Origin of the sequence: Curtobacterium sp. VKM Ac-2887 (assembly GCF_015350935.1) — a bacterium.
GTDB lineage: Bacteria > Actinomycetota > Actinomycetes > Actinomycetales > Microbacteriaceae > Curtobacterium.
Window position 1 is genome coordinate 168,169 of record NZ_JADKSB010000007.1, and the last position, 57,671, is coordinate 225,839.

General features: G+C 68.6%; 51 protein-coding genes and 1 pseudogene (2 of these 52 only partly in view). 35 read left to right on the plus strand and 17 right to left on the minus strand.

The features are described 5' to 3' along the window. The 3 genes from ITJ69_RS10235 to ITJ69_RS10245 all read left to right on the plus strand — a co-directional run. On the plus strand, positions 1 to 912 hold the 3' portion of the coding sequence (locus tag ITJ69_RS10235) for an N-acetylglutaminylglutamine amidotransferase (protein ID WP_194672709.1). 897 nt of this gene lie to the left of the window's left edge; the window shows 912 of its 1,809 coding nt (coding positions 898–1,809); its start codon lies beyond the left edge, outside the window; its stop codon occupies positions 910 to 912. A gap of 2 nt (positions 913 to 914) precedes the next feature. Continuing rightward, positions 915 to 2,858: a S9 family peptidase gene (locus tag ITJ69_RS10240; RefSeq protein ID WP_323743082.1), complete on the plus strand. Its 1,944-nt coding sequence runs from the start codon at positions 915 to 917 to the stop codon at positions 2,856 to 2,858. 106 nt (positions 2,859 to 2,964) lie between these two features. Next, the gene (locus ITJ69_RS10245; protein WP_194672711.1) at positions 2,965 to 3,867 is read left to right on the plus strand and encodes a GNAT family N-acetyltransferase; all 903 of its coding nucleotides are present in this window, start codon (positions 2,965 to 2,967) and stop codon (positions 3,865 to 3,867) included. A gap of 20 nt (positions 3,868 to 3,887) precedes the next feature. On the opposite strand, the gene ITJ69_RS10250 is transcribed toward ITJ69_RS10245, so the two are convergent. Beyond that, positions 3,888 to 4,757, minus strand: a complete 870-nt coding sequence (locus tag ITJ69_RS10250; RefSeq protein ID WP_194672712.1) for a phosphotransferase enzyme family protein — start codon at positions 4,755 to 4,757, stop codon at positions 3,888 to 3,890. A gap of 131 nt (positions 4,758 to 4,888) precedes the next feature. Between ITJ69_RS10250 and ITJ69_RS20955 the strand changes: the two genes are divergently transcribed. From ITJ69_RS20955 to ITJ69_RS21090, 3 genes and pseudogenes are all read left to right on the plus strand, one after another. Then, positions 4,889 to 5,866 carry a matrixin family metalloprotease gene (locus tag ITJ69_RS20955; protein WP_159572968.1) on the plus strand — a complete coding sequence of 326 codons (978 nt, stop codon included), beginning with the start codon at positions 4,889 to 4,891 and terminating at the stop codon, positions 5,864 to 5,866. Positions 5,867 to 6,103: 237 nt separating this feature from the next. Continuing rightward, positions 6,104 to 10,471 carry an RHS repeat-associated core domain-containing protein gene (locus ITJ69_RS10260; RefSeq protein WP_228505336.1) on the plus strand — a complete coding sequence of 1,456 codons (4,368 nt, stop codon included), beginning with the start codon at positions 6,104 to 6,106 and terminating at the stop codon, positions 10,469 to 10,471. A 432-nt stretch (positions 10,472 to 10,903) separates the two neighbouring features. After that, positions 10,904 to 10,978 (plus strand): annotated as a pseudogene (locus ITJ69_RS21090) (hypothetical protein); the annotation flags it as partial. A gap of 236 nt (positions 10,979 to 11,214) precedes the next feature. On the opposite strand, the gene ITJ69_RS10270 reads toward ITJ69_RS21090, so the two are convergent. Beyond that, positions 11,215 to 11,466, minus strand: a complete 252-nt coding sequence (locus tag ITJ69_RS10270) for a DUF4190 domain-containing protein (protein WP_416354931.1) — start codon at positions 11,464 to 11,466, stop codon at positions 11,215 to 11,217. Positions 11,467 to 12,361: 895 nt separating this feature from the next. On the opposite strand from ITJ69_RS10270, the gene ITJ69_RS10275 reads away from it, so the two are divergent. After that, positions 12,362 to 12,946, plus strand: coding sequence for a TlpA family protein disulfide reductase (locus ITJ69_RS10275; RefSeq protein WP_159574178.1), 585 nt, complete (start codon positions 12,362 to 12,364; stop codon positions 12,944 to 12,946). Between the two features lie 214 nt (positions 12,947 to 13,160). After that, positions 13,161 to 13,586, plus strand: a complete 426-nt coding sequence (locus ITJ69_RS10280) for a hypothetical protein (protein WP_159574177.1) — start codon at positions 13,161 to 13,163, stop codon at positions 13,584 to 13,586. A gap of 58 nt (positions 13,587 to 13,644) precedes the next feature. Here ITJ69_RS10280 and ITJ69_RS10285 read toward each other — a convergent pair whose 3' ends face one another. After that, positions 13,645 to 14,361, minus strand: coding sequence for an alpha/beta fold hydrolase (locus tag ITJ69_RS10285; RefSeq protein ID WP_159574176.1), 717 nt, complete (start codon positions 14,359 to 14,361; stop codon positions 13,645 to 13,647). Positions 14,362 to 14,712: 351 nt separating this feature from the next. Between ITJ69_RS10285 and ITJ69_RS10290 the strand changes: the two genes are divergently transcribed. Continuing rightward, positions 14,713 to 15,984 carry an MFS transporter gene (locus ITJ69_RS10290; protein ID WP_159574175.1) on the plus strand — a complete coding sequence of 424 codons (1,272 nt, stop codon included), beginning with the start codon at positions 14,713 to 14,715 and terminating at the stop codon, positions 15,982 to 15,984. A 70-nt stretch (positions 15,985 to 16,054) separates the two neighbouring features. Here ITJ69_RS10290 and ITJ69_RS10295 read toward each other — a convergent pair whose 3' ends face one another. The 3 genes from ITJ69_RS10295 to ITJ69_RS10305 all read right to left on the minus strand — a co-directional run bounded on the left by ITJ69_RS10295 (position 16,055) and on the right by ITJ69_RS10305 (position 19,322). Beyond that, positions 16,055 to 17,434, minus strand: coding sequence for an MFS transporter (locus ITJ69_RS10295; RefSeq protein WP_159574174.1), 1,380 nt, complete (start codon positions 17,432 to 17,434; stop codon positions 16,055 to 16,057). Continuing rightward, complete coding sequence (locus tag ITJ69_RS10300) at positions 17,431 to 18,033, minus strand: helix-turn-helix domain-containing protein (protein WP_194672714.1); 603 nt, start codon at positions 18,031 to 18,033, stop codon at positions 17,431 to 17,433. Before ITJ69_RS10300 ends, ITJ69_RS10295 begins: the two co-directional genes overlap by 4 nt. A gap of 272 nt (positions 18,034 to 18,305) precedes the next feature. After that, the gene (locus ITJ69_RS10305) at positions 18,306 to 19,322 is read right to left on the minus strand and encodes an MFS transporter (RefSeq protein ID WP_194672715.1); all 1,017 of its coding nucleotides are present in this window, start codon (positions 19,320 to 19,322) and stop codon (positions 18,306 to 18,308) included. Positions 19,323 to 20,000: 678 nt separating this feature from the next. On the opposite strand from ITJ69_RS10305, the gene ITJ69_RS10310 reads away from it, so the two are divergent. Continuing rightward, positions 20,001 to 20,597 carry a recombinase family protein gene (locus ITJ69_RS10310; protein WP_159573915.1) on the plus strand — a complete coding sequence of 199 codons (597 nt, stop codon included), beginning with the start codon at positions 20,001 to 20,003 and terminating at the stop codon, positions 20,595 to 20,597. Positions 20,598 to 20,623: 26 nt separating this feature from the next. Continuing rightward, positions 20,624 to 20,797: a hypothetical protein gene (locus ITJ69_RS10315; RefSeq protein WP_159573914.1), complete on the plus strand. Its 174-nt coding sequence runs from the start codon at positions 20,624 to 20,626 to the stop codon at positions 20,795 to 20,797. A gap of 57 nt (positions 20,798 to 20,854) precedes the next feature. Here the strand turns inward: ITJ69_RS10315 and ITJ69_RS10320 are convergent, their stop codons facing one another. Then, a complete protein-coding gene (locus ITJ69_RS10320; RefSeq protein ID WP_159573913.1) occupies positions 20,855 to 21,352 on the minus strand; it encodes a hypothetical protein in 498 nt (165 codons plus the stop codon). 462 nt (positions 21,353 to 21,814) lie between these two features. On the opposite strand from ITJ69_RS10320, the gene ITJ69_RS10325 reads away from it, so the two are divergent. Together ITJ69_RS10325 and ITJ69_RS10330 are read left to right on the plus strand one after the other, a co-directional pair. Beyond that, positions 21,815 to 22,546 carry a hypothetical protein gene (locus tag ITJ69_RS10325; RefSeq protein WP_159573912.1) on the plus strand — a complete coding sequence of 244 codons (732 nt, stop codon included), beginning with the start codon at positions 21,815 to 21,817 and terminating at the stop codon, positions 22,544 to 22,546. 465 nt (positions 22,547 to 23,011) lie between these two features. Continuing rightward, positions 23,012 to 23,590, plus strand: coding sequence for an NADPH-dependent FMN reductase (locus ITJ69_RS10330; protein WP_200849260.1), 579 nt, complete (start codon positions 23,012 to 23,014; stop codon positions 23,588 to 23,590). A gap of 122 nt (positions 23,591 to 23,712) precedes the next feature. Here the strand turns inward: ITJ69_RS10330 and ITJ69_RS10335 are convergent, their stop codons facing one another. From ITJ69_RS10335 to ITJ69_RS10345, 3 genes are read right to left on the minus strand one after another with little or no spacing between them, the layout of a single operon-like run. Then, on the minus strand, positions 23,713 to 24,408 hold the full coding sequence (locus ITJ69_RS10335) for a TauD/TfdA family dioxygenase (protein ID WP_131845014.1): 696 nt from the start codon (positions 24,406 to 24,408) through the stop codon (positions 23,713 to 23,715). Further along, the gene (locus ITJ69_RS10340; protein ID WP_131845013.1) at positions 24,405 to 24,815 is read right to left on the minus strand and encodes an NUDIX domain-containing protein; all 411 of its coding nucleotides are present in this window, start codon (positions 24,813 to 24,815) and stop codon (positions 24,405 to 24,407) included. Before ITJ69_RS10340 ends, ITJ69_RS10335 begins: the two co-directional genes overlap by 4 nt. Beyond that, positions 24,815 to 25,864: a galactosyltransferase-related protein gene (locus tag ITJ69_RS10345; RefSeq protein WP_194672716.1), complete on the minus strand. Its 1,050-nt coding sequence runs from the start codon at positions 25,862 to 25,864 to the stop codon at positions 24,815 to 24,817. The genes ITJ69_RS10340 and ITJ69_RS10345 overlap by 1 nt, the downstream gene beginning before the upstream one ends. A gap of 96 nt (positions 25,865 to 25,960) precedes the next feature. Between ITJ69_RS10345 and ITJ69_RS10350 the strand changes: the two genes are divergently transcribed. The 9 genes from ITJ69_RS10350 to ITJ69_RS10390 all read left to right on the plus strand — a co-directional run bounded on the left by ITJ69_RS10350 (position 25,961) and on the right by ITJ69_RS10390 (position 37,324). Next, positions 25,961 to 27,289 (plus strand): MFS transporter, encoded by a 1,329-nt coding sequence (locus ITJ69_RS10350; protein WP_228505338.1) that lies wholly within the window; start codon positions 25,961 to 25,963, stop codon positions 27,287 to 27,289. A 332-nt stretch (positions 27,290 to 27,621) separates the two neighbouring features. Then, positions 27,622 to 29,364: an ATP-dependent nuclease gene (locus tag ITJ69_RS10355; protein WP_194654212.1), complete on the plus strand. Its 1,743-nt coding sequence runs from the start codon at positions 27,622 to 27,624 to the stop codon at positions 29,362 to 29,364. A 363-nt stretch (positions 29,365 to 29,727) separates the two neighbouring features. Further along, positions 29,728 to 30,444 (plus strand): GntR family transcriptional regulator, encoded by a 717-nt coding sequence (locus ITJ69_RS10360; protein ID WP_159573909.1) that lies wholly within the window; start codon positions 29,728 to 29,730, stop codon positions 30,442 to 30,444. Between the two features lie 91 nt (positions 30,445 to 30,535). Continuing rightward, positions 30,536 to 31,570: a sugar phosphate isomerase/epimerase family protein gene (locus tag ITJ69_RS10365; RefSeq protein WP_159573908.1), complete on the plus strand. Its 1,035-nt coding sequence runs from the start codon at positions 30,536 to 30,538 to the stop codon at positions 31,568 to 31,570. Next, complete coding sequence (locus ITJ69_RS10370; RefSeq protein ID WP_123311187.1) at positions 31,567 to 32,520, plus strand: 3-hydroxyacyl-CoA dehydrogenase family protein; 954 nt, start codon at positions 31,567 to 31,569, stop codon at positions 32,518 to 32,520. The genes ITJ69_RS10365 and ITJ69_RS10370 overlap by 4 nt, the downstream gene beginning before the upstream one ends. Before the next feature lie 11 nt (positions 32,521 to 32,531). Then, positions 32,532 to 33,311: an SDR family NAD(P)-dependent oxidoreductase gene (locus ITJ69_RS10375; RefSeq protein WP_194672717.1), complete on the plus strand. Its 780-nt coding sequence runs from the start codon at positions 32,532 to 32,534 to the stop codon at positions 33,309 to 33,311. 163 nt (positions 33,312 to 33,474) lie between these two features. Continuing rightward, positions 33,475 to 34,866: an MFS transporter gene (locus ITJ69_RS10380; protein WP_123339283.1), complete on the plus strand. Its 1,392-nt coding sequence runs from the start codon at positions 33,475 to 33,477 to the stop codon at positions 34,864 to 34,866. Further along, complete coding sequence (locus ITJ69_RS10385) at positions 34,863 to 36,569, plus strand: dihydroxyacetone kinase family protein (protein WP_194672718.1); 1,707 nt, start codon at positions 34,863 to 34,865, stop codon at positions 36,567 to 36,569. The genes ITJ69_RS10380 and ITJ69_RS10385 overlap by 4 nt, the downstream gene beginning before the upstream one ends. Beyond that, positions 36,566 to 37,324 (plus strand): triose-phosphate isomerase family protein, encoded by a 759-nt coding sequence (locus ITJ69_RS10390; protein WP_194672719.1) that lies wholly within the window; start codon positions 36,566 to 36,568, stop codon positions 37,322 to 37,324. The genes ITJ69_RS10385 and ITJ69_RS10390 overlap by 4 nt, the downstream gene beginning before the upstream one ends. Here ITJ69_RS10390 and ITJ69_RS10395 read toward each other — a convergent pair. The 3 genes from ITJ69_RS10395 to ITJ69_RS10405 all read right to left on the minus strand — a co-directional run bounded on the left by ITJ69_RS10395 (position 37,321) and on the right by ITJ69_RS10405 (position 40,139). Next, positions 37,321 to 37,995, minus strand: coding sequence for a response regulator (locus ITJ69_RS10395; RefSeq protein WP_194672720.1), 675 nt, complete (start codon positions 37,993 to 37,995; stop codon positions 37,321 to 37,323). The two genes, ITJ69_RS10390 and ITJ69_RS10395, sit on opposite strands and share 4 nt — an antisense overlap. Then, a complete protein-coding gene (locus ITJ69_RS20960; RefSeq protein WP_123937167.1) occupies positions 37,992 to 39,203 on the minus strand; it encodes a sensor histidine kinase in 1,212 nt (403 codons plus the stop codon). The genes ITJ69_RS10395 and ITJ69_RS20960 overlap by 4 nt, the downstream gene beginning before the upstream one ends. A 249-nt stretch (positions 39,204 to 39,452) precedes the next feature. After that, the gene (locus ITJ69_RS10405; protein ID WP_194672721.1) at positions 39,453 to 40,139 is read right to left on the minus strand and encodes an SDR family NAD(P)-dependent oxidoreductase; all 687 of its coding nucleotides are present in this window, start codon (positions 40,137 to 40,139) and stop codon (positions 39,453 to 39,455) included. Between the two features lie 108 nt (positions 40,140 to 40,247). Here ITJ69_RS10405 and ITJ69_RS10410 point away from each other — a divergent pair, with 108 nt between their 5' ends. After that, a complete protein-coding gene (locus ITJ69_RS10410; protein WP_194672722.1) occupies positions 40,248 to 41,000 on the plus strand; it encodes a helix-turn-helix domain-containing protein in 753 nt (250 codons plus the stop codon). A gap of 131 nt (positions 41,001 to 41,131) precedes the next feature. Next, the gene (locus tag ITJ69_RS10415; RefSeq protein WP_228505341.1) at positions 41,132 to 41,755 is read left to right on the plus strand and encodes a hypothetical protein; all 624 of its coding nucleotides are present in this window, start codon (positions 41,132 to 41,134) and stop codon (positions 41,753 to 41,755) included. A 13-nt stretch (positions 41,756 to 41,768) separates the two neighbouring features. Here the strand turns inward: ITJ69_RS10415 and ITJ69_RS10420 are convergent, their stop codons facing one another. Then, positions 41,769 to 42,419, minus strand: coding sequence for a helix-turn-helix domain-containing protein (locus ITJ69_RS10420; protein ID WP_235035995.1), 651 nt, complete (start codon positions 42,417 to 42,419; stop codon positions 41,769 to 41,771). Continuing rightward, entirely contained in the window at positions 42,416 to 43,933 is a 1,518-nt protein-coding gene (locus ITJ69_RS10425; RefSeq protein WP_159573570.1) for an APC family permease, read from the minus strand. Before ITJ69_RS10425 ends, ITJ69_RS10420 begins: the two co-directional genes overlap by 4 nt. Before the next feature lie 219 nt (positions 43,934 to 44,152). Here ITJ69_RS10425 and ITJ69_RS10430 point away from each other — a divergent pair, with 219 nt between their 5' ends. The 6 genes from ITJ69_RS10430 to ITJ69_RS10455 all read left to right on the plus strand — a co-directional run bounded on the left by ITJ69_RS10430 (position 44,153) and on the right by ITJ69_RS10455 (position 50,428). Further along, positions 44,153 to 45,646, plus strand: a complete 1,494-nt coding sequence (locus ITJ69_RS10430; protein ID WP_123292882.1) for an APC family permease — start codon at positions 44,153 to 44,155, stop codon at positions 45,644 to 45,646. Between the two features lie 80 nt (positions 45,647 to 45,726). After that, positions 45,727 to 47,760 (plus strand): primary-amine oxidase, encoded by a 2,034-nt coding sequence (locus tag ITJ69_RS10435; RefSeq protein ID WP_194672723.1) that lies wholly within the window; start codon positions 45,727 to 45,729, stop codon positions 47,758 to 47,760. Position 47,761: 1 nt separating this feature from the next. Beyond that, positions 47,762 to 48,361, plus strand: coding sequence for a hypothetical protein (locus ITJ69_RS10440; protein WP_159573573.1), 600 nt, complete (start codon positions 47,762 to 47,764; stop codon positions 48,359 to 48,361). Between the two features lie 563 nt (positions 48,362 to 48,924). Continuing rightward, positions 48,925 to 49,107: a hypothetical protein gene (locus tag ITJ69_RS10445; protein WP_123292879.1), complete on the plus strand. Its 183-nt coding sequence runs from the start codon at positions 48,925 to 48,927 to the stop codon at positions 49,105 to 49,107. Between the two features lie 18 nt (positions 49,108 to 49,125). Next, positions 49,126 to 49,662, plus strand: a complete 537-nt coding sequence (locus ITJ69_RS10450; protein WP_123292878.1) for a MarR family winged helix-turn-helix transcriptional regulator — start codon at positions 49,126 to 49,128, stop codon at positions 49,660 to 49,662. 151 nt (positions 49,663 to 49,813) lie between these two features. Continuing rightward, positions 49,814 to 50,428, plus strand: coding sequence for a TetR/AcrR family transcriptional regulator (locus tag ITJ69_RS10455; protein WP_131844991.1), 615 nt, complete (start codon positions 49,814 to 49,816; stop codon positions 50,426 to 50,428). A gap of 136 nt (positions 50,429 to 50,564) precedes the next feature. On the opposite strand, the gene ITJ69_RS10460 is transcribed toward ITJ69_RS10455, so the two are convergent. Together ITJ69_RS10460 and ITJ69_RS10465 are read right to left on the minus strand one after the other, a co-directional pair. Then, positions 50,565 to 51,701 (minus strand): Gfo/Idh/MocA family protein, encoded by a 1,137-nt coding sequence (locus ITJ69_RS10460; protein WP_194672724.1) that lies wholly within the window; start codon positions 51,699 to 51,701, stop codon positions 50,565 to 50,567. Beyond that, positions 51,677 to 52,477 (minus strand): sugar phosphate isomerase/epimerase family protein, encoded by an 801-nt coding sequence (locus tag ITJ69_RS10465; RefSeq protein WP_194672725.1) that lies wholly within the window; start codon positions 52,475 to 52,477, stop codon positions 51,677 to 51,679. Before ITJ69_RS10465 ends, ITJ69_RS10460 begins: the two co-directional genes overlap by 25 nt. 255 nt (positions 52,478 to 52,732) lie before the next feature. Between ITJ69_RS10465 and ITJ69_RS10470 the strand changes: the two genes are divergently transcribed. The 5 genes from ITJ69_RS10470 to ITJ69_RS10490 form a co-directional block, all read left to right on the plus strand. Further along, a complete protein-coding gene (locus tag ITJ69_RS10470) occupies positions 52,733 to 54,031 on the plus strand; it encodes an MFS transporter (protein WP_194672726.1) in 1,299 nt (432 codons plus the stop codon). 4 nt (positions 54,032 to 54,035) lie between these two features. Then, positions 54,036 to 55,268 (plus strand): MFS transporter, encoded by a 1,233-nt coding sequence (locus tag ITJ69_RS10475; RefSeq protein ID WP_123339270.1) that lies wholly within the window; start codon positions 54,036 to 54,038, stop codon positions 55,266 to 55,268. 10 nt (positions 55,269 to 55,278) lie between these two features. Next, complete coding sequence (locus ITJ69_RS10480; RefSeq protein WP_194672727.1) at positions 55,279 to 56,601, plus strand: carboxylesterase family protein; 1,323 nt, start codon at positions 55,279 to 55,281, stop codon at positions 56,599 to 56,601. Positions 56,602 to 56,698: 97 nt separating this feature from the next. Next, entirely contained in the window at positions 56,699 to 57,289 is a 591-nt protein-coding gene (locus tag ITJ69_RS10485) for a TetR/AcrR family transcriptional regulator (protein WP_131878034.1), read from the plus strand. A 78-nt stretch (positions 57,290 to 57,367) separates the two neighbouring features. Then, on the plus strand, positions 57,368 to 57,671 hold the 5' portion of the coding sequence (locus tag ITJ69_RS10490; RefSeq protein WP_123294468.1) for an NUDIX hydrolase. It continues 137 nt past the right edge of the window; the window shows 304 of its 441 coding nt (coding positions 1–304); it begins with the start codon at positions 57,368 to 57,370; its stop codon lies off the right edge, out of view.

Consider the following 57,671-nt stretch of genomic DNA (forward strand, 5'->3'; position numbering starts at 1 on the left):
AGCATCGGCTTCGAGGCCGCTGGCGGTGAGTCCGGCGACGAGTTCGAGTACTCGGACCAGGTCGCGAAGCACTTCGGCACCGACCACCACCGCATCCACATCCCCTCGACGCGCCTGCTCGACGGCATCGACGGCGCGGTCGCCGCCATGAGCGAGCCGATGGTCAGCCACGACTGCGTCGCGTTCTACCTGCTGTCGCAGGAGGTCTCGCAGCACGTCAAGGTCGTGCAGTCCGGCCAGGGTGCCGACGAGGTGCTCGCCGGCTACGACTGGTACCCGCCGCTCGCCGACGTCCCCCGCGACCAGGCGGCCGAGGCCTACCGCTCCGTGTTCATGGACCGCAGGTGGCCCGCGCTGCAGGGACTGCTCGGGGAGCGCTGGAAGAGCGACGACGACACCCCGTCGGCGTTCGTGGACGCTGCGTTCGCGGTTCCGGGCGCGGAGACGAGCGTCGATGCTGCGCTCCGCAGCGACACGATGACGATGCTCGTCGACGACCCCGTGAAGCGGGTCGACAACATGACGATGGCGTGGGGTCTCGAGGCCCGCGTGCCGTTCCTGGACCACGAGTTCGTCGAGCTCGCCGGCGCGATCCCGCCCGCGCTCAAGCTGTCGGACGGCGGCAAGGGCGTCATGAAGCGGGCGTCGCGCGGCATCGTCCCCGACAGCGTCATCGACCGCAGCAAGGGGTCGTTCCCAGTGCCCGCGATCCGGCAGCTCGAGGGCCCGTACCTGGAGCGGGTGCGCACGGCACTGCACGCGCCGGAGGCACGTGAGCGCGGCCTGTTCGACCCGGGTACGGTCGAGCGGATGCTCCAGGACCCGAACAGCACGCGGACCGAGATCGGCGCGAACGCGCTCTGGCAGCTCGGCCTGATCGAGATGTGGCTGCAGCAGCAGGGGGTGCTGTGAACGTGGGTTCGATCCGGACTGGAGGCTCGGCGAGCGTCGCGTCGTCGGTCGACGTCCGTCCCTCGGTCACGACCAGGGCCGCGGCCGACCTGGGTGAGCGGCTCGCCGCCGCCTGGGGGTCGTGGGGCCCCACCATGACCCGGAACGCCCGGCGCGTGGCGTTCGTGTCCGACCGGCACGGCACCCCCGAGGTGTTCGTGCAGGACGTCGTCGTCGACGGCGAACTGCCCGAACCGGTCCGGATCGCGCTGTCCGACGACCCCGTGATCCGGGTGTCGTGGTCGTCCGACGGGGAGTGGCTCGCCGTGGCGATCGCGACCGACGGTGGCGTGAAGCAGCAGGTCTGGGTGGTCCGGCCCGACGGCACCGACGCCGCGCAGATCGCCGGTTCGCGGTACCAGCACGCCGAACTCGGCCCGTGGAGCCGCAGCGGGCACCGGGTCGTCATCACGCTGCCCTCGACCGAAGCCGACCAGCCGGCCCGCTCGTACCTGGTCGACCCGGTGTCCGGCGACCGCGACGACCTGGCCGTCGGCGAACTCATCCACATCCTCGACCTGTCGGTGGAGGAACGCCTCGTCGTGCTCAGTGACGGGCAGCGCGGCCAGGAGTTCGTCGTCGTGGTCGACCGGCTGACCGACGAGAGCCACGCCCTGTTCGCCGACGACCCCGACGGGTCCGCGGAGATCGCGTTCCTGCGGCCCTCGCCCGCGAGCGAGACCAGCCCCCTCGTCGCCTACGTCGCCACCGAGGCCGGACTGCCCCGCCGCGGACTCGTCGCCCAGCCGGTCGGACCACACGGCTGGCGCGGCACGCCCCGACGGATCATCGAGCGCGCCGACGCTGAACTCGAGTACCTCGACGCCGACGACGCCGGCCGCACGCTGCTGCTCGTCTGGAACGTCGACGGGCGCAGCGAACTCGACCTCATCAACACCCACGACGCCTCGCGCACCCCCGTGCCCGACCTGCCCGGGTACGTCGTCACCGACCCGGTGCTCAGCCGTGACGGCCGGAGCGTCCTGCTCGCCGTCGAGGGACCCACGCGACCGCGGGAACTCTGGCGGCTCGACACGAACGCGCTCACCTGGAGCCGGGTCACCGACGTCCCCACGCTGCCCGATGTGCAGCTGGTCGAGCCGACGCTCGAGCGGTTCGCCGCGCGTGACGGACTGGAGCTGACCGGCTGGCTGTACCGGGCGGTGGAGCCGGCCACGTCGTCAGCCGTCGGCGCTCGTGCTGCTGCTGCCGTGCCTCCCGGCCCGCGCGCAGCGCTCGTCCACCTGCACGGCGGACCGGAGTCGCAGGAACGACCCACGTTCTCGCCCCAGCACCAGGCGCTCGCCGCAGCGGGCGTGACCGTCCTCGCCCCGAACATCCGCGGTTCGTCCGGGTACGGACACGAGTTCGTGCACGCCGACGACCTGGCCCTGCGCTGGAACGCGCTCGCCGACGTCGTCGACTGCGCACGGTTCCTGGTGTCGAACGGGTACGCCGACCGCTCCCGGGTGGCCGTCGAGGGCCGCTCCTACGGCGGGTACGCGACCCTCGCATCCCTGGCGTTCACCCCGGACGTGTTCGCGGCCGGGGTCGCGGTGTGCGGGATGAGCGACTTCGCGACGTTCTACCGGGACACCGAACCGTGGATCGCCTCTGCCGCTGCGACGAAGTACGGGCACCCCGTCGACGACGAAGCGCTGCTCGCGGCCCTGTCGCCGATGCGGGCGATCGACGACGTCACGGCGCCCTTGCTCGTCGTGCACGGTGAGCTCGACACGAACGTCCCCATCGGCGAGGCGCACCAGGTGGTCGCGGCGCTGCGGGAGCGGTCGCACGACGTCGAGTACCTCGAGCTCGCGGGTGAAGGGCACGAGTACCGGCGGGCGTCGTCGCGGGCGCTGCTGGTGCGGCGGATGGTGGAGTTCGTGGCGGCGCGCTTGGGGTGAGGCGGCTCGCACGCGCCGTGAGCCCCTCGCACCGTGCGAGCCGCAGCACGGCGTCACCGGGTGCAACGATGCGTCGGCGGCGCTCGCCGCGTCGGAGAATGGTGGGATGACGACGACTGACCTGATCCGACCCGGAGAGGTCCTCGTGACCTCGGCAGCGGAGGTCGAGCAGGTCGTCCACCGTGCCACGAACCAGTACGCCTCCGGGGTCGTCGCGGACACCGCCGGGTGGGCGGACGGCGATCGTCGGCGGATCGAGGACCTCGGGTTCCGTGGTGGTGATGCCCGCGGCGAAGCACTCCGGACGCTCGACCTGACCATCGCCGACGACGGCACCCCGACGCGCGTGCTCGACGCACCCGCGATGGTCGCGCTGAACAGCCACCACGCACGGTTCGCCGAGCGGCGTGGCGAGGTCGTCCGGTACCAGACCGACGTGTCGGTGTGGACGGGGATCCCCGAGCGACCCACCGCGCAGGACTGGGAGGATGTCCGGGCGCTGCTCGGGTCGGGCGGGATGCTGGGCGTCGGTGCGGCTGCCGTCCTGCCCGAGGGGTGGGAGCTCGTCGAGGGTGCCGGCGGCGTGCAGCTCACCGGTGAGGCGATCGAGGGTGCGCCGGACGACGAAGCCGTCGTGCTGACGCCCGACGACGTGCCGGAGATGACCGCCCTGGTGGAGCGGACGAAACCCGGGCCGTTCCTGCCGCGCACGATCGAGCTCGGCACGTACCTGGGCATCCGGCGGGACGGGCGGCTCGTCGCCATGGCGGGGGAGCGGTTGCACCCGCCGGGGTGGACCGAGATCAGCGCGGTGTGCACGGACGAGGCGTACCGGGGGCAGGGGTTCGGGCGCCGGTTGGTGCTCGCCGTCGCGCACGGGATCCGGGAGCGAGGCGAGACCCCGCTCATGCACGCGGCCGCCGGGAACACCGGGGCGATCGGGCTGTACCAGCACCTCGGGTTCCGGCTGCGGGATCGCGGGGCGCCGCGGTTCGTGCGGGTGCCGTGAGCTGGGCTCGTTCCTGACCGTCAGAAGGCGGCGAGGGCACCCCGGAGCATGTCGTGGCCCTGCGCCTCGAAGCCCTCGTCGCCGACGGCGTAGGCCCAGGTCGCGGTGCCGACGGCCTCGCGGAGTTGCAGCCAGCGCCAGGCGTCCGACTCGCGCGGATCGTCGCCGTAGCCGTCGAAGAACGCCGCTTCGAGGGCCGGATCGTCCTGCCAGTGCAGCACCGCGAGGCGGGTGAGGTCGAACGATGCCGGGCGCCAGCCGAAGCGGCCGAAGTCGATGACGCGGAACCGTCCGTGGCAGTCGTCTTCGTCGTCGACGATCCAGTTGCGCGGGTGGAAGTCGCCGTGGGTCGGGACCAGGGGCTCGTCCGGGTGGCCGGTGGGGAGCATCTCGAGCGCCGCGCGGATCCGGGCGACGACGTCTGCCGAGATCCGGTGCGGGGCATCGAGCGCGCGGAGGGCCTTCGCCTGTTCGTGCAGCAGGAACGTCGGGTCGTGCCGGGTGCCGTGGTCGTGCAGACGCCGGAGGACCGCGCCAGCCTGCCGGTGGACGTCGGGGGCGTGCTCGTCCACGGTGCCGAGCGCGAGGTGACCAGGGACGCGCTCGAGGATGAGGACCCGGTGCTGTTCGTCCGCGGCCACGAGGGCACCGGCGTCCCCGGCAGCGCGCAGGGCGTCGGTCACGGTCCGGTGCGCCTCGAGTTCCCGGGGGAAGTGGGTGTTGTCCCGGCCGGACGCCTTCACGGTGTAGCTGTCGTCGCCGTCGACGACGCGCAGGACCCTCGTGTCGAGGAGGCCCCACGAGTCGTCCGCCACGAAGACCGCGTCGGGGAGCGTGCGGAGCACGAACGCGATCTGGTGGTCGTCGAGTCCGGTGTCGCCCCAGTGCATGGCGGCACGCTACCCGGTCCGCTCTGCGCACCGCGGCCGTTCTGGGGGCTTGTCGGCCCTCCCGCGCCCCCGGACACTGATGCAGCCGTCCGCCACCGTGGTTCGGGTGCGGTGTGATCAAGGAGGGCGTAGTGCGCACGTCGTCGAAGGCCGCAGCCGCGGTCGTACTCGGGCTCGCCCTGACGGCGGTCGTCGCCGCACCGGGAATCGCGGGAGCGCCAAGCTGCCAGAGGAGCAGCATCTCGATCCACGACCTGGCGTCCGGGTGTCGCGTCACCTCCGGCGTGGTCGCGCTCGAGGACGGCCGGACCTTCGCGATACCCGCAGCCGGCGTCACGCTCACCGCTGCCCCGGTCGCCGAAGGGGACACCGACCCCGGCGACGTTGTGATCGCGAACCGTGGTGCCGCGGGCGTCGCCGTGCAGGTCGACGAGGTGTGGGCCGGATCGCCCACCGCCGTCCGGCAGGAACGCGCAGCGAAGCAACGGCGAACACTCGGGGCGACGATCCGCGGGACTGCCTCGAACGGCGGCGCCACGACGTCCGCGAGCTGCGGGAGCAAGGCGTACGTGCTGACCGGCGCGCACTGGGAGTCGCCGATCCGGTGGCGGTACAACCCGACCGGGGCGAAGGTGTCGAAGGTCGCAGCGATCCAGCGCGGTGCCGAGGCATGGACCGGCACGATCACGGCGTGCGGTGAGAAAGTCCAGTCGACGGCGGCACAGGAGTACCTCGGCACCGCGAAGCAGCAGGCTGCGGTCACCGCCGATGGTGGCTGCGGGACCTCGAACCGGACGAGCGTCGTCGGGTGGGGCAAGCTGCCGTCGAAGACCCTGGCGCTGACGTGCATCTGGTCCTTCACGGGCGGGGACGCATTCGAGACCGACCAGCGGTACTCGACGAGCCACCGGTGGGGATCGACCAGCACCTGCTCGGGCAACCGGTTCGACCTGCGCGGCATCGCGACGCACGAGTGGGGGCACTCGTACGGGCTCGGGCACACAGCGCAGAAGTCGGGGCTCGTGATGAAGCCGTCGTCGACCGTGTGCGACACGGCGCAGCGGACGCTCGGGCTCGGGGATCTGCGGGGGATCGCGGCGCTGTACTGAGTGGTCCCTTCGTCTACGTAGACACGGGAAGGTTCCGGCCTTATCGGTGCGACGCTCGTCGTTTCGACCCCCACATGTGGGGGTGCGGTGGTGAGCGATGCTCCGTAACGTTCTGCGGAGTTGCACAGTGCAGCCATGGGGGCTGTGCGCTGGTGCGACGTGCTGAGGGGTTCTTTTCGCGTGTTCGCTGCGTCGTTGTCTGGTCGTGTTCGTGGAGTTCTGCTGGCGGTGGTGACGTTGGTCGCGCTGCTGGGTTCGTTGCTGGTGGTGGTGTCGCAGCCGGCACCGGCGCAGGCTGTGGTGACCGGTACGGGCGGGCAGTACGTGCCGATGCCCTCCAACGCCCGCGTGCTGGGCGGTGCGACCGAGAAGGGCGTGTTCCGCACGGTGAAGGTCGCCGGAGTAGCCGGACTGCCGTCGTCGGGTATCGGCGCGGTGACGATGATGGTCACGATTGCTGACCCGTCGGGGTCTGGGCAGTTGCAGATGCGCGCCGACGATGACGACACGACGACGCTGATGATGATCTACAACTCTGGTGTCGGCGGGAACACGTCGAACACGGGACTGCTCGCGGTCGCGGATGACGGCACGATCCAGGTGCGGACCGAGACGGCGCAGTCGAAGGTCGTCATCGACATCACCGGCTACTACACGTCGACCAAGAACGGCGTGTCTGCCGGTGGGTTCGTCGCGATGTCACCGTCCCGTGTCCTCGATTCCCGTGGCGGCATCGGTGCCGCGCAGGGGCAGATCCCAGCAGGTTCGCAGCGCACCATCCAGGCAACGGGCTCGAACGGCATTCCGGCGGGTGCGGCGGCGGTCGCGGTGAACATCATCGTGATCAACCGCGAGGCCAAGGCCGGTTACGTCCGTCCCACCCCGACCGGTGAGACTCGCAGCACGGGTGTCCTGAACTACAACTCAGTCGAGGGCCAGTCGACCGCGATGAACGCGCAGGTCGCGTTGAACGCCGATGGGAAGTTCAGCATCGACACCGCTGAGGGTGGCGGGAAGATCGACCTCGTCGTCGACATCCAGGGCTACTTCCTGAAGTCGAACCCGGGTGGCGGCTTCACCCCGCTGAACGGTCGACTCATCGACACCCGCAACGGTGGGAGCATCGCTTCGGGTGCATCGTTCACGGTGCAGGTCGGCGGTGTCCAGGGAGCTCCGACGGTCGAGGGCGGCTTGTCGGCTGCCGCGGTGACGTTCACCGCGGTGAACGACAGTGGTGCTGACTCGTACGCGAAGATGTGGGCCGATGGTGCGGCTGAGCCGGAGTCGTCCGCGATCAGCTCCGACCGGACGTCGAAGATGACGAACACCGTGGTCGCGCCGGTGGGTGCGAACGGGAAGATCCGCATCAAGAACATGGGCAAGGGGGCGATGGACTACCTCGTCGACCTGCAGGGTGCGTACAACTCGCTCCCTGGTGGCCCTGGCAACACGAACCGCACCGGTGAGCGGACGTCGGCGACGACGCTGCCGTTCCCGATCACGGACCAGACCAACGCCTCGGTCGATGTCGGGACCGGGAACCTGCTGGTCACCACGACAGCGATGAGCCTGCCGGGTGTGACGCAGAACACCACGATCGGCGCCGCGTACAACTCGCGCAGCACCACCGTCGGGGATGCAAACACGATGGACGCGAACCGGTGGCAGTACGCCCTCGCCGGCGCGGGGGATCTCACCGCTAACGCACAGGGCGTCATCTACACGGACGCTGTCGGTACGGCGTGGCAGTTCCGGCCGTCGGGGGCGCAGGGTGCGTTCATCAGCCCGGCCGGTCTGCAGCAGACCCTGACCCGCGTCGACAACTCCACGACGCACGAGTACACACTGAAGGGGTGGACGTCGAACTCGACGACGCACTTCAACCTCGCTGGCCAGCCCACGTCGATCGTGGACCGGAACAAGAACCAGATCAGCTTCAACTCCGACGAGCCCGGCTTCACCCTGAAGTCACTCGTCTCGACCGCCGGTGTGGCGGGGGCGCGGACGGCGAACTCGTCGTACGCGAACGGGGTGCAGACGTTCTCGCAGACCTCCGGCTCGAGCAAGCGGAGCGTGTCGTGGACGAAGAACAGCACCGGAGACATCACCACGTACACGGACGCGCTCGGGAAGAAGACCACGTTCGGGTACACCAGCGGGGACCTCACCACGATCACGGCGCCCGAGGGTGGTGTGACGGCGTTCACGTACGACTCGTCCGACCGGGTCACGAAGGTCGAACAGCGCAACACCACGACCGGCTCCCCGGGCACTGCGGTGACGCGGTTCTCCTACGCATCGGACACGTCGACGCTGGTCGCGGACCCGCGGTCGAACCAGTCCCAGGCGGTCGCGGACGCAGCGCACACGACCTACACCGTCGACGGCAACGACCTCGTCACGAAGGCCGTAGACGCGGCGAAGCGTGAGCAGTCCCGGACGTACAAGTCGACCAACAATGGTGTCGAGAGCTCGACGGTCGGCGCGGGTACGACCGCGTCGACGACGAACAACAAGTTCGACGGGAACAGCGGGCAGTCCCTGACCCAGTCGCAGTCCGCCTCTGGCAGCACGAGCACTGCGACGTACGGCAACGCGGCGCCGACAGCGTACCTGCCATCAGCAACGAAGGACAGCTCCGGAAATGACTCGAAGTACGGCTACGACGGGCCCGGCAACCAGTCCTCCACCGGCACCGGCACCGGTCCCGAAGCAGCAACCGCGACCCTGACCTACAACGACAAGGACAAGGGCGACAAGTACGCCTGGGGTGCGGTGAAGACCGCGGTCGCCCCGGGGAACACCGCCGGGACGGTGTACGCGTACGACACGAACAACCAGCTCGGGTCGATCACGGCGCCGGCGAACACGGTGGGGGTGCAGAAGTACTCGTACGACGACTTCGGCCGCGTGAAGAACCACACCGACGGTGGTGGCGGTGTCACGACGTACACGTACGACAACGACGACCGGCTCCTGACGACCGCGTTCGATGACGGCACCGCGACGGTGACGAACACGTACGACGGCAACGGCAACCAGCTCACCGGGCAGTCCGCGACCGGCACCATCACCAACACGTACGACCAGCGGAACCGGCTTACCTCCACGGTCAACACCGCCGGCGGCGGGCAGGTGACCTACGGCTACGACCTCGCCGGCAACACAGCCAAGGTCACCGACGGCCACGGCACCGTCACCCATGACTACGACGTCGCCAACGTCCTGACTCGCACCACGTACCCGACCGCCAACGGCGGCACGGCGAAGCAGGTCTACAAGAACGACGACCACGGCCGCCGCACCGATACCTGGCTCGGTGCTGTGGAGAACACGGACCCGACCAAGGACCCGACGTCGTGGCAGGCGCACCAGACGATCACCTACGGCGCGTCGAACCACGTCACCGGTGTTCGGGCTGTGAACGCTGACGACCCGTCGAAGCCCGTGGTGAGCTTGACGTACTGCTACATCACCGGGATCGACGCCGGTGGCGACTGCTCGGCGGTGAAGAGCGCCAACGCGACGGACAAGATCCAGTGGGTCAAGGACAACATCACCCAGCAGACGACCATGTACAGGTACGACTCCAACAGCCGCCTCACCAAGGCCGCACAAGCCGGCGGGGCGACGAACGTCACGTGGGCGTACACATACGACGTGGCCGGGAACCGGCTCACCGCCAAGCGGACCGGGGATGTCACGAGTTCGCAGACGCTGACGTACAACACGGTCGGGCAGATCACGTCTGACGGGTACGCGTACGACAAGGTCGGCAACCTCACCACGGCGCCGGGCCAGACGTTCACGTACAACGGTGCGCAGCAGATGACTGCGTCCACGAAGGATGGCGTCACGACGAGCTACGAGTACGCCGGTGGGGACATGAACAAGCTGCTCTGGCAGTCCACGGACGGGGGAGCGGAATACGGTTACACGTATGGCACGTCCGACTCCAACGGTGTCCCCGTGGTGACCAGCCGCAATATCGCTGGCACCGGGACCGCATCGGTCATCTCCGACCCGTCCGCGGGGCAGCCCCTGGACCTGCAGACCACGGACGGCACCACGAGCATGTGGGTCATCGACGGCACCGGAAATCCGGCCGCCGCGATCGCGGACACCGGCAAGACCGCGTACACCGTCGCCTACGACCCCTACGGCGTCGAAACCGTGAAGGCCGGCGGTGACAGTGCGCAGTGGCAGCAGAACCCGTACGGATTTAAGGCTGGTCTCCGCTCGTCCAGCACCGACAACGGTCTGACGAAGTTCGGGTACCGGTGGCAGTCCAGCACCACGGGAGCGTGGATCGAACGCGACACCCTCGACGCACCCCTCAGCCCGAGCAACGCCAACCGGTATGCATATGTTGGAGGGGACCCGGTCAATGCGCAAGACTCGACCGGTCTTGCCACTCCCGCCGAAGTATATGACGTGGTGTGTGGGCCTTTTGTCAACCTGGGGGTCGCCGGGTTAAGTGGAATTGGAGGCGTCTACGGTTACATCGGAGGGCTTTCGTACGGAGCCGGCTGCGTGATCTTCTACTTGGTGAAGGACCGGCCTGTGCCTCCGAACGACGCTCGTCCTCGGGGTGTGCTCTGGTGAACCATCCACGGTTGGGCGGTGCCGTAATTGGTTAAATCGATCGCAAGCTTTGTGGGGCTCTCCATTGGCGCAGTCGGCGTGCTAGTCGGCGGTATTGCCGCGGAGAACCCCAACGGAATCTGGCGCGTAGTGATGCTGTTCGGATTTGTGCTGATCATCGCCGGGAATGCGGGCCTTCGGGCCACGGCAGTCCGCAAACGAGTATCGATCGGGTGGGCAATCACCTCCGCAATCGTTTTTCTCGCTTTCTTAATTGGCGCAATAGTCATCTCGTTAAATGTGAACCTGCCTGACGGGCAACGTACTGGGTTATACTTCGTCGCATTTATATTATTTCTAGTTTTTGAAGTGGTGATGTGGCGTAGCGGTTTACTTCAGAGTGGGAGAGGGCGGTCGTAAGCGAATTGGCTTGGGGTCACATCAGACCCAGAGACCGTGGACACGACCTGGCGGATCGGTACCGGCGCACGGGTCGGACCCTTCCAGATGTTCGACATCGTCCTGTAGACCGCCCATGCCATCGCTAGCGCATCACCGGACGAGGGCGCCCAGGCGTGGGCCGCGTACCTGCAGTCCGAGTACCTCGACAAGGGCAAGTACGCGGTCGAGTTCGGTGGGGGGGTTCTACTGTCACTCCTGAACGACGAGGCCACTTGGCGAGCGAAAGCGAGCAGCGGGAGTAGTGCAGCTCGTGTAACCCGACGAACAACGGTACGCGACGGCGCGTGTTGGCGCGGAAACGCTTAGTAGCCGCTGGAGCTGCTGCTTGCGGCGGTGCCGAATAGGCCGATGCCGGCAAGGAGCATGATCAGGAAGAGGATCACCCAGCCGGCGATGATGATGCCGTTCAGGATGAGACCGGTGATCGCCATGCCGCGGCCGGCGGGCTCTCTCCGGATGCCGACGAAGCCGAGGATGAGCCCGACCAGCGGAACGACCAGTGTGAAGCCCGCGACGATGGACACCAAGCCGAGGATCATGCTGGTGATGCTCAACCCGCGCGGCGGCCCAGGCTGGTAAGCGGTGACGACAACCGGAGGACCGTAGGGCTGCCCGTATGCACACTGCGGCTGCTCGAGATGACACGAGCACTGCAGCTCTGATGACGATCGTCGTTCTCAAAGTCGTGTCGTGATCCCGTCTCGGTAGCCGATCGGCATACGGGACGCGCTCGAGCATGTTCCGGCGCACTATGAACGAGTGCGTGTGTTGACGATTCAGACGGTAGCGATGGGAGTCTCCGCGGAGCAGGAGGCGCATTGGCCACAGCTCGCAGCCGCTGCGATGCTGGCAGCAGAGGAGGGCCGCGACCCCGTTCCCGCGGTGTGGTTCAGGACAGATGAAGGAGCGAGTGGGCTGATTCCGGTTTCCGAGCTCACTCCCGTGACCTTCACTGATGACGAGGAACCGGCTCGATTCATCGGGACAGTGACCGCGATCGGCCCCGACGCCGCTCCATCGACCTGAGCGCTGTCCGGTCGCCGATCGGCTTCCGGACGGCAGCGTTGCCGCGGACGAGGTACATATCAGCTTTGGACGCGGACGATCCACCCGATGATGTTGCCGTGGTGCGGTCGACGGTCGACGGTCGACGGTCGGCGGTCGGCGGTCGGACAGTGTCGAAACGCTGTGCTGTTGCCCGCCATTGGTCTCGGGCACGGAGAAGTCACCACTGTCCGGATCGTTGACGGAACGCCCGAGTCACACACTCCGGTCAGATTGAAGATCACGGTCATAACGAAGGACGCTGCCCGACCGCACAACGGCCCATGCCCCGGGTGCCTAGTGTCCGACAGCCTCTCCGTCTGCTCGCTGCGTGATGGCCTTGGCCCGTCGTGAGGTGAGGGAGGGCGGCACGCTTCTGCCCGCAAGGTTGCGTACCCTGGCGTCATGAGGGTGCTTCGAGTCTGGGGTGTTGCGCTGTTGGTCGGCGTCGCCGTGACGCTCACGGGCTGTACGACCGGCAACGACGGACTCGCCGAGCAGTACCGGGACGGTGACACGAAGAACTACATCTCGGGCGACGGTGCTGTCACGGAGTACGCCGCAGACGATCGTGGTGCTCCGGTCACTTTCGAAACGCACGACCTCGACGGCAAGGTCATCCGCGCCGACGAGTACCGCGGCAAGGCGCTCGTCCTCAACTTCTGGTACGCGTCGTGCGCGCCCTGCCGGATCGAGGCGAAGGATCTCCAAGCCGTCAGCGATGATCGGCACGCGCAGGCGACCTTCCTCGGCGTCGATGTCCGGGACTCGGCAGCGACCGCGCGTGCTTTCGTGAAGGAGCACGACGTCTCGTACAGCAACGCCGTCGATGAGGACGCGGCCGTGCAGCTCGCGTTCTCCGGTACGAACGCACCCAACTCGACGCCGGCGACCATCGTTCTCGACGAGGAGGGCCGAGTGAGCGCCCGCATCCTCGGACCAATCAACCGCAGTGTGTTGACGACGCTGATCGACGAAGCCAGCAAGTGACGACGGAACGCCCAAGCCTCTGAGTAACGAGCCGGTCAGCGCGCCGAGCGCGGACGGCGTGGCTGCGTCCCGCGGAGGGATCCGCTATCGGTACACGGGTGATACGAGTGAGTGACAGTGGCCTTGTCGAACGGTTGCCTTGCGTCGATGCCGCAGGCTTGACTGTTGCTCGACTGTGACCAAGCGAGCGGCGCGAGTAGGCGATGCTCGTCCCATGAAGAAGACTCTCAGCGTTGCCGCCGCGGGAATCGTGCTGGCTGCGCTCCCGCTGCTCTCAGCGTGCGCTGGGTCTCCCGGAGACCCCATTGCGTCGGCTCGTGAACTCGCAGACGCACCTGGATGGGTGAGCTCGCCGACTGGCACCAATTGCGGCAGCGTGGAGCTAGGACACCAGCGAACGCTTCCCAAGAAAAACCTGAAGTGCCTCATGGATGCAAGCAGAGCAGGCGACGTCGGCATGCTCACATGGATCCAGCGAACGACCGAGGGTGATCCGGTCCCCTCCTTCGTCACGACGGCGGGCTCGGGCGCCACTGTCGCTTCGACCGCTGCATACGACACCTACGGCCAGGGCAGTTGGACAGAGTACGAGTGCACCGATATCGCGGCACTCCCTAACTGCTCGGATGGGTCTAAGTAAGCAGCAACTGTTCCGACGGGTCTGAGCGCGTCCAGACTGCTGTCCAGTGATCGATGGCTTACTGGAACACCTCGGGCAGCGCGCCAACGAACTTGTCAAAGTGGCTGTACCAGACGGAGTGGGCTGCTCCGGGGACGTCCCGGACGATCACGCCCCGGCTCTCGTGGTGCGCCGCTGTCACGTCATCGACGTACAGGCTCGGCTTCGCTCGCACGATGATCGATCCGGGCTCCGGCTCGAAGGACACCCCAGGGCCCGTTGCCGGCGACGCCGCCGTGGCCGGATCGAAGTGGTCCGCTGCACGAGCCTCGACAACGCAGTCCTGGTCGCTGTAGAACGGCCGCGATGCTCGAAGCCCGTCGTACGTGCGCGCTCGTTTGTCCTGCTCGTACTCGGCGGTGAGTTCGGTGCGGTCCCAGCCGCCGCGCGACGTGAAGGGAGCATCAATGTAGACCGAGAGCGCCGGGGCCAGCAGCCCGGCGTCCACAGCCGCGGCGAGGAGCATCGCACCGTACGAATGGCCCATCACGAGGTCAGGCGTCGGTCCGCATTCGTCGGCAACGGACTCCGCGATCGATCGGGCGGCCCGATCTACCGTCATGGTGTCGTCGCGCGGTGACAGTCCGTGGCCCGGAAGATCGACCACTGAGACGCGATAGCCGCTCGCGACCAGCAGCGGCACCACTCGCCACCAGCTCTCGCGAGAACCAATCATCCCGTGCAGCAGCACCGCCGTGCGGTCCCCCTGGCCATGCACCTCAACGTGGAGCTTCATCGGGGTATCGAAGCACATCCTGCTCCACGGGCCGGCTGTCTCGTTAGCCGATCGGTTACCGAGACGGAAACGTTGATCTGTCAACGTGAACGCTGCTAGCGTTCGAGCAACTGGTCCGACGATGGGGAAGGGTGGCAACGATGCCGTTTTGCGCCCCTTGTGGACTGTTCCCCACGAAGCCTGCGCCCGAGCTTGTCGGACCGCGTCCGATCTCTCCCGGAGTCATGGCAACGCAGTACTGAGCTGACCAGCACGGTCGGCCTCTCCTCGCCGCGAGCATTCTGCTCGCGTGCTTCTGCATGCCCGCGCCGTCGCCTGGCGGCGGCGCGACGACTCCACGGGATCACATCCATGCTCTTCACCCCTGCCCGGCTTCGGGCCTCACTCGTGAGCCTGCGCGAACACCGCTTCGTCACGTTCGCAGTCCTGACCGACACCATCGGCGCCGGCCTCACGCTGCCGCTGACAATCGTCTACTTCACCATCACCACCGACGTGCCACTGGCGGTGATCGGTGTCCTCTCCACCGTCGCATCACTCGTCGCCCTCCCGATCGGACTCGTCGGCGGCGTCCTCACCGACCGGTTCGGTGCGAAGGCATCGATGATCCTCAACAACCTCCTCTCAGCAGCGGGCTTCACGCTCTATCTGTTCGCCCACGACCCGGTGATGATCTTCGCAGCGATCTTCCTCGCCAACGGGTCCGAGCGGCTCTATTGGACGTCGTGGACTGCCTACGTCCACGACCTCGCAGAAGGCCGCCCATTCGAGCGGTGGTTCGCGTTCCTCGAAGCGACGAAAGCCGCAGCACTCGGCACTGGCGCGATCGTCGCCGCAATCACCCTCGCGAACGGTCACCAGGACGGGTTGCGGTGGCTCGTTCTCGCCAACGTCGTCACCAGCGTGGCAGCGGCCATCGTGTTCGCAACGCAACGCACCGGGCACCGATCCGCGCAAACAGCGGTACCGACCAATGCAGGCGAGGTCGACGGTTCCGGATCCCTTCGCGCCTTCGTCGCTGACCGGTCGATGCGACTCATCACGCTCGGGCAGTTCCTGATTGGTCCCGCCATGGTGCTGCCGAACGTCGCGTTCAGCGTCCTGTTCGTCGACCGCTGGGGCATGTCCCCAGCGGTCGCACCCGTTCAGTTCGCTATCGCAACCGGCCTGTGTGCACTGCTCCAGACCTCCGTCACCAGGTGGATTGCTGGGCGGCAGCGTGGGACGCTCATCGCACTCGGTGCGGTCTTGACCGCTGCGACGGCAGCGCCGCTGATCGTCCTTCCTTCACTGCACGGGCTGGCCGCATGGTCCTACGTCGTCGTGGTCGCGGTCTTGCTGGCCGCGGCGGACATGATTTACCTGCCCGCGGCCAACGCGGTCATGGCCGAATCCCCTCACCCGCGCATCCGGGGCCGAGCGATCGGGGTGTTCCAGACCGCGAGCTCGATCGGTATGGCACTGTTCCCGCTCACTCTCGGACTGTTGGACTCGCGGACGCCGTGGCTGCTGTGGCTCATCGCCACAGGTGTGTTCCTCACTGCCGCATGGGCTTGGCGCGAAGCGGTACGAGGCCTGCCGCAACGAGTGCAAGTTGCGGAGCTAACCGACATCGACGCGTGAGTGAGGCTTGGCCGGACACAACCATGTCCGGCCAAGCACCATCTCGATAGCCGATCGGTCACCGGACACGTCAGGAACGATCGTTTCTGCCGTGGTGCGCTGAGTTGCCCCTCTCCATCAATCGCCACGACCCGCCTGTCAGCGGTGTGAGAGTCGTCAGTACGTAAGCCGCCGCGACGATGCCGAATGCGAAAGCGAGTCCGATCGTGTCGGCGGCGAGCCCTCCGAGCAGGGCGCCGAACGGGACGCCAGCCCACGCTCCCGCGTTGATGAGGCCGAAGACGCGGCCGCGCATGTGCTCGGGCACCCGCTCGAGTTCGACTGTCGCGAGGATCGGGTTGAGCGATCCCGCGGCGAGCCCTGCCAGCGCGGTCGCTGCGACGAGCACGGGCAACGGCGCCCCGAGCGCGAACGCCAGACTGGACGGCCCGCCGGCGAGTGTGAAGCACACCGCAAACGTCACCCGCCGCGGCACCCGGTGGGCGACGAAACCGAAGGCGACGTTGCCGAGGAGAGCACAACCACCCATGGTCGCGACGAGCAGCCCCAGCGCTGCCGCGCCTCCGAGACGGTCGTTGGCGTAGAGGGGAAGCAGGGTCGATCCGCGAGCGGCGTCGAGGAGGTTCGTGATGAGCACCAGCCCGACCAGCAGCCGCATCAGCGGGTCCCGCACGACGAAACGAGCACCCTCTGCGAGGTCGCCCCAGAAGGACGCGCGCCGCGCGCCCCCGATCCCCGTGTCTGCTTTTGCTGCCTTCGCATCGCGAGGGACGAGCGCCCATGTCAGTACCGCCGACACCACGAAGGTCGCAGCGTTGACGAACAGTGACGCGATCGGGCCGACGGCCGCCACGAGGAGGCCCGCCAGGGAAGCGCCGACCAGCTTCGCGAAGCGCTCGGACCCGTCGAGGAGGCCGACACTGCGCTCGATGCGGACACCCGCCCGCTCGGTCAGGCCCGGCAGCATCACGCGGCGAGCGGTCTGCCCTGGGGTGTCGAGGAGGCCTCCCACGAAGACCAGCGCCAGCAACGCCCAGAACGGCAGACCGATCGTCAGCGCCAACACCGGCATCGCGAGGACGGAGGCACCGCTCACGACGTCCGCCACGATTGCGGCGCGACGGTGGCCGACCCGGTCGACGACGACCCCGCCGAGTGGGCCGCCGATGATCACCGGCGCGGTCGCGAACGCCGCGGCGACGCCGATCTCGACGCCGGAGCCGCCGAGCGCGAGGACGTAGAAGGGGACCGCGAAGGCCGTGACCACGTTGCCCGTCTGCGAGACCGCGTGAGCGGCGACGAGGGCGACGAGGGCTGCGCGGGCCGCGCGACTCGACGTACCGGCTTTGCCGTCGCCACCCTTGTCGGATGCGTCGCTCTGCGCGGCGTGAACGTGCGCGGGGCGCTCGTCGGGAGCGGGCGTCTCAGTGGGCGGGGTGTTCTTAGTCACGCGCCCGCGCCACCTGGGTGCCGGTAGGCGTGATAGGCGAGGACGACCGTCTCGGCCCCGTCGTCGGCGTCGGGGCTGTGCGCGGCGCCGACATCTACCCAGCGGTCTACGACGGACTCGAGTTCGGCGCGCAGGGCGGCAAGCTCCGTCACGGTGAGGCGGATCGCACGGTCGCCGCCAGCCGCTGCCGTGACCCACTCCCGCGGCAGGGCCGGTCTGGCGTCGACGTACTGGAGGTAGCGCGCGGCGTTCGCCTGGACAATCGACTTCTCGAGGGCGGCCGATGCGCTGAGGCGAGCTGGGTCGTCGAGCAGGTCGGCCGGCTCCCACGAAGTGAGGGGTGCTGCGGCCTGCCACCAGCGCTCACGCCGGTCGGCGCTTTGCGGCTCGGCCGCGTGGATGAGGTCGCTCGTGGCGAGCTTGGATAGGTGGTAGCTGACCGTGCCCGGGGCCTCATCTACGACGTCGCCGAGCTGCGCCGCAGTCTGGGGACCTCGCTCGCGCAGCAATCCGAGAAGGCGCAGGCGCGTCGGGTGGGCCAGCACCCGCATCGAAGCGGCGTCGGTGAGGGTCGAACGGAGCGTGTCGCGAGAGGCCATGCAAGTAACGTAGTTGCTCAACTGTTCTTGCGCAACGGTTATTGTCTACTTGTTCAAGTCGCGAGTGACCGCCTCGGACCGGTCGTGCAGGTTGAGCGATTGAGGCGTGAGCGCCGCTTGTTGCAAGGTGCTCTGATTCACCGCAAGGGGCGAAGGTTCTCAAACGTGCTGTCGATGAGTCAGCAGGCAAAACCTGCCACGACTGGCCAGTCCAGGCAAGGTACTGACCGTCTCAGTAGCCGATCGGTGACCGGACATGTCGGTGCGGGTCGTCAGGTTGTGGCGGCGGATTGGCGGCGGAGGCGGGACCACCCTGCGCAGATGAGTGCGATTCCTGCGGCGACCGCCCATCCGACCGATGGGGTCGATGCGGTTGCGATGAGGATGATGAGGGCGGTCCCGATCGCTGTGCCGAGCTGCGCTCCGGTGTTCACGATGCCTGCTGCGCTGCCGGCCAAGGCTGCCGGGACGCTGATACCCAGGCCGGTCGCTGCGACCGAAGCCGCTGCAAGGCCAAGGCCGATCACGGCGACGCCGGCCGCGATCCACGGCCACGAGTGGCCTAGAACAGCGAGGACCGCGTTACCGCATGCGATGGTTGCAGCCCCCACTGCGGCCAACCGGTCTGGTCCGAGTCGGGGAGCGATTTGGCCGGTTGCGACGGATCCGACGATGACGGCGAGGCTGAATGCCATGAGGACCAGCCCGGACAGCAGTGCTGGTATCCCGAGGCGGTCCTGGAGCACGAGTGTTGCCAGCACCGACGATGAGCTGGTGGTCGCGGTGTTGAGGAATGACTGCACCGACCCACGTCGGAGGTTGGTGTCGCGGAACGCATCCCGCGGCACGAGCGGTGCACGTGCGCGGCGGAGCCGCCAGGCCAACAACCCAGCGATCACCAGACTGAGGAGGATCAGTCCAACACCCTGCGGCTGCGTGGCCTGTGCCTCGAGCAGGGTCGTGCCTGCGATGACCGGCATCGCGGCGGCGACGAGGAGGACTGCGCCGAGGGCATCGAGCCGTTCGGCCCGATGCGGCTCCGGTTCCTCCCGCACGACGAGGGCCACTCCGACGAATAGGAGCGCAGCGACCGGTGCGTTGACCCAGAACACCGACGGCCAGCCGAGCACTGTAGTGAGCAGTCCACCGGTAAGGAACCCGGTTGCGCCGGCTGCGGCGCCGACGGCGCTCCAGGCTGCGAGAGCTCGTGACCGGGCTGGTCCAGCAGCCGTTGCGTGAAGGATCAGCCGGAGCGCTGACGGAGCGAGTCGCGCGCCGAGGATCAGCATCGCCCCGAAGAAATCGCCGTGACGACGCTTGTGACGCCCAGTACGTCAACGAACTTTCCGGCGATCCTGAATGGTCTCGGCGCCTGATCCGGCGGCCGCCGGTCCCCTGCGCGGTACCGCCGATGATCGACACCACGCCAAAGACGCGGTTTCGGAGGTCCGGCGATGGTCACTGAACAAGAAGTCGATGCGATGAAGCGGGGCTTCGTGGGCGGCGGTGTCATCATCGCCGCAGTTCTAAGTGTGGCGGCGTTGGTCGCAATCCTGGTGGGCGCGACATGGGCCGTTTGGTCCTTGCTCCCACTGGCAGCGATGGAGGTCGTGTTCCTCGCGCTCTGGGTCCGCCGTCGCCGCCGATCAAGCGGACCTCAGCGCGTCCGATAGCCGGTCGTTCACCGCTACACGACAGCTGTCACCTTGGGAGGGTCCCGTTGTCTACTGCTGCCTGATCGGGGGTATTGCCGTATGACTGCCCCGCAAAACTGCCCGGTGCTGGGGCGTCAAACGCTACAGACCCTAACGTCTCGGGAAACTATAGTTTTTCGAGACGCGGGCGTGAGACAGATCGCCACATCGGCGAGATCAGCATCCAAGCGGGGTCACTGTGTCTCGGAAAGTCGTCTCGACATGATCGGGGTGTTTCGCGGCGGTGGAGGGGTTTTCTGAGACACTTGCGGGGTGAGGCTTCTCGGGTATACGCGTATCAGTACTGGTGCACAGGATGCGCAACTGCAGGTTGATGCATTGGTGGCGGCGGGGGTGCAGGAGCGGGACATCTTCGCCGACGTCACTTCGGGCCGGAAGGAGGCCGCGGCTCGTCCCGGCATGGGGCGGCTGCTCGAGCACGCGACCAGCGGGGACACGGTGGTGGTATGGCGAGTGGACCGGCTCGGGCGGTCGCTCGTTGATGTGTTGAGCACGGTGGCGATGTTGGGGGAGCGGGGGATCGGTGTTCGGAGTGTGTCGGATGGGATTGATCCGGCGACGTCGACGGGTCGGCTGATGTTGAACCTGATGGCGACGTTGGCGGAGTACGAACGCGAGCTCATCGTCGAGCGCGTCACCGCCGGCATCGCTGCAGCGCGGGAGTCCGGGACTCGGTTTGGCCGGCCGCCGCCGGATCCGGCGGTGATTGGCCGAAAGCTCGCGATCGTGAACGAGGCTCGCGCTGCCGGCCATACCGCGGCGGACGCTGCGAACCTCGTCGGATGGTCACGCGCGACGCTGTACCGCCACCAGGCCGCTACGGAGCGCGTCATGGGGGAGGAGCGGTGATCAACGAGCGTGCGAAGGGATTCGCGATGCGACAGCCGGCGGAGTTCGTTCGGTGGTGGCGTGGCCGCGAGGGGTGGGAGTCCGAAACCATCGCCGGCATCCCGACCGGCTGGTCACCGAAGGGCCTCTACCTCCGCGTCGACGGCCGCACCGTGGTGCTCGACCGGGACGAGTGGTCGTACTGCGACAGCAGCAGCTGAGCGATAAGGCCTCTTTGATTTGACGACGTCCGCGGCGCCGGTTCAGGCAGCGCCCGGTTATGCGTGAACTCGGCCCTTTGGCGCTTTCGCAACCGTGCGGCTCCAGGAGTTCTTCACGGGCGGGAGCGACTTGAGGAGCTCGTTAGCGCGGCGGACGTCGGCTTGCGGGGCCCTCACCTTGTGGCGGTCCTGGACAGCGTTCAACTCGCGGACAACTTTCGACACCTCGATGTACAGCACTGGGGCCTGAGCGGTGACCCACCCGTTGCCCTTGATACCGTCCACCACGACGGTGAGCTGCGCGAGGCGTTCGACCTGGTGGGCGTATGCCGCGGTCACGGCCCGCCGCTTGCGTCGGCTGATCCGTCGCGCGGCGGTTGCGTCCACGATCGTGGCGCGGTCGGCGCGAGCAGCATCGGTGGAAAGCGTGTTGAAGCTGGCCATGACGCTGCCGGTGTAGCGGCTCCCCGACGCGATCGACACGCTCGCGATCGCCGCCACGGCTGACATCACGGCGGTAGCGAGTGACAGCCAGGGAATCACTTCAAGTGTCACGGGTGCGCCTTCCGATGGGGTGACGATGCGAGCGGCACCACGTTGGCGCCGCTCGGGAGGTGCCTACTGCTGGGCTTGAAGCCAGATGCTGACGGCGACGACGATCGCAGCGAAGAGGCTTGCGGAGATGACCATGCCGTTGTCACGGCTGTGCTGGTCATGGTGGATGCTGCAGTACCCGCCATGTGGCGTCGGGTTCTGGCAGTACACGTTCCGGCCACGAGACCGGTTCGGAGCAAGGCACGAGCGTGCCGGCTCCCGACGCGTATGGCGGTAGCGCGCGCGAAGAACTGCGCCACCCAACAACCGCAATGGCCACCAGCACCGCGAACACGATCAGCATTTCCAACCCCCGCACCGGCCTATCGGCCGGGTTGACGGCTGCGGTAGCCGCTTCGCACATGCGAATTGCTCGGGCTGTGCAGCCTGTCCCGGTTTCCGTCGGGATGGCAGGATGGGCCCATGGGGGATATCAAGCAGCGAACGTGGGCCATCGGAGCCGCCATCACCATCACGGTGGGATGCGCACTCACCGGATGCGCCTCGAGCGGCAACGCCGACACTGACCGGGGCGAGGGAGCAAAGACGGCGACTGCAACACCGTCCGCACCTGCCGGTCTGACGGAGGACGTGCTGTCTGGGGCGGTGCTGAACACAACGGAATTACCGGTTGGCGGCTGGGCCGAAAAACCCAGCAGCGACTCCACCAGTGACGGTGCGACGTCGACCGATGCGGAAGGGCCCGGCGCCTGTGGCGCCGACTTCTCCGATCTACTTGGCGAGGATCTCGAGAACACTGCACAGAGCGGTCGCGACTGGACTCGAGAGTCCACCGGCGCGTACCTCAACGTCGGTACGTTTGCGGACCCGGACGCAGCCGAGCATGTGCAAGCGATCACTGATGCTGTGCGGGGGTGCCCGACCGAGGGGAGCACCTTCACCATCGATGGTGCCGAGGAAACCATTGTCACCACGGTGAAGGATCTCGGCTCGTGGGGCTCCGCCACGTACTGCGGCGGATTCGAAGCGCGCGGGGCCACCACGGTCGCGGGAACGACATGCATGATCGCTGGCGACGGATACGGCGTCACGGTGCTCGTTGGCGCCGCGTACTCGTTCGACGTGCCAAAGGACGCCGAGGTGCAGCAAATCGTCGAAGCCGCGTACCAGAAGGCCGACGCGCAGCTCGGCTGATGCGTATGGGTCCAGACCCATGCTCAGAGCCGTTAGACGTCCACGGTTGGGCGCGCACCGGGGTGAGCCTGTCGGGACGGTCCATGACCAGCATCATCCCGACACGACGTGCTCAATCCGCGGACGGCCCAATCGCGGAAGTCGTCGGCGTGATCGCGCGACAGCCGTCACGGTTCGACGCGTCATACTGCAGGAGACCTACGCCGAGCTCGGTGCCACGGACGCTGCCGTTGACGCCGCGCTCGCTAGGCTCACCGCCATTTGGAACGACGCGCAAGCGCTCGACTCTGATCTGGATCACGCAGCTACTCCGCACGAGCGGGCGCTAGCGCCAGATATCCCGAGCTAGCCGGTGTCTTCCACCTCGATGTCGGCGTGGACCTGGTTCATCGGTTGGCGGGCTGACGAGACGACAGTTGGGCAATGTCACCGCTGTGTACTGTCTCCGCTCGGTACTGTGCAGAGGTGAGCTTTCTGCGTTTGCCGGTCATCTCCTGCAGCCTCGACCCGGCGAGCATCAGTCGCCGTCTTGCCGAGCGGTCGGCCACGCTGCTCACTGTGGCTGGACACCAATCGGAGGTCATAGATCTCGCAGCAGTTAACCTGCCGCCATTCGACAACGACCGCATCTTCGAGAGTGACTCGATCCGCACTCTACACGCTCTCATCCGTGAGGCTGACGGAGTGGTGTTGGCGTTCCCGATCTACAACTGGGTGCCGTCCTCGATCGTCAAGTCACTGCTTGAGGCCACGGGCGCAACCGGAAACGGGCGTCGTGCGGCGTGGTTCGACAAAGTGATCACGTTCGTCTGTGCCGCGGGCCTGCCGCACAGTTACATGGCGACCGCGGCGCTCGGACAGTCCCTGATGCTCGACTTCAAGTGCGTCGTGAACCCGTACGCGGCGTACTTCTCAGAACGAGACTGGGACGCGGGATCGCTGACCGTTGATCGAGCCGCTCGGCTGGAGAAGACCATGACGGTGCACGCCGAACTCGCAACCCTGCTCCAGGGGCGAACATACTCGTCGGACTGGGAAGTCTGACACCCGATCGCTGTTCTTGACCGCAAGCGCCATATGAGCGGAGAGGCGACGGCTGGCACCTACCAGGTGCCAGCCGTCGGGCGCTCATCCTGTCGAAAGCGCTGTGGAGGATCAGGTGAGGATTAGAGCATTAGCGTCCGCAACATCTCACGTGCGCCACTGAACGTGAGCCTGCCGTGGAGGTAGCGTTCGTTGTCGATGATGTATCCGTCCCCGGGTTCGAGCGGGAAGGTGAACGTCCTCGCCGCGATGGCTTCACGGAGCACTTCGACGGCATGCAAAGCTTCAGCGGAGAAAAACCCGTTCGAGTCAATCCGAAGCCGGATCTTCCAGCGGTCGTTGTCCTTCCAGATCACGGGCCCGCTGTACTGCTCCGAACCGGACTTGTAGATCGCAGCGTTCTCAGCAGCGAGCTTCTCGACCACCCAAGGAGTGTCACGCAGGAGGTCTTCAACCACGGCCTGACCATCCGCCATCGTGCACTGTCCACCGCTGCCCTCGTTCTTCGCGCACCACAGTGTGATGTATTTCGGCACGACGTCGTTCCCGGACCCGTCAGTATGCGGACGCAGTGGGCCGGCCGCGAGCCCCGCGTAGCCGTCTAGACCCTCCTTGTCGGGAACGTGCTTCACGACGGTGACGGTGTCGGGTTCCGCATCGCGGTGCATGAGGAGGTCCCCGAATCCTCGACTGAAAGTCAGGAGTTCGTCTCGGGAAGCGAGCTTGAATAGTGCGATGCCGTCGCTATCGACTTGCTGCTTGAGTTCTGCTGCGCGGTCGACGTCGCTGGGTCGTGTCAGTTCGATGGTGTCCGTCATTGGATCCCTTTCTGTTGACGGTCGTGCAGGTACGTGGCAGCGGCTCTGATGGTGGTGGCGTACTGCGAGGGCATGCTGAGCCCGTCGAGTTCGTCGATGGTGAAGAACGCAAGCCGCGAGTGTTCGTGGCTCGCCTGGATGGTCGCGGGGCCGATGAAGTGGGCGAGGTAGCTGGCAACTGCAACGCGGCCTTCATGAGGTATGTCGTAGTACCAGATATCGATGAGATGGTCGATGCGGATGGGAACGCCAGCTTCTTCGACGAGTTCGCGGGCGATGGTGTCGGCGGGTCCCGAGTCTTCGGGGTCTGCTCGCCCGCCGAGCAATTCCCACTCGTCGCGAGGGTTAGTGCCCAGGAGCACTCGTCCTGCGTCGTCGAAGAGGACGGCTTTGAACGAGACGTCCATCAGTTGATCCGGTTTCCGGAAGCTGGGGCGATCGTCGTCATGATTTCCTCCCGGCTTTCGCGCATTCTCGGACGCTCGTGGTGCAGGTGGCTGAGGAGCTCGGGGTGTCGACGAACGTTGGTCCGGGCCTCGATCCGGTTGATGAAGTCGCGGTCCTCCCCGCCCCAGCCAATGAACCGTTCATCGAAGCCGTCGACAGCTCGGTAGAGCGCGGCCGTGAGGAACACGCATCCACCGGGAGGATGCGTGATGACGTAGCCAGTACGGCCGGCGTCTCCGGGCTGCTCACCCCGTCGGATCGCTGCGCTGTCCTCGGTCAGTAGGCAGAACATGTCCGAGTACGGCAGGTGCGCCTCGTCAGGTCGCGTGGCAACGCGAGATGCGTTCCGGGCAACGAAGTGCTCGTCCGGTGCGATGTCGCCATCGAGCAAGCAGAGAACCGCATCGGAGGGCGCTGCTTCAACACCCGTGTTAAGGGCGAGCGCCTTGTTGAACGGGCCCGTGTAGGGAAGCCGTATGAACGTATCGACTCGAGAGACGAGATCGTCTGGAACGGCCGTCTCTGCTGCTTCTTCGACAACGATGATCGAGTACTGATCTCTTGGTAGTTGCTGACGTTCGAGGGCACGAACAACCGTGTCGAGATTCGCGGTACGCAGGGGCGTGTCACTGCTCGAGCGGAACGGGATCACGATCGCGACGTGCTGGCTGGCGGGCCGAGCGGGCGGCATGGCCGCCTGCTCGGCTGTGGAGCGGTGGAACAAGAGCCGACTGTGCGACTCGATCTCATCCGCGAGCATCACCATCTCCGCGCTGGCCGGTTGCATCTCGAGCTCGGCGCGGAGCTCAAGGAACAGGGCGGCAGCGTCGACAGGTTCTCCGAGGTCGCGAGCGACCAGTCCGAACCAACGCGCAGCGGCAGCATTGGCGTCCTGGCTTGACGCCCAGCAGGTCGCGCTGACATCCCACGACTTCGGATCCAGATACGCGACTGCTGCGCCGGCGATCGAGTTCCGAGGATCGAAGGTTCGCCCCCGGATGAAGCTCATCGGCCCACTCCCGACTGGTATCCCCAAGCAGTCGACGGCGCGGTGTTGATCGGTTTCCACATCGTGAGAGGCCCCCCTTGGCCTGGTACGAATTGGTTGGCGCTCAGCGCCGTAGAACGTATCGTTCACCTGCACGCTACGTCTTGTTCACCGTCGAGTCCAGGGGGAGCCATCCGACCTCCAAGTTCAGAGCCGACCGATGCAACCACGCCAGCCGACTCCGCAAGAGCGGTTGCGTCGCCCCTACCGGGACACGTTCAGGCTCCGCGCATTGCAGGGGTTGTCCCGACCGCGGCGTTCGCTTGGGGATTGCAGTTCGCGTTTTTCAACCCGGCGCTCGCCCTCATCCTCGCTGGCCACTTCAACGCCACCGCAGCGCAGATCGGTCTCGCGCTCGGGCTGTACAACGTCAGCGGTTTCGTCAGCTCGCTCGTGATCCCGCTACTCGCGGACCGACGACGCAACTACCTCACCCCGATCATGTGGTCGGGACTGGCAACCATGCCGCTGATGGCGGTCCTGGGGCTCACAACGAACCTAATCGCAGCGGTCGCTGCGCTGATCGTGTTCGGCGGTCCCGCAAGCGTCGGCTCGTCTCTGCTGTTCGCGCACCTCCGGTCCACCGGGTTCCCACAGCGCTCCATCATCAACACCCGCGCGGTCGTTTCCTTCGCCTGGGTGGCGGGCCCTCCGATCGCCACCCTCCTCGCCGGAGCCTTCGGAGACCGCGCTGTCCTCCTCGCGATCGCGGTGATCGCAGCGCTCGGACTGATGACGACATTCATCCTCCGACGGCGGTCCTCCGCACTCGACGTGGGACACGCGGCCGCCACGAACGAGGCCGCGAGCGGGCAGCTTCCCGTCATCGCGATCGGCAGCATCGGCATCGCGTTCGTGGCGCTTCAGGCCACGAACTACGTCGTGACGTCCGTTCTCGCGCTCTACGTCAGCCGCACCCTGCACCTGCCCGTCGTCTGGGCCGGCGTTGCGCTCGCTGTGGCCGCCGCCGCCGAGATCCCAGCGCTGCTTTTTGCTGGCAGGCTCGCCACCCGTTTCTCGAACCTGACCCTCATCGCCGCTGCCTGCGTTGTCGGCGCCTGCTACTACGTCGCGATGGCCTTCGTGCAAGGGCCCATCGAGCTTGTCGCCGCACAACTACTCAACGCCGCGTTCTTTGCCGTCATCGCCGGTGTCGGACTGACGCTCTTCCAGGACGTCATCCCTCGACCAGGGCTGGCGTCAGGGTTGTTCACCAACGTTCGACGGGTCGGTGCAGTCGTCTCCGGTGGACTCGTCGCGCTCACGACGCTCATCGGCGGCTACCGGAACATGTTCCTGATCTGCGCTGGGCTGACACTTGTAGCACTGTGCATCATCCTCGCCGTCAGCATCTCAACACGTCGACGAGCAGCAGCTCAGCCGTAACGGTTACACCTCGCCGTCTCGGCACCTTGGTTCGCTGCGCATCTGCTGACGCGGCCTGCCGCCTCCTCGAGCGGTTGTTGCACGGCCTCTGGACCCGCCAGCAAGTGTGTCGAGAAGCCCCACCACGGGCCCTAGAACTACAGCGACGCGTGAAGTCGCAGTGGCGGCGGTGGGGTATACCCCAGAACGACGGCCTCCGCTGCGAGACTGTCTCCAACCGTGGGGCTAAGAGACGCTTCCTCAAGGTCGCGGCGCGGGGAACGGACTACCTGCCGGATCCATGATGAGCTATGACAAGTATTCACTTGCATGAGACCAGGGGGACGGCGAACGTGCATCTCACGAGTGTGGAACTTCGGCGCTTCAAGCAGTTTGGCAAGAGCAACGTGGCTCTCATGCCAGGTCTCTCGATCGTTGCGGGTGGGAACAACGCCGGCAAGTCGAGTTTGCTTCAAGCCCTCGCCGTCTGGGAGTTCTGCAAGGTCGCGACAGTTGCTCAGAAGGGCAGCAATGCGCTGCTAAACGGCATGACAAGCAGCCAGGGCTTCGGACTTGGAGATGACGAGTTCTCTCCGATCAACGTCCCGTCGCTGAAGCACCTGTGGAGCAACCTCAAGACGCAGAAAACTGATACAGACCCTGACGGCTATACCCTCCTGATCGCATGCGAGTGGAACGACGGCGAGACCGAGCACAAGCTCGCCTTCTCGTTAGCGCTAGCGAACGATCGCTTGTTTATCAAGGTTGCCGAAACCACCCTGCATGAGGGAGATCGGCCTCCCGTGCTCGCGTATCTACCCCCGTTTGCCGGGATCTCGGCTCGCGAAGAAAGAACGTATGGGGCGTTACGCCGCAGGCGCATTGGGGAAGGTTTGGCTGGTGCCATTCTGCGGAACCTGCTGCTCGACATGCGAGACGCGAATACTGCCGAACGGAAGCGACTTCGCGGAGAAAAGCAAAAGATCTCGGATCCCGATCTGCGGGCTTTACGAGCGTCCGATCCCTGGGAGCTCCTCCAGCAGACGCTCCGTGAGGTCTTCTCCGCCGAAATATCGATCGCAGATTTCGACGATGAGTACCATACCTATATTCAGGCCAACGTGGTGAAGGGTGAGGTCGACGGTTACCTACTAACCCGCCACGCGGGATATAACTCCCGAGACCTAATGGTGGAAGGAAGCGGATTTCTGCAGTGGCTTAGCGTCTACACGCTTGCAACGTCCAGCAGCGTGGACATTCTCCTCTTCGATGAGCCAGACGCTCACTTACATGCTTCGCTGCAAGCTCAGCTCGTAGATCGTCTTCGATACCTTGCTTCCCGTTTTGAAAAGCAGGTGCTCCTCGCAACCCATTCGAGCGAGATTTTGAAGACCACCGATCCGACGGACGTTCTTGAGGTTCGCGCGGGAGGAAAATTTCGCTACTTAAAAAGCGAAGAACAGAAGATTGGCCTACTCGTTGGGATCGGGTCAACCTACGCGCCACGTATCGAAAAGGTGAGGGATAGCAAAAAAGTATTCTTTTACGAGGGTACTAGCGATGCGTCGGTGCTGAGGGCGATTGGAGAGACTATCGGGTTCCCTCTCCCGACTTGGATTGCACATTGGCAGACCAGCGACCAGCACAAAGAGCGGAAGGTTCTATGGCGAGCACTTGACGATGAGTTTGGCTCCATCGATGCCTTTAGCCTTCGGGATCGTGACGAGGACCCAATGATGACAGTCGGCGGGGATCTTGAGGACAAGCGAATGCCAAGTGTCCACGGGTTCGTTACTCGCAAGTGGCGTCGTCGCTACATCGAGTCCTATCTAGTCCATCCTGCTGCCCTGGCACGTGCGTCAGGCATGTCGGAAGAGCAGGTCCGAGAAATTCTCCAAAACGAATTCGCACTTGCGATTGGCGCCAACTTCACCGACGCCGACGTGCCCGCGACGCTCTGTGACATCCATGCGAAGGACATTCTTAGCAGGTTCGGAGTATCCGCCGTGAAGGTTGCCAAGGAATTGCTCGTTGAGGAGGTCTGCGACGATGTGAAGACCCTTCTCGGACAACTTGAAGAATTCGGGGCAAACTGATCCCGTTCCTGTATGCCGGATCTCTAGCGCTCGATGAGCTTTCCCCTATCGGGGGGGGGCTCAAGACCGCCGAGTCGACGGGAACGTGCACCAGCTTGAAACAGCGGCAATTGACCAGTTGCGCGTGCGATTTGGCTTACTTCAGTAATCCTCGCCGCGAGAGAAACCGACAACCTCTTTGAGCTGAGTGTCGTTCGAGTTGACATAAGAGCGCCATATCGGCGCGCGGGGAGGGGTGACCAACCCATGGGCGACGTGAGTGCGACGTCGAGGCGACATCGAAGAAGGTGTTGGACCTGATGGCGCACGCTGACTCCGAGCCCCCACACTGAGCCCGAGTCGTGGATTCTCTAGGATCGACCCATGTCGACGACCATGCCCGGCTTCGGGACGGAACGCATCGCGCAGCTCGGCCTGCGTGACCGCGTCTACGACCGGGTGCTCGAGGTCCTGATGGGCCACGACGTCGAACCCGGCATGCGGCTGTCGATCGATGGGCTCGCCCGAACCCTCGGCGTCTCCCCGACGCCGGTGCGCGAAGCCCTGGTGCAACTCGAACGCACCGGCCTCGTCACCCGTGAAGCGAACAAGGGGTACCGGGTCTCCCCACCCCTGGCCGGCGACCAACTCGAGGCACTGTTCGACGCCCGACTCATCGTGGAGAGCGGCGCCGTCGAGCTTGCTGCGCGCGGTGACGTCGACGCCCTGCGGGAGCGGCTCGGCACGGCGCTCGACGAGCAGGCTGCGGTGGCCGACGAGGTCGCGGCGGTCGGTGCGGCTGAGGCGTCGGAAGAAGTCATGGCCCGGTTCTTCCGGAGCGACTGGCAGTTCCACCAGCTGATCTTCGACGCGACGCGGAACCCGTTCCTCGAGGAGATGTCCGAGATCATCACGACCCGCGTGCACCGGATGCGGCAGATCGTCGAGGGCGGCGGGGACGACACCGACCGCGCCGTGCACGAGCACCGAGCGGTGGTCGATGCCCTCGCGGTCGGGCCGGCCGAAGCGGTCGCGGCGATGCGGCACCACATCGACGCCGTCCGGCTCCGGTCGCGCGAGGACGCTTCGCACACGAGCTGATCCCGCAGGGGTTGCGCTCTGTCGCGGTGCGAGTATCTTTCCTATAGGAAAGAGGTTCACCGCCGAACCCCGACATGCGAAGGAGCATTCCGTGAGCACACCGCAGGACTGGGTCGACCAGGATTGGGACCCCACCACCTGGACGTCGGACACCTGGCCGATCGCCGCCTGTCTGCACGGCTTCGCCCAGGTGACGCGCGACGGCACTGCGTTCCACGATGCCCCGGCTGAGGTCTGGGACGACGTGTTCGCACAGATCGCAGCCGCAGGGTTCTCGCTCGCTGAACTCGCCGACAGCCACATCCGCCCCGCCGACCTCGAGCGCTCCCGCCGCGACGAGCTGTTCGCCGTCGCGAAGGCGCACAGCATCGGGATCCCCTCGGTGCACCTGCAGCGCAGGAGCGTCATCCAGCCCGGGCACGAGGAGGACAACCTCGCCTACGCCCACCGCACCATCGACGCGGCGGCCGAGTGGGGCATGCAGGTGTTCTCGACGGGCCTGCACCAGCCGTTCACGGACGCCCAGAAGCGGGCGCTGTGGTTCTGGACGGCGCAGGGCCCGAAGGACCCGGACGACCCCGAGGTCTGGAACGCCGCGGTCAAGCGCCTGCGGGAGCTCGGTGAGCACGCTGCGAGCGTCGGACTGCCGATGGCCCTCGAACTGTACGAGGACACCTACCTCGGCACCGCCGACAGCGCCGTGCGACTGGTCGAGGACATCGGGCTCGACAACGTCGGCCTGAACGCGGACGTCGCGAACCTCATCCGCCTGCACCGGCCGATCGAGGACTGGCGGGAGCTCTTCGCGAAGACCATGCCGCACACGAACTACCTGCACGTGAAGAACTACACGCGTGACGAGGCCGGCGACGGCAGCTGGGCGACGAGCGCGCCGAGCACCATGGAGACGGGCCTCATCAACTACCGCCAGGTCCTGCGCGACGCTGTCGCCGACGGGTTCCGCGGGATCGTCATGACCGAGCAGTACGGCGGGGACAGCCTCGGCGTCTGCGCCACGAACCAGCAGTACATCCGATCCGTCCTCGCGACGACGAAGCTCGACGCGACGGCGACGGCGACGGCGACCCCGACTGCAGCAACCAGCACCGAAGGAGCAACCCGATGAGCACCCTCGACATCGCCGTCGTCGGATCCGGCTACATGGGCGGCGGGATCGCCCAGGTCCTCGCCCTCGCCGGCCACACCGTCCGGATCGCCGACGTCTCGGCCGAGATCGCCGCGTCCAACCGCGCCCGGCTCATCGCAGAGACCGAGCAGTTCGTCACGGACGGCCTGTTCCCCGCGGACGCCGTGGCGCGCGTCGACGCCCACCTCAGCGCAGCCGCCTCCATCGAGGAAGCGGTCGCCGAGGCAGACTTCATCGAGGAGGCCGTCCCCGAGAAGATCGAGATCAAGCACGCGACCCTCCGCCGCATCAGCGAAGCCGCCCGCCCCGACGCGATCATCGGCTCGAACACCTCGACGATCCTGATCGAGTCGCTGGCCGAGGCCGTCGTGGGCCCGGAGCGGTTCCTCGGTGTGCACTTCTCGAACCCGGCCCCGTTCATCCCCGGCGTCGAGCTCATCCCGCACCCGACCACGAACGAGCACGCGATCGCGGTCGGCGAGACCGTCGTCGCCGCGACCGGCAAGCAGTCCGCGCGGGTGAAGGACTCGACCGGGTTCGTGCTGAACCGCCTGCAGTACGCGCTGTTCGAGGAGGCCACGAAGATCGCCGACGAGGGCATCGCCACCCCCGACGACATCGACACCATCGTGCGGACCACGTTCGGGTTCCGCCTGCCGTTCTTCGGCCCGTTCGCGATCGCCGACATGGCCGGTCTCGACGTCTACGCGTTCTGCTTCGAGTCGCTGCAGACCCGTTGGCCCGAGCGCTTCGCCACCCCGCCGTCGCTGCAGCAGCACGTCGACGCGGGCGAGCTCGGCACGAAGTCCGGCGCCGGGTACCTCGAGGTGCCGGCCGACCGGACGCCGGAACTCGTCGCCTACCGCAACAAGGCCTACGTCGCGATGCAGAAGCTGCTCGACGACCTCGGCCCGGCCCCGATCCACTGAGGGGGACGAGCATGAACACGAACACGAACACGCAGAACCAGCCCCGCACCGCCGTCCTCACCGGAGCGGCATCACCGCGTGGCATCGGTCGCGCCACCGCCCACCACCTGGCCGAGGCCGGCTGGGACATCGGCATCATCGACCTCGACCAGACGGCGAGCGAGCAGGTCGCCGCCGAGATCCGTGAGCAGCACGGCGTCCGTGCGGTCGGCGTCGGCGCGAACGTCGCCGACGAGTCCGCGGTCCGGGCGGCGTTCGACACGATCGAGGCCGAGCTCGACCCCGTCGTCGCTCTCGTCAACCTGGCCGGCGTCTCGTCCGCGCACGCCTACCTCGACCTGCCCGAGGGGGAGTGGCACCGCGTGCTGTCGATCAACCTCGACGGCGTGCACTTCGCCAGCCTGCGGGCAGCGGAGTCGATGGTGCAGCACGGCTACGGCCGCATCGTGAACCTGTCGTCGGTCTCGGCCCAGCGCGGTGGCGGCACCTTCAGCAAGACCCCGTACACGGTGGCGAAGGCCGGCGTGATCGGCCTGACCCGTGGCCTGGCCCGCGAGCTCGGCCCGCGCGGCGTCACCGTCAACGCGATCGCTCCCGGCCCGATCGACACCGACATCATGGGGGGCACCCTGACCGAGGAGCGCAAGACCGAGATGGCAGCGGACGGCGTGCTGTCGCGCATCGGCACACCGCGGGACATCGCCGCGGCGATCGCGTACCTGATCAGCGAGGACGCCGGGTTCGTCACCGGCCAGACGCTGAACGTCGACGGCGGCCTGTACATGCACTAGAGCCGACCGGCCACGGATCGCGCGCCGTCCGCGCGACGCGATCCGTGCCTCCCGTCCGACAGGCCGAACGGCCAGACGGCCAGACGGCCGAACGGCCAAACGGCCACCAGGCCCGACCGCCGGACGCCCCGAAACCGCACCGTGCTCGCAAAGGAGCGAACCCGTGTCACTTCCCCCTGCCCCCGCGCTCGGGTCGACGAACGACCCCGGCCTCAAGTCCGCCATCGGCAAGGCGACGAAGCACCTGATGCCGATGCTCGTCATCCTGTACTTCGTCGCGTTCCTCGACCGCACCAACGTCGGCTTCGCCGAAGAGGCCCTGAGCGTCGACCGCGGCATCTCCGACGCGGCCTTCGCACTCGGCGCCGGCATCTTCTTCATCGGCTACGCGATCTTCGAGATCCCGTCGAACCTGCTGCTCAAGCGCTTCGGTGCCCGGTTCTGGCTCGCCCGCATCGCGGTCACGTGGGGCATCGTCGCCGCGCTGTTCGCCTTCACGACGAACGACACGATGTTCATCGTCCTCCGCTTCATCCTCGGTGTGACCGAGGCGGGGCTGTTCCCGGGCGTGATCATGTACCTGTCGGAGTGGTTCCCGAACAAGGTGCGCGTGCGGATGTTCGCGATCTTCTACCTGGCGCAGCCGTTCTCGCAGATGATCGGTGCCCCGTTGTCCGGCGGACTGCTGAGCTTCGGCGACCAGGCGACCCCGTTCCACGGCTGGCAGGTCATGTTCTTCGGCGAGGGGATCCTCGCGGTGCTCGCCGGCATCGCGGCCCTGGTGTTCCTGACGAACAGTCCGCAGCAGGCGAAGTGGCTCGAACCGGGCGAGAAGCAGTCGCTCACCGCGGCGATGGCGCGCGAGGACACCGCCCGCAGCGCGGACGGCCCGACCGGCATCTGGAAGGCCATGGCGAGCGGCCGGGTCTGGTACTTCACGATCATCTACTTCTGCCTGCAGGTCGCCGTGTACGGCACGACGTTCTACCTGCCGCAGCAGGTCTCCTCGCTGCTCGGGCAGGACGTCGGGTGGCAGGTCGGGCTCGTGACCGCGATCCCGTGGCTCGTCGGACTCGTCGCCTGCTACCTGGTCGGGTCGAAGGCGGACTCGGTCGGCCGTCGTCGTCGCTGGGGGACCATGTTCTACATCACGACCGGACTGTCGATCCTCGGGTCGGCGTGGGCCGGTGCGAACGGGCAACCGATCCTGGGCATCGTGTTCATCACGCTGGCGGTCGCGAGCTTCCTGGCCGTCGGCCCGATCACCTGGGCGTACCCGACGGCGTTCCTCACCGGGGCCGCCGCCGCGGCGGGCATCGGCCTGATCAACTCGCTCGGCAACCTCGGCGGGTTCGTCGCCCCGATCATGCGCACGGCGATCAACGAGGTGGTGCCGACCGACAGCGGTGCGTTCGGGATCGTCTCGCTCGGGGTCCTGGCGTTCGTCGCGGCCGTGATGATCTTCTGCACGAAGTTCTTCCGGGGGTCGAAGGCGGATGATCTCCTCGACACCTCGCATGTCCGCACCACGACGTCGAAGGAGACGAACGCGTGACCAGACTGTTCAACGACCCGGCGGACTTCGCCGACGAAGCGACCGACGGCTTCGTCGCCGCGAACGAGCGATGGGTGCGGAAGGTGCACGGCGGCGTCGCCCGCGCCACCACCAGCCCCGACGGCACGGTCGCCGTCGTGATCGGTGGCGGCTCCGGCCACTACCCGGCGTTCGGTGGCCTCGTCGGGCCGGGCCTGGCAGCCGGTGCCGCGATGGGCAACCTGTTCGCCAGTCCCAGCGCCCAGCAGGTCGCCGGTGTCGCGCGGGCGTCCGAGCACGGCGGCGGGGTGCTGCTGAGCTACGGCAACTACGCCGGTGACGTCCTGAACTTCGACGCCGCGGCCCGCACGCTCGAGGCCGACGGCATCCCGGTCCGCACGGTCCGGGTCACCGACGACGTGGTGAGCGCTTCCGCGGACCGCGCGCAGGAACGGCGTGGCATCGCGGGCGACCTCTGCGTCTTCAAGGTCGCCGGTGCCGCCGCCGAGCAGGGCCGCGGCCTCGACGAGGTCACGGCCGTCGCCGAGCGCGCCAACGACCGCACGCGGTCGTTCGGCGTCGCGTTCTCCGGCTGCTCGCTGCCCGGCGCCGACGAACCCCTGTTCACGGTGCCCGAGGGGCGGATGGCCATCGGCATGGGCATCCACGGCGAACGTGGAATCGACGAGACCGACGTGCCGACGGCGTCCGAGCTGGCGTCGCTGCTGGTGACCCGACTGCTCGACGAGCTGCCGGAGAGCGTGACCCGTGACGGCGCGCGCGTCGTCCCGATCCTCAACGGGCTGGGCAGCGTCAAGTACGAGGAGCTCTTCGTCGTCTACCGCTCGGTGCAGCAGCGGCTGGCCGACGCAGGGGTGGTCATCGTCGAGCCCGAGGTCGGCGAACTCGTCACGAGCTTCGACATGGCCGGCGTCTCGCTCACCTTGTTCTGGCTCGACGACGAACTCGAGGAACTCTGGGCAGCGCCCGCGGACACCCCCGCGTACCGCAAGGGCGGCGCCGTCCCGCAGGAACGCGTCGACCCCTCCACCGTGGAAGCGGACGCCGAGGGCGTCGCCATCGGCGCTGCGAGCGACGACTCGCGCGCGGTCGGCGAGCAGGCTGCGGCCGGCTTCGCCGCCGTCCGCGCGCTCCTCGACGAGCACGCCAACGAGCTCGGCCGGATCGACGCCGTCGCGGGTGACGGCGACCACGGCATCGGCATGCAGCGCGGCGCACACGCCGCAGCGGCCGCAGCCGCGGACGCAGTAACCGCCGGCGCAGGTGTCGGTTCCGTCCTGCGGATCGCCGCAGACGCCTGGTCGGACAAGGCCGGCGGCACGTCCGGTGCGATCTGGGGAGCCGCCCTGGAGGCACTGGGTCGCGTCCTCGGGGATGACGAGCGTCCGTCGGCCGCCACGGTCCAGAGCGCGGTGCACGCCGCCACCGAGGCGGTCCTCGCGTTCGGTGCGACCGTCGGCGACAAGACGATGGTGGACGCGCTCGTGCCGTTCGACGAGGTGCTCCGCACCCGGGTCGACGCGGGAGCGTCGCTCGCGGACGCCTGGGCCGACGCCGTCAGCGCCGCCCGCGAGGCCGCCGACGCCACCGCGTCGCTCGTGCCGAAGATGGGCCGCGCACGCACCCACGCCGAGCAGGCCGTCGGCACACCGGACCCCGGTGCGGTGTCGTTCGCGCTCATCGTGGATACCCTCGCGCCGTGATCACCATCGGGGTGTCGCTGAAGACGTACTTCTCGCACGCCCGGACCCTGGAGTGGTCGGGGGCCGTCGCGGAGATCGCCCGGCGGCACCCCGCGACGCGGTCGGGAGCGACGACGCTGTTCGTGGCGCCGACGTTCCCGGCGCTCGTGCCCGTCCGCGACGTGCTCTCCGGGTCGGGGGTGCTCCTCGCCGCGCAGGACCTGTCGTGGGCCGACGAAGGAGCGTTCACCGGCGAGGTCTCCGGCACCGAACTGCGGGAGATCGGGGTCGACCTCGTCGAGATCGGGCACGCCGAACGACGTTCCCTGTTCCACGAGGACGACGCGACCGTCACCGCGAAGGTGCACGCGGCCTTCCGCAACCACCTGCGTCCGCTCCTCTGTGTCGGGGAGACGACCCGGGCCTCCCGGTTGGCGGAAGCCGTGGCGGAGGTGACCGCGCAGCTCGACCGTGGTGTCTCGACGGCCATCGCTGACGGACTGGCCGGGGCGATGACCGTCGCCTACGAGCCGGTGTGGGCGATCGGTGCGCCCGCACCGGCGCCGGACGACCACATCGTGGCGGTGCTCACGGGGATCGAGCAGCACCTCGCCACGCGACCCGAGCTGCGCGGGAGCACGGTCCTGTACGGGGGCAGCGCCGGGCCCGGCCTGCTCACCCGTGGGCAGGGGCGGATCGGCGGGTTGTTCCTCGGTCGGTTCGCGCACGACCCGGCTGCGGTCGAGGCGATCCTCGACGAGGTCGCAGCGGCCTAGGACCCGTCGCGGGTACCCGCCAGTCCGTGGTCGTGCGCGTAGACCACGAGCTGCACGCGGTCCCGCAGCGAGAGCTTGCCGAGGATGCTCGAGATCTGCGTCTTCACGGTCGACTCGGTGACGTACTCCTTCGTCGCGATCTCGGCGTTCGAGAGCCCGCGGGACGCCCAGCCGAACACCACCCGCTCCCGCTCGGTCAGCGCCTGGAACTCGGGCGGCTGCGGAGCCGGTGCCCTCGCGACGTCGGCCCCGAACAGCTGCGCGAGGTCGTTCGGGGCGATGACGGAGCTGCCCTCGTGGACCGCCCGGACCGCCGCGAACAGGAACGTCGGGGTGGCGTCCTTGAGCAGGAAGCCGCTCGCACCGAGCCGGATCGCGGTCGCGGCGGCGGGGTCGAGGCCGAACGTGGTGAGCACGACGACGCGGGGGAGCGGGCCCTCGACGGCGCCGGAGAACAGCTGCCGGACGGTCTCGACTCCGTCCATGCCGGCCATCCGCATGTCGAGCAGCATCACGTCGGGTCGGAGTTCCTGGATGCGGGCGAGGGCCTCGGTGCCGTCCGCGGCCTCGCCCACCACCTGCATGTCGTCCTGGGCGTCGAGCACCACGCGCAGACCCGCGCGGAACAGTGCCTGGTCGTCGGTGAGCAAGATCGTGATCGGTTCGGTCATCGGACGGGTCCCCCTTGGACGTCGAACGGGATGCGGGCGCGTGCGGCGAACACGTCGTCCAGCGCGGCGGCGTCGAACGACCCGCCGAGTGCGGTGAGGCGGGTGTGCATGCCGTCGATCCCCCGGCCGGAGCCCCCGGTGGTGCCGTCACCCACGACGTTCTCGACCTCGAGCACGACGTCGGCGCTCCGCCAGGTCTCGCGGACCACGACGGGCAGCCCCGGAGCGCCGTGCCGGAGCGCGTTGGTGAGCATCTCCTGCAGCACGCGCCGGGCCGCCGTGCCGGTGTCCGGGCGGAGCGGGACCGGGACGCCGCGCACCGTGCGGTCGACGTCGACTCCGGCGTCGCGGATGCCCTGCACGATCTCCTCGAGCGAGCCGGGATCGGTCGTCTCCCCGGAGCCGTCGATGTGCCCGAGGACCTGCCGGACCTCGAGCAGGGAGCTGCGGGCGGTGCTGGCGATGGTGGCACTGACCTCGCGGATGCGGGCCTCGTCGGCCAGGAACGGCACCGAGTCGGCCTGCGCGATGATCACCGCGAGTGAGTGGCCGACCACGTCGTGCACGTCACGGGCGATGTCCGCGCGGATGCGCTCCGACTCCGCGACGTCGATGGCACGGGTGGCGGTCGCCTCGGCCTCGCTGGCGACGGCCTCGGCGCGCGACGCGGCAGCCTCGGCATCGGCTCGACGGACGGATTCGCGGTCGCGCGACCGGAAGGCCCGGACGGCGACGCCGCCCGCCCACACCCCGAGGAGGGCGGCGACCGGTGCGGCCATCGCGAGGAACGCCTGGTCGCGGGGGCCGTTGAGCAGCACCAGGTACCGGAAGCCGGTGACGGCGAGGTAGAACGTCGCGCCGACACCCGCGACGAGCGCGAGCACCCCGGAGAGGATGACCTCGGTCCGGGTCCCGACGACCGCCGCGGTGCCGATGACGACGAAGATGGCGAGGTCGACGAGTGACGGGCGCTCGCCGCCGCCGACCTGGATGATCCCGAGGACGACCACCATGAGCATCGCCGCCGACGGGGAGACCCGGCGGAGGGCGATCGCGCCGGCGGCGGCGAGCACGGCGAAGAAGCTCGCGTGCTCGAGCTCGACCTCGAGCGGTAGCAGGAAGACGAACGCCGCCAGGACCGCCCACGCCACGTCGACGACGATCGAACGGGTGGCGAGCGGCCGGATGAACGTGCGCCGGTCCGTCACGGCTCGATCATCGCATGCCGCCCACGCCGGGCAGCGCGGACCGACGTCACGCGCCCGGGGTCATGGCGGCGAGTGCGATGACGGTCGTGGCGACGATCGCGGCGCAGAGCAGCAGCGTGGCGATCGTGTGTTTCGTCGAGGACTCCATGTCACCAGACTCGCGGTCCGGAGTCGCCGGGGCATCGGGCGCAGGGGCGAAGCGCTTCGTCCCTGCGGGTGAAGCGAGGGGCGAGCACCCGGTACTCGGGCTCAGACGACGACGGATCCCCGCTGGCGGTGCGCGATCGAGACGGACTCGCCGGACACCGCGTTGAGCGGCGACGACAGGAACGCGATGAGGTTCGCGATCTGCTGCGGGGTCGAGTCGCCGGGGCCCCCTGGACGGACCTCGGCGGACGGGTTGTCCGTCACGGTCCCGGGGTTGACGACGTTCACCGTGACCCCGGTGCCTGCCACGTCGTCGGCCAGGTTCTTCGCGATGACGCTCACCGCCGTGTTCCGGAGCGACGCCGTGATGTTGCCGGAGAAGTAGGCGTTCTGCCCGCTCACGACGACCACGCGGCCGAACCCGGCCTCGCGCTGGGTGGGGAGCACGGCGTTCGCGACGCGGAGGAACCCGAGCGCCTTGCCGTCGATCGCGTCGAGGACCTGCTTCGGGTCGGACTTCCGGGCCGGGTCGAGGGTGCTCGCGCTCGGGGCAGCGGTCACGACCAGCACGTCGATGCGCCCGTGCCGCTCGAGGACGGCGGCGATGCCCGCGTCCACGGAGTCCTGCGAGGCGGTGTCGATCGACACGCTGCTGTCGGAGTCGTCCGAGCTGCGGGACGCGACGACGACGGTCGCCCCCTCGGCCCGGAGGCGGTCGGCGACGGCGGCACCGATGTACCCCTTGCCTCCGACGACGAGTGCGACACGGTTCTTGAGTTCGAGGTCCACGCGCCCACGCTATGCCGATCACCGGGCCGAGGTCATGGGACTCTGCGCAAGTGTTCTCGAATTCGAGACAACTTTCCGCAACTGTCTCATCCTTGATACGATCGCGGGATGCAGATCGATCAGGTCATCCCCGAACTCCGCGGCACCGCTGGCTTCGGTGCGACCCGGATCGCTGCCCGTTCCGGAGTGAGCCGGCCGACGGTCTACCGCATGCTCGGTGGCGCGTCGCCGCGGGTCGACGACCTCCGCGAGCTCGCCATCGCGGCGGGCTTCGACCTCGACGTCACCCTCTCCGTCCTCAGCGATCCCCTCGCGGCGGTGGCGGCGCGGTCACGGCTCGGCGATGACCGCCTGGCCGACTGGGCCGACCCCGCGTCCGAGTGGGTCGCACGTCTCGAGCGGTTCGTCGGGACTGCGGAGCACGCGGACGCTGGTGCCGTGATCGCAGAGGCCGGAGTTGCGGCCGGTCCGCTCCACCGGGACGGAACCGTCCTGCTCACCGCCGACACGTGGGACATCGATCGCCTCGTGTCCGCCGGGCGCGCGTCGAACGCGCCGTGGGCGCTGTCCGGCTGGGCGGCGCTCGACGCACTCGGCATCGGTGACGGCATCGTCGCGCCGACGATCGTCTGGACCGAGGATCCCCGCGCGTTCGCCCAGCTCCTCGGTGACACGTTCCGCCGCGGACGAGGTGAGGCCGTGGACGTCGCCGTCGTGCCCGCGCACCCGTCCGTGTTCATCGGCGCGACCGAGATCGAGGCGGTCCACCTCGTCGACCCACGCCAGGGCCTCATCGACGCCGCCGGCCTCGGGGAGTCCGCCCGGAGCGCAGTGGCGCAGTACGCGCGGGGTGGCCGATGAGTCCGCAGTAGCCGTGGGACCTCGGCCCTGGCTCGTACGTCAAGCGGCCGGGGCGGCCGACGCCCGTCCCACCCGATGAGCGCCCCGGATCGGTCCGGACGGCACCGGACGAGGCCCTCGCCGCGACCGGGGTGTCGTGGGACGCAGCCCGGATCGACCTCGGTCGCATCGGACGGTCGTCGTCCTCGCGTGCGCGCCACCGCTTCAGCGCCGTGCTCCCCGACCTCGTGTGGAACGCCGCAGCGCTCGAGGGGAACACCTTCACCCTGCCCGAGGTCCGGACGCTCCTGGACGGTGTCACCGTCGGCGGGCACCCCATCGAGGACGAGCGCCAGGTGTTCGCGCTCGTCGACGGCTACACGCATCTCGATGCGCTCGTCGCGTCACAGGGATTCGTGCTGTCGAAGGTCGTCTCGGACGACCTGCACGGCCGCGTCGCGGTGCACGAGGCCATCGAGCAGGACGAGCTCGAAGCGCGGTTCGCATCGATCTGTGCGTTCGTCGGAGCGCTGGAGGACCCCCGGGAACGTGCGCTGGCCTACTTCGCAGCGGCGACGCGATCGCAGTTCTACTTCGACGGCAACAAGCGCACGGCTCGCCTGATGATGACGGGTCTGCTCATGTCGGAGGGGTACGACGCGGTGAGCATCCCGTTCGTGCGCCAGTTCGAGTTCAACCAGGCGTTGGACGTCCTCTTCACGCGGGACGATGCGACTCCGCTGATGGCGTTCGTCGCCGACTGCGCTGCGTCCTGAGCGAGGTCCTTCCTCACCCGAGCAGCGGCTCGAGCCGTGTCACCGCCCGGCGCAGGTGCACCAGTGCGTCCCCCGGCGACGACACCCGGGCGGCCGGCGCCGACAGGGTCAGCCCTGCCACGAGTTCGCCGCGCTCGCCGCGGACGGGCAGCGCCAGGCACCCGAACCCCGCCGTGAACGCGCCGACCTGGTGGACCGGTCCGAGGCCCCCTTCGGCGTGCAACCGCCCCATCGCACTCGACCCGGGCGTCGCCCGCAGCGCGGCTTCGTCGAGCAGCGGGAAGTCCGGGTCGACGTCGATGTCGCGCACTCCGGCGGCGTCGTAGCGCGCCAGGTGCACGCCCGCCCGGACGGCGGAGCGGACGTCGGCGAGCACCGACCGCACGGCCCGGGGCAGCGGTGCGAGTGCCGGTGCCGGCGACACCCCGGCCAGGTCGGCGACCTTGTGGCCGAGGGCGAAGCCGCGCAGGTCCGGCAACCGGACGAGGTACTCGTCCTCGACGAGCAGCGTGATGAGCCGGTACGTGGTGGCCCGCGGCATCCCGAGGGCCTCCGAGATCTGCTGGGCGGTGACGCCCGGTCCCGCGTGCGCGGCGGCCTCCAGCACCGCGAGGGCGTTCTGGATCGCCTTCGGCTGCCGCGCGCGGAGTCCGGGTTCGCTCACCGCACCTCCGCCTGGTGGCCAGTTCCGGCGGACGGACGGGAGGCCCCCAGCAGGTCCGCCTCGACCGGCACGTCGTACACGGCGCGGCTCCGACCCCGCCGCCAGGGTCGCCGACGCGTGGCCACCAGGAACGCGACCACCACCGCAGCGACCGTCCCGACGGCGAGGGCGACGGCCGGCCAACGGGACGACGCGGCCTCGACCCCGAGGTAGGTGAGCAGGACGGCGGTCAGCAGGACCCCGGTCGTGACGGCGACGACCGCGACCCCCGTCGTCAGCTCGCCGATGCGCCGCAGGAACACCGGGGCCGCGAAGCACGTCAGGGCGTACGCGGCGATGTACCCGAGGGCGGCGACGACGAGCTCCGCCTCCATCAGCGTCCACGTCGGGATCCCGCTCGCCAGGCCGAGGACCGGCAGCACCGTGAGCACGCCGCACGCGACCGCGCCGGCCACGAACGGGGTCCGGAAGCGCGGCGACGCCCGACCGAGCACCCGGGGCAGGACTCCCTCGCGGCCCATCGCGAACAGGACCCGCACGAGCGCCGTGGTCGAGGCGATCGCGCACGCCGCGAACGACGCCGCGATCCCGAGGTCGAGCGCCCACCCGATCCACTGCATGCCGAAGGCGTTCGCCAGCTCGTTCACGGGCGAGGCGCTCGACGCGAGGTCGGCGCCCACGGCGGCGAACCCCATCTGCTGGGCCGCAGCGCTGACCACGTAGAGGACGCCGGCGACCAGGACGGTCCACGAGATCGCGCGGGGGATCGCCTGGAACGGGCGCCGGGCCTCCACACCGAGCACCGACGCGCTCTCGAACCCGACGAACGCGGTCACGGCGAGGGCGGTGCCGACCGCGAACGACGCCGGCTGCGTCGGCCCGAGGGCGACGGCGGAGGCGTCTGCCGGGTGCAGGCGCGCGACCAGCGCGACGATCAGGACCACGATGACCGCGACCGACAGCGACTCCACGAGCAGGGTCAGCCGGGTCGACAACCGGACCCCGAGCGCGATCACCGCGAAGACGGCCGCGCCCATCACCAGCACGACGACGATCGTGACCAGGGCGTCGTCGCCGGCGGCCGGAACGAAGCGGGACAGCAGGTAGTCGAGGTAGTAGCCGCTGCCGGTGAGCGAGAACATCGCGATGAAGCCGTACCCGAGCAGGAGTGCTGCGCCCGCGACGACCCCGGCGACCGGGCCGAGCCCGAGCGAGACGTAGGTGTAGAGCGACCCGGTGCCGGCGACGCGTCGGACGAACTGGTTCACCGTCCGCCCGACCAGGAACGACAGCGCCATCGCGGCCAGCAGCGACCACGTGGCACCCTGGCCGGCGACCGTCGCGACGAGGACCGGGATCGTGGTCGCGGCAGCGGACGGTGCCACGGCGGACACCGACTGCGCGAGCACGTCGACCGGGCCGATGCTCCGCCGCGACAACCCGTCGACGGGGGAGCGCGTGCCGACGCCGGGCACCCGTGGCGGGTCGGCGATGGCTCGGTCGAGCGCGGTCATGCGGCAACCGTAGGGCTGCGCCGTTGCGCCCGTGTCTCGGTGGTGTTTCGGCCGCGTCTCACGCAAATGAGACGCCTTCGACGAGCACGTCCCATTCGACGGCGACAGGGCTTCACGCCGGTGGAACGGCACCGCAACGGCGGCACGGGACCGTGGTCACACCCAGCACCACCACCTGCGATCCCCACCCACTCCGTTCCACCCACCCGGAAGGCCACGATGTCCAGCATCACGAAGGACCCCGCGTCACTCGGAGCCGCACCCGCGCCGCAGCGGACCATGCGCGGCTCGCTCGGCGTCACCGCGATCGTGTTCATGGTCGTCGCGGCCGCCGCCCCGCTCACCGTCGTCGGCGGCGCCGCCCCGCTCGGCATGCTGCTCGGCAACGGCGTCGGGTTCCCGTCGCTGTACGCCGCGTCGGCCGTCGTGCTGCTGCTGTTCTCGGTGGGCCTGGCGGCGATGACCCGGCACGTGCCGCGGCCCGGCGCGTTCTTCACGTTCGTCGGGCACGGGCTCGGTCGTCCGGCCGGCGCGGGAGCCGCCACGCTGGCGCTCCTGACGTACACGACCATCCAGGTCAGCGTGCACGGGTACATCGGGTACCTGCTCGGGGTCACCGTCACGGGCCTCGGCGGGCCGGACATCCCCTGGTACGTCTGGTCGCTCGTCGTCGTGGCCCTGGTCGGGATGCTCGGCTACCGGCACATCGACCTGTCGAGCAAGGTGCTCGGTGTGATGCTCGTCGGCGAGGTCGGCATCGTGCTCGTCCTGGTCGCAGCGATCGTGTTCCGCGGCGGGGCCGACGGCCTGTCCCTCGCACCGTTCGAGCCGACGCAGATCATGTCCGGGTCGCCCGGCGTCGGGCTGATGTTCGCCATCGCCGCGTTCATCGGGTTCGAGGCCACCGCGATCTTCCGCGACGAGGCGAAGGACCCGGAGCGGACCATCCCCCGTGCGACCTACACGGCCGTGATCGGCATCGGCGTCTTCTACACGCTCGCGTCGTGGGGGCTCGTGATGGCGTGGGGCCCCGACGGCATCCTCGCCGAGGTCGCGAAGGACCCCGGATCGCTCATCCTCACCACGGCCGCGCAGTACATCGGCAGCGCCGGGGAAGCCGTGCTCAACGTGCTGCTGCTGACGAGCATGTTCGCCTGCGTCCTGTCGTTCCACAACGTGATCACCCGGTACCAGCACTCGATGGCGAACGCGTCGCTGCTGCCCGGCCGGCTCGGCGACGTGCACCGGAAGCACGCGTCGCCGCACACCTCGAGCCTGGTGCAGACCGTCACCGCCGCCGTGCTGATGGTGCTGTTCGCGGTGCTCGGCCTCGACCCGGTGCTGCAGGTGTTCAGCTGGTTCGCCGGCGTCGCCACCCTGGGCGTCGCGATCCTGATGGCCGCGACGAGCCTCGCCGTCATCGTGTACTTCCGCCGCAACCCCGGGGACCGGCGGGTCTGGAACACCATCGTGGCCCCCGTCCTCGGGTTCCTCGGGCTCGTCGCCGCCGCCGTCCTGATCTGGGTGAACTTCCCGACGCTCGTCGGCGACGTCGACGCCTCGGGCGCGAGCGTCTTCGGCGTCGTGAGCATCGTGCTCACCGGCCTGGTCGTGGTCGTCCCCGTCATCGGCGTGGTGCAGGCCGTGGTGCTGCGACGCCGCAGTCGGAGCCGCTACGAGCTGATGCTCGACCGTCTCGCCACCGAGAGCTGACCCGCCGGGCGCACCACGCGCCTCCCGGCCGAACCGACCTGACCCCACGCACGACGCAACGCGCAAGGAGCACCACGCACATGACGATCACCGACCCGACCACCGTGACCACCGACGCAGCCACCACCGCGCACCCGCTCGGCAGCCTGACGCCCGACGAGTTCACCGCCGTCCGCGACCTCGTCACGGCGCAGCCGGACTGGACCGACACCACCCGCTTCGCCTACGTCGGCCTCGAGGAGCCGCACAAGCAGGAGGTCCTGGCGTGGCAGGCCGGCGACGGCCCCCTGCCGGACCGCACGGCCCGGGTGATGCTGCTCGACATGGCGACCGGTCGCTCCACCGACCGCGTCGTGTCGATCACCACCGGCGCGGTGCTGCGGACCGACGTGCTGGACGGGTCCCGTGGCCAGCTGCCCGTCCTGATCGAGGAGTTCGACGCCGTCGGCGAGATCGCGAACGCGGACGAGCGCTGGGTCGCCGCCCTGGCGAAGCGCGGACTGTCCGCCGACGAGGTCAAGTGCGTGCCGCTGTCCGCCGGGTACTACGACTACCCGGAAGAGGTCGGTCGGCGCATCCTGCGCGTGCTCGCCTTCAAGCAGGACCACCCGGCCGACCACGTGTGGGCGCACCCCGTCGACGGCCTGTCGGCGTACGTCGACGCGGCGAACCGGGCCGTCACGCGGATCGTGGACGTGGCGGAGATGCCGGTTCCGACCACCTCGGGGAACTTCGACGACCCCGCGATGCAGGGCGAACCGCTCGACCTCAAGCCGATCGTCATCACCCAGCCCGAAGGGCCGTCGTTCCGCGTCGACGGCGAGTTCGTCGAGTGGGCGAACTGGCGGTTCCAGGTCGGCTTCGACGCCCGCGAGGGACTCGTGCTCCGCCAGCTCTCGTGGCAGGACGGCGAGCGGCTGCGCCCGATCGTGTACCGGGCGTCGATCGACGAGATGCTCGTGCCGTACGGCGACCCGTCGCCGGTGCGGTTCTGGCAGAACTACTTCGACACCGGCGAGTACCTGTTCGGTCGCTTCACGAACTCGCTCGAACTCGGCTGCGACTGCGTCGGCGAGATCCAGTACTTCGACGCCGTCCTGGCCGACGAGCTCGGCAACCCGCAGACCATCCGCAACGGCATCTGCATGCACGAGGAGGACTTCGGCACGCTCTGGAAGCACGGCGACATCTACACCGGCTCGCAGGAGGTCCGTCGGTCCCGCCGCCTGGTGATCTCGTTCTTCACCACCGTCGGCAACTACGACTACGGCTTCTACTGGTACCTCTACCTGGACGGCACGATCGAGTGCGAGGCGAAGCTCACCGGCGTGCTCTTCACCAGCTCGTACCCGGGCCGTTCGGAGTCCGGCGACGACTACCCCTACGCCTCCGAAGTCGCCCCCGGCCTCGGTGCCCCGTACCACCAGCACCTGTTCTCGGCGCGACTCGACATGATGGTCGACGGGCTGTCGAACGCCGTGGACGAGGTCGACGCCGTCCGGGTGCCGGTCGGACCGGGCAACGAGCACGGCAACGCCTTCACGAAGTCGGTGACCCGGATCGCGTCGGAGTCGTCGTCCGGCCGTCTCGCCGACGCCTCCAAGGCACGCACGTGGTTCGTCTCGAACACCGAGGAGCGCAACCACCTCGACCGCCCCACCGGCTACGTGCTGTACCCGCAGGACGCCCCGGTGCTGCTCGCCGACGGCTCGTCCTCCGTCGCCGCCCGTGCCGAGTTCGCCCGCAAGCACCTGTACGTCACGCAGTACGACCCGGCGGAGCGCTTCGCCGCCGGCGACTTCGTGCACCAGAACCCCGGCGGCGACGGGGTCGCCCGCTACGTCGAGGGGGACCGACCGCTCGACGGCGAGGACATCGTGCTCTGGCACACCTTCGGCCCGACGCACTTCCCGCGGCCCGAGGACTGGCCCGTCATGCCGGTCGACTACGCCAAGTTCACGCTCAAGCCGTACGGGTTCTTCCCGCGGAACCCGGCGTTGAACGTGCCGGCCGCGATCGGCGCGACCGCGGCGTCGCACTGCTCGCACCACGCGTCCGGTGGCGTCGAGGCGGCGCACGACGTCGCCGCCCACGACCACGGGCACGGACACTGACGTGACCGACCTGCTCGGGCTCGCCGCGATCGTGCCGGCGTCCGCCGGAGCCTGCTGCACGGTCGGGGCGTGGCGCCCCGGCCGTGCGGTCGACGTGGTGGCGGCAGTGGTGATGGTGGCCGCGATGGTGGACGGGGCCTTCGGGCCGCGCGTACTGCCCGGGGTGCTCTGGTTCGTGGTGCTCGCGCTGCTGGCCGTCGTGGTCGCCGCGGTGCACCGGGTGCAGAGTGCGTCCGGCGCGTCTGGTGCGTCCGGTTCGGTCGGGAGGCCCGGGTCGGCTCCGGCGGTCCGGGTCGCGTCGGCGCACGGTCGGTTCGGGCGACTGCACGCGGCGCTCGGTCTGCTGGTGATGGGCGCGCTGGGCGTCGGCATGGCGCACGACTCCGGCATGACCGGCATGACGGGTGTCGGCGTGCACGGACACGGCGGCGCAGTCGCCGTGACGTGGCAGGTCGTCCTCGGCGGCCTGACCACCGGCTACCTGCTGCTCACCGCCCACATGGTGCGGGACGGCATCCGGCGTCGGACCCGCGCGCTCCCCGTCGTCGAGACGCTCGCCATGGGGATCGCGGTGGCGGTGATGGCCGCAGCGATGGTCTGACGGCTCCGGAAGGCATCCCGCGACGATGGAATCGCCGCGGGATGCCTCGAGCACCTAGCCCTTCCGCCCCAGGTCGTACAAGAACCGCGCCACGGTCACGAGCAAGCTCGCGATCCCCAACCACGGAACCTGACGCCTGCGGTCGGACTCGTTGTCCTTCGACATCGAGTCCTCCTCTCGGTGTCAGCCGGCCGACACGAAAGAGCGGAGAGCCAGGGATGCGTACGCGAGCGTGCCCGCGTACACTTGCTCCCGAGCGCTCAGCTCGGGAAGACTTGTTTCCCTGGCTTTCCACTCGGAGAGCTGATCGAAGCCCACCACCGTTGCTGCGGTGGTGGGCTTCAACTTTGCCCGGATGCACTCCCCGGCGAGAGTGGCATCTGATGTGCAGCGTATCGGAGGGTCTTCGACCGCAGGCCCCCGCCGCGCGCTGATGTGCGAAGCGAACGGTTCGGCGCGCGAAACGTACAGTTTGCGAACCGTTCGTTGCGCAAAACGTTCACGTCGTGAAAGAGTTCGAGCGTCCGCAGGGGACGAACGGCCGCAGAAGGGCGGGATCAGACATGCACAGCACGTACTCCGGGATGCCTCGGGCGGCACGGATCGGTGGCAGCCACACCCGCATCGGTCTGACCGACCCGGCCGTCATCGACGCCTACGTCGAGCGCCGCATCGAGGACCCGTCGCTCCTCGCCGGTCGCGCCGAGCCGGCGTACGCCGACTTCTTCACCGTCCCCGCCGCGTAGCAAGGAGCGCATGATCACATGCCGTTGACCGTCGTCCGTCGAGAGCACGTCCACCTCTACGCCCACGAGCCCCGATCCGAGGCCGCGAAGACCGCCGTCGACGCCCTGCTGCGCCTCCAGCACGCCGAAGAGCAGCAGATCGAGTCCGCACGCATCGAGAGCGGGCTGAGCAAGAACGAGTCCCTGGCGATCCGGTACATGCTCCAGGCCCACCGCGACGGCCGCACCATGGGCCCCAAGGACCTCGCCGTCATGCTCACCGTGTCGAACGCCTCGGTCACGAAGCTCGTGGACGCGCTCGTCGACAAGGAACTCCTCGTCCGCACCGCGCACCCCACCGACCGTCGTGCGCAGGTCCTCGAACCCACCGACCTCGCCGCCGAGAAGATCGATGCCTCGTACGCCCGCTTCCACGAGGCCGTGGTCGGGGTCCTCGACCACCTGTCCGACGCCGACAACGCCGTCCTCGCGGAGTCGCTGACCAGGATCGTCGACGCGCTCGCCGACGGTGAGCCGGCACCGGTCGACGAGTACACCGTCGACGACCAGGACTGACGAGCCCGGGCTGAAGCGAGCCGGGCCGACGCGACCGGACCGACGCGACCGAGGCGGTCGACGCGACCACCCGTCGACGGGAGGCACGGTACCGGATCGCTGCGGGCCTCCAGACGGTGGCGGAAAAACCTTCCAGCGGTAAGTTGGGTGCATGACGCACCCCGCCGACGACGACGCGGCCCCGCCGCGACGCGGCGGGTACCGCAAGGGAGCCGAGCGCCGGACCCAGATCCTCGACGAGATGATCCGCATGGTCGCGGAACAGGGCGTCGACGCATCGTCGTTGCGGTCCGTGGCCGAGGCCCTCGGGATCACCCACGCGGCGCTCCGCCACTACTTCCCCAGCCGTGACGAACTGCTGCTCGCCGTCTACCGCGAGCACGAGGTGCGCGAGCAGGGGGCGCCCGACCGGTTGAAGTCGGCGATCGGGGACATGCGCGACAGTGCCTCGCGCAACCGTGCGGTGCCGGGCCTGGTGCAGCTCTACACGACGCTCGCGGCCGACGCCGTGCAGGAGGGGCACCCGGCGACCCGTGACTTCATGCGGGAGCGGTTCACGCGGCTCCGGGCCGACCTGGCCGCGTTGATCGCGGCGGACCAGGCGGCGGGACGGATCCGCGGCGACCTGGACCCGGTCGACCTCGCTTCGCTGAGCATCGCGGCGTCCGACGGGCTGCAGGTGCAGTGGTTGCTCGACCCCGAGGCCGTCGACGGCGAGAAGGTGCTGCGGTTGCTCGAGCAGATCGTGCCCGCGCCGCCGGAGTGAGCGCGGCGCGTGCGCGCGTGGTGCGCGCGTCCGTGCGTGGCGCGTGCGTTTCGTGAGCAGAAATGGTCGGGTCCCCGTTCGGGACCCGACCATTCCTGCTCACCAGGTGCGGCGCGGTGCGCGACGCACGACGTGACTACGCGTTCGCGGCCTCGGCGAGGACCGCGGCGGCGGGGTCGAAGTCCTCGGGGAGCGGCTGGATCGGGTCGATCGACGAGGTGATCTCGACGGACTGACCCGACTCGGCGGCGTCGCGGATGCCGAGCATGACGTCCAGCGCGTGCGACGCGACGGCACCGGAGGCGCGCTCCGGGCGGCCCTCGGCGATCGCGCGGGCCAGCTCGACGACACCCGTCCCACGGCCCCAGGTGGAGCCCTTGTGCGTCAGCGTGGTCGGCTCGTCCTTGCCGAGCGTCCACAGCGTGTTGTCGCCGTCGAAGACGTTCGGGTCCGGCAGCACGATGGTGCCCTCGGAGCCGTTGATCTCGACGAAGCCGTTGCGGGGCAGCGCGTGCTGGAACGACAGGGTCGTCTGCGCCGACTGGCCGCCCTCGAACGAGATGAGCGCTGCGTGGTGCGTGGGCACCTCGACGGCGAACTCGGTGCCGGCGCGGGGGCCGGAACCGATCACGCGCGTCTCGCGGGACTTCGACGACACGGCCTGCACGCGCGAGGCGGCGCCGAAGGCGTGCAGGAGCGTCGTGACGTAGTACGGGCCGATGTCGAACAGCGGACCGGCGCCCTGGGCGTACAGGAACTCGGGGTCCGGGTGCCACTGGTCCGGTCCGGGCACGTGGAACATCGTCGTCGCGGTGAGCGGCGTGCCGATGTCGCCACGGGCGATGGCGCGGATGGCGGTCTGGATGCCGGCACCGAGGACGGTGTCGGGGGCGCAGGCGTAGCGGACACCGGCGGCGGCAGCGGCTGCGAGCAGCTCCTGCGCGTCCGAGGCGTTCGTCGCGACCGGCTTCTCGCTCCAGGTGTGCTTGCCGGCAGCGATGATCTGCTGCCCGACCTTGGCGTGCTCGGCGGGGATCGTGATGTTCACCACGATCTGGATGTCGTCGCGGGCGAGGAGCTCCTCGACCGTGCCGGACGCGGGCACGCCGTACTTCTCGGCCTGGGACGCGGCGCGCTCGAGGATGAGGTCGGCGACCATCAGGACCTCGACGTCGGCGAACTGGGTCAGGTTCGTCAGGTACTGGTCCGAGATGTTCCCCGCACCGATGATGCCGACTCCGATGCGGCTCACTTGTCGTTGTCCTTCAACCATGCGAGGGACTCGGTGATGCCCTGGAAGACGTCGCCCGAGTAGGCGTCGAACTCGACGACGCGGATGGCCTGCGGCGCCGCGGCGAGGATGCCCGCCACGTTCACGTCGCCCTGGCCCGCGGGAGTCTGGTTCTCGAACGCACGCTGCAGCGCCTCGGGCACGACGAGCGCGCTCTCCGACGAGGGCAGTGCGGTGAGGATGTCACCGTCGACCTTGCCGTCCTTGACGTGGATGGCGACGACGCGGTCGCCGAGTGCCTTCAGGACGGCGGGGGCGTCGGCGCCACCGACGGTCGCCCAGAAGGTGTCGAGCTCGAGCACCGTCTCCGGGCTGATCTGCTCGACGAAGTGGTCGTAGACCGTGCGGCCGTCGACCTTGTTCGTGAACTCCCACTGGTGGTTGTGGTAGCCGAACTGCAGGCCGCGCGAGGCTGCCTCAGCGGTCAGGACGTTGACGCGCTCGGCGATCTTCGCGACGTCGTCGGCGGTCTGCCAGCGGTCGGTCGGGATGAACGGGTCGATGACCGTCTGGATGCCGAGGCGCTCGGCGGCGTCCCAGATCGGCGCGGTGTCCTCGGCGTCGATCACGGCGACGTGGCCGGACGGCGCCTTGAGGCCGGTCGCGGCGAAGGTACGCTCGAGGTCCGTGGCACGCTCGACGAACGCGTAGGGCTCGACGTTCTCGTACCCGATCTCGGCGACGCGGGCGATGGCCTTGTCGAGGTCTTCGGCGATGGCGTCTCGCAGCGAGTACAGCTGCACAGAAGTGGTGGGCATTGCAGAGGCTCCTTCGGTCCTGTCTGGGGGTCGCGGCGACCAGGTGTCGAAGCACCGGGTGTCGCAGTCCGTCGAGGAGCGATGCTCCACGGCGAGATCGATGACGACGCTACCCCAAAAACCACCCGGTGTGTAGTTTTTGCGTCCCCCCGTGTCGCACGTCGGTACATGAGCGACACCTGTCGATGTATGCTCAGCCAGTCAAAACCGTGCACAGGACGGTTTTGGCCACCAGCATCGACTCGAGGAGGCGTCATGAGCACACCCGAACCCGGCAGCCCGGCACTGTTGCACCCCGAAGAGGGCATCACCCAGCCGATCAGCACCGTGAAGGTGGGCATCGGCTACCAGATCGCCCTGTTCCTCGGGCAGTTCGGCCTCTTCGTCGCACTCATGGCACCGGTCTACGTCAGCATGCAGCTCAAGGCGCAGGCCCTGGTCGGCGACGACGCGGCGAACGTCATCGGCTCGGTGCTGCCGATCGGCGCGTTCGGTGCGCTCATCATGAACCCCCTCGCCGGCGCGCTGTCCGACCGCACCCGCACCCGCTGGGGTCGTCGTCGGCCCTGGCTGCTGAGCGGTGTCGTCGTCTTCGCGATCGCCCTCGCCTGGATCGCCTACTCGCCCGACGTCCTGAACCTGACGCTGGCCTGGCTCCTCGCCCAGCTCGCCGCCAACGCGACGCTGGCCACCCTGCTCGCGAGCTTCGCCGACAACGTCCCCCAGCTGCAGCGCGGCCGTTCGTCGAGCATCATCGCCCTCGCGCAGAACATCGCCGTGCTCGCCGGCACCTACCTGTCGGTGTTCTTCGTCGCGAACCTGCCCGTGCTGTTCATCGCACCCGGCATCCTGGCGATCATCCTCGTCGCGGTGTACGCCGTGGTCGCCCGTGACGACCTGCCGACGTACAAGCTGAAGAAGTTCACGTTCCTGAACCTCATCGCGTCGTTCTGGACGAACCCGATCAAGAACCCGGACTTCGCGTTCGCCTGGTGGTCGCGCTTCCTGATCATCTTCGCCACCTTCATGTTCACGACCTACCGCCTGCTCTACATGGAGAAGCACCTCGGCATCGAGGACGCGAAGGAGGCCACCGCGGCCGTCGCCTTCGGTGTGCTGCTCTACACGATCGCGCTCCTGGTCAGCGCGGCGCTGTCCGGGTGGGCGTCCGACAAGCTCGGCCGTCGCAAGGTCTTCGTCGGTGGCTCGACGGCGATGTTCGCCGTCGGCCTGGTCGTGCTCGCGCACGCCGACACCGTGAACGGCTTCTACGTGGCCGAGGTCATCATGGGCTTCGCGTACGGGATCTACTCGGCCATCGACACGGCGCTCGTCGTCGACGTGCTGCCGAACGCCGACCGCCCCGGCAAGGACCTCGGGGTCATCAACATCGCCAACGCGCTGCCGCAGTCGCTCGCTCCGGCCGTCGCACTGTTCTTCCTGAAGATCGGGTCGGGCGACGCCGCCGACAACTACACGCTCATGTGCTGGGCCGCCGGTGCGATCGCCATCATCGGTGCCCTTGTGGTGATCCCCATCAAGCGGGTTCGATAGCCGGATGCACACCTCCGGGGTCGACGTGGACCGCAGCCAGCTCGCCGGGTGGCGGAACGCGATCATCGTCGCGTTCGCCATCGGCGGGATCAGCCTGGCCGGCTGGGGTCCCCGGCTCCCGGAGCTCCGCGTCGAGCTCGGTGTCGACATCGGCACCATCGGTCTCATGCTCGGCGGTGTCACGATCGGCTCGATCGGCGGCCTGCTCAGCGCCGCCCCGCTGCTCCGGCGCCTGGGCGGCCGACGTGCCCTGACGGCGGTCGCCGTCCTGGTCCCTGCCGCACTGGCACTCATCGGCGTCGCCGCTGCGCTGCACTCCGTGCCGCTCGCGAGCGTCGGGTTCGTCGTCGCCGGTGCCGGGATCGGCGCGCTCGACGTCATGGCGAACGTCGAGGGCACGGCGATCGAGGCGCTCGCCGGTCGCACGCTGCTCCCGTTGATGCACGCCGCCTGGTCGGGAGGCGCGGCCCTCGGCGCCGGGATCGCCGCCCTCTGCGCATGGCTGGGCATCACCCCCTCGGCCCAGTTGATCGGTGAGGCCGTCGTCATCCTGGTGGTCGGCGTGATCGCCATGCGTGCGATCCCGGACGGCACGCGCGCCGAGGAACACGACACGACGCTCACCCCGCGGCAGCGCCTGCGGCAGTGGGCGCGCGGCTGGGCGGACGTCCGCCTGCTGCTGATCGGCGTCGTGATGCTGGGCGTCGAACTCGGCGAGGGGTCGGCGAACAACTGGCTCGCCCTGGCGGCCACCGACGGACACGGCCAGACGGCGACGATCGGGGCCCTCTTCTTCACCGTGTTCGCGGTCTCCGAGGCCGCGACGCGCGTCTTCGCCGGCCCCGTCGTCGATCGACTCGGACGGGTCCGGACGGTCCGCTGGACGACCGCGCTCGGCATCCTCGGCGCCGTCCTGTTCATCGTCGGCACGACCTGGTGGCTCACGCTCATCGGCGTGGTCCTCTGGGCGGTCGGCGTCTCGATGGGGTTCCCGCTCGGCATGTCGGCAGCGGCGCAGAGCGGCCCGAACCCGGCTGCCCGGGTCAGCGTCGTCGCGTCGATCGGGTACTTCGCGAACTTCGCCGGCCCGCCCGTCATCGGCGCGATCGCCGAGCAGGTCGGCGCGCTCAGCGCACTCTGGTTGATCGCCGTGCTCTTCGTGGCCGCCTTCGCCGCATCCGGGTCGCTGCGTCCGGTCGCCGAACCGACCCACGAGCGGGTCAGCGACCCTCGGTAGCGTGGAGCCCATGCTCGACGCGACGCCTGCCCCGTTCGACACCCCGGCCGGTCGCATCGTCGGGACGGTGGACGGCGACGTCGTCCGCGTGCTCGGGATCCCCTACGCGCGGGCCGACCGGTTCGCGCCGCCGGAGCCGATGCCGCCCTTCGCGAGCGAACTGCACGCGTCGACGCCGTCCCCCGTGGCGCCGCAGCCGCACGCGCAGTTCGTCGACCAGCTGCTCGGCGAGGTCGAGGACATCACCGTCGACGAGCACTGCCAGCGCCTGTCGATCACGCTGCCCGCCGACGTGACGCCCGACGAGCGCCTGCCCGTGATGGTCTGGATCCACGGCGGCTCGTACGTCATCGGCGGCGGCGACCTGCCGATCTACGACGCCCGTGACCTCGTGACCGAGCAGCGCGTGATCGTGGTGTCGGTGACCTTCCGGCTCGGAGTCCTCGGGTTCCTGGGCGACGGGGCGTCGATCCCGGCGAACCTCGGACTGCTCGACCTGCTCGAGTCGCTCCGCTGGGTGCAGGCGAACATCGCCGCGTTCGGTGGCGACCCCGACCTCGTCACGGTGTTCGGGCAGTCGGCCGGCGGCGACGCAGCAGCCCACCTGATGATCAGCGACGGCGCGGCCGGGCTGTTCCGCCGGGCGATCATCCAGAGCGCACCGCTCGGGCTGTCGCGCGGTCGGTCCCGGATGAACCGCGCGATGATCCGGGCCGTCGGTGCCGTGCACGCCGACACCCCGCTCGACGACCTGCTCGAACGGCAGGCCCTCGGTGCCCGGGCGGCCGCGCCGTACGGACTCGCGGGCGGGATGCCGTTCGGCACCCAGTACGGGTTCGCCCCGTTGCCCGCCGAACGCGACCTCGACGCTGCCTGGAGCCGAGTCGCTCCCGACGTCGACGTCCTGATCGGTTCCGCGACGGACGAGACCGGCATGTACGTGCCGTTGGTCCGCGGTCTGTCGCGGGTCGCTCGGTCACGGATCCTGCGCCCGGCGCTCCGCTGGTGGGTGGTCCGTCCGCTCTCCGACGTCATCTACGGCCGCGACGTCCGACGCTTCACCGCGCGGCACCGCCGAGCCGGCGGGCGAGCGACGTCCTACCGGCTCCTCCGTGGCGTGACGACCGCGCCGACCGGCGCCGTCCACATGAGCGACCTGCCGCTGTTGCTCGGCGGCCGCGAGGCCTGGGCCGGCACCCGCTTCGTCCCCGAGCGCGACTGGCCCGAGGTCGAGCGGCGCGGCCGGGCCTTCCGTGCGATCTGGGCCGAGTTCGCCCGGACCGGCGCCGTCACCGCCCCGGACGACGAGACGCTGACCTTCGACCGGCCCTGACCTTCGACCGGCTCTGACGTTCGACCGGCACTGGCCGTCTTCGCGCCCCCTGAACTGGCGGTCGCGTGGTCGCCCCCGGGACCGGACAATCGTCTGCATGCCCACGCCCGACGCCGATCTCCGTGCACGCATCGTGTCCGGTGCGATCGCGGCGTACCGCGCGACGGACTTCCACCGGGTCGGACCGGACGAGGTCGCCGAGCACGCCGAGGTGCCGGTCGCCGAGGTCAGCCGAGCGTTCCCGATGTGGGAACTCCTCGTCGTCGCGGTCATCGACCGGTGGAACAACGGCAGCCGGCTCGCGCTGTGGCCCGTCGCCGAACGGGACGGTGCCGTCGCGTACCTGCGTGCCCGGCTCGAGGCCGGCGTCACGGACCCGGCCCTCGTCCGGCTCCGGATCGCCGTGCTCAGCGCCGCGTCGAACCCCGGCCACCCCGCAGCCGGGTGGTTCCGCACCCAGTACACCCGGGCGTTCGAGGACCTCACCCTCGCCCTGGTCCGTGACGTCGTCGCTGCCCGCGAGCCACGGGGCGCCTCGCCCCGGCACGCCGCCGAGCAGCTCATGGCACTGTTCGAGGGGCTGCAGCTGCAGGCGATGGTCCGCGACGACGCCGAGCCGCTGAGCGGCTTCGACCGCGCCGTCGCCCGGATGCGGGTCGGCTGGGCAGCAGCGCGCGTCGACGCCTGAGGACTCCGAGCGGGAGCACGGACGGGAGGCACGGCGCGGCTTGCGTGCGTCGGCTCGCCCACCTGGCATGGTCGGCCCATGGAGTACACCGACTACGACACCCGGCTCGCCGCGTACGGCGTGATCACGGACGGTGACCGGGTGCTCCTGGCGAAGCTGCGCTTCCCCGAAGCCGGCACGTGGACGTTGCCGGGCGGTGGCGTCGAGTTCGACGAGACCGTCGAGCAGGCCGTCGTGCGCGAGGTCCGCGAGGAGACCGGGTACGAGTCCGAGGTCGGCGCGCTGCTCGGCGTCCGGCACCACGTCGTCCCCGCGGAGCGCCGGATCCACGCCAACGGTCGCCCGATGAAGGCCGTGCAGGTCGTGTTCCGCGCGACGGTCG

Coding starts and splice junctions, on each gene's coding strand:
- ITJ69_RS10245 (WP_194672711.1), top strand. CDS start 2,965: ATGACGACGACTGACCTGATCCGACCCGGAGAGGTCCTCGTGACCTCG.
- ITJ69_RS10250 (WP_194672712.1), bottom strand. CDS start 4,757: ATGCACTGGGGCGACACCGGACTCGACGACCACCAGATCGCGTTCGTG.
- ITJ69_RS10275 (WP_159574178.1), top strand. CDS start 12,362: ATGAGGGTGCTTCGAGTCTGGGGTGTTGCGCTGTTGGTCGGCGTCGCC.
- ITJ69_RS10280 (WP_159574177.1), top strand. CDS start 13,161: ATGAAGAAGACTCTCAGCGTTGCCGCCGCGGGAATCGTGCTGGCTGCG.
- ITJ69_RS10285 (WP_159574176.1), bottom strand. CDS start 14,361: ATGAAGCTCCACGTTGAGGTGCATGGCCAGGGGGACCGCACGGCGGTG.
- ITJ69_RS10290 (WP_159574175.1), top strand. CDS start 14,713: ATGCTCTTCACCCCTGCCCGGCTTCGGGCCTCACTCGTGAGCCTGCGC.
- ITJ69_RS10300 (WP_194672714.1), bottom strand. CDS start 18,033: ATGGCCTCTCGCGACACGCTCCGTTCGACCCTCACCGACGCCGCTTCG.
- ITJ69_RS10305 (WP_194672715.1), bottom strand. CDS start 19,322: ATGCTGATCCTCGGCGCGCGACTCGCTCCGTCAGCGCTCCGGCTGATC.
- ITJ69_RS10315 (WP_159573914.1), top strand. CDS start 20,624: ATGCGACAGCCGGCGGAGTTCGTTCGGTGGTGGCGTGGCCGCGAGGGG.
- ITJ69_RS10325 (WP_159573912.1), top strand. CDS start 21,815: ATGGGGGATATCAAGCAGCGAACGTGGGCCATCGGAGCCGCCATCACC.
- ITJ69_RS10335 (WP_131845014.1), bottom strand. CDS start 24,408: ATGACGGACACCATCGAACTGACACGACCCAGCGACGTCGACCGCGCA.
- ITJ69_RS10340 (WP_131845013.1), bottom strand. CDS start 24,815: ATGGACGTCTCGTTCAAAGCCGTCCTCTTCGACGACGCAGGACGAGTG.
- ITJ69_RS10345 (WP_194672716.1), bottom strand. CDS start 25,864: ATGAGCTTCATCCGGGGGCGAACCTTCGATCCTCGGAACTCGATCGCC.
- ITJ69_RS10360 (WP_159573909.1), top strand. CDS start 29,728: ATGTCGACGACCATGCCCGGCTTCGGGACGGAACGCATCGCGCAGCTC.
- ITJ69_RS10370 (WP_123311187.1), top strand. CDS start 31,567: ATGAGCACCCTCGACATCGCCGTCGTCGGATCCGGCTACATGGGCGGC.
- ITJ69_RS10375 (WP_194672717.1), top strand. CDS start 32,532: ATGAACACGAACACGAACACGCAGAACCAGCCCCGCACCGCCGTCCTC.
- ITJ69_RS10395 (WP_194672720.1), bottom strand. CDS start 37,995: ATGACCGAACCGATCACGATCTTGCTCACCGACGACCAGGCACTGTTC.
- ITJ69_RS10410 (WP_194672722.1), top strand. CDS start 40,248: ATGCAGATCGATCAGGTCATCCCCGAACTCCGCGGCACCGCTGGCTTC.
- ITJ69_RS10425 (WP_159573570.1), bottom strand. CDS start 43,933: ATGACCGCGCTCGACCGAGCCATCGCCGACCCGCCACGGGTGCCCGGC.
- ITJ69_RS10430 (WP_123292882.1), top strand. CDS start 44,153: ATGTCCAGCATCACGAAGGACCCCGCGTCACTCGGAGCCGCACCCGCG.
- ITJ69_RS10435 (WP_194672723.1), top strand. CDS start 45,727: ATGACGATCACCGACCCGACCACCGTGACCACCGACGCAGCCACCACC.
- ITJ69_RS10445 (WP_123292879.1), top strand. CDS start 48,925: ATGCACAGCACGTACTCCGGGATGCCTCGGGCGGCACGGATCGGTGGC.
- ITJ69_RS10450 (WP_123292878.1), top strand. CDS start 49,126: ATGCCGTTGACCGTCGTCCGTCGAGAGCACGTCCACCTCTACGCCCAC.
- ITJ69_RS10455 (WP_131844991.1), top strand. CDS start 49,814: ATGACGCACCCCGCCGACGACGACGCGGCCCCGCCGCGACGCGGCGGG.
- ITJ69_RS10460 (WP_194672724.1), bottom strand. CDS start 51,701: ATGGTTGAAGGACAACGACAAGTGAGCCGCATCGGAGTCGGCATCATC.
- ITJ69_RS10465 (WP_194672725.1), bottom strand. CDS start 52,477: ATGCCCACCACTTCTGTGCAGCTGTACTCGCTGCGAGACGCCATCGCC.
- ITJ69_RS10470 (WP_194672726.1), top strand. CDS start 52,733: ATGAGCACACCCGAACCCGGCAGCCCGGCACTGTTGCACCCCGAAGAG.
- ITJ69_RS10475 (WP_123339270.1), top strand. CDS start 54,036: ATGCACACCTCCGGGGTCGACGTGGACCGCAGCCAGCTCGCCGGGTGG.
- ITJ69_RS10480 (WP_194672727.1), top strand. CDS start 55,279: ATGCTCGACGCGACGCCTGCCCCGTTCGACACCCCGGCCGGTCGCATC.
- ITJ69_RS10485 (WP_131878034.1), top strand. CDS start 56,699: ATGCCCACGCCCGACGCCGATCTCCGTGCACGCATCGTGTCCGGTGCG.